The sequence below is a fragment of the Bacillus sp. B1-b2 genome (genome assembly GCF_009183415.1).
GTDB lineage: Bacteria > Bacillota > Bacilli > Bacillales > Cytobacillaceae > Niallia.
Window position 1 is genome coordinate 1 of record NZ_WEHU01000021.1, and the last position, 57,671, is coordinate 57,671.

39 protein-coding genes, 1 pseudogene and 1 riboswitch are annotated in these 57,671 nt (G+C 33.8%); of the genes and pseudogenes, 4 read left to right on the plus strand and 36 right to left on the minus strand.

The features are described from left to right. Positions 1-167: 167 nt before the first annotated feature. Both F9279_RS25990 and F9279_RS17900 read right to left on the minus strand, forming a co-directional pair. Entirely contained in the window at positions 168-290 is a 123-nt protein-coding gene (locus F9279_RS25990) for a hypothetical protein (protein ID WP_264298263.1), read from the minus strand. A 97-nt stretch (positions 291-387) separates the two neighbouring features. Then, positions 388-1,284: a TetR/AcrR family transcriptional regulator gene (locus F9279_RS17900; RefSeq protein ID WP_152115518.1), complete on the minus strand. Its 897-nt coding sequence runs from the start codon at positions 1,282-1,284 to the stop codon at positions 388-390. Positions 1,285-1,562: 278 nt separating this feature from the next. Here F9279_RS17900 and F9279_RS17905 point away from each other — a divergent pair, with 278 nt between their 5' ends. Then, a complete protein-coding gene (locus tag F9279_RS17905; protein WP_152115519.1) occupies positions 1,563-3,098 on the plus strand; it encodes a DHA2 family efflux MFS transporter permease subunit in 1,536 nt (511 codons plus the stop codon). A gap of 50 nt (positions 3,099-3,148) precedes the next feature. On the opposite strand, the gene F9279_RS17910 is transcribed toward F9279_RS17905, so the two are convergent. The 9 genes from F9279_RS17910 to F9279_RS17950 form a co-directional block, all read right to left on the minus strand. Continuing rightward, positions 3,149-4,399, minus strand: coding sequence for an FtsW/RodA/SpoVE family cell cycle protein (locus F9279_RS17910; protein ID WP_193224622.1), 1,251 nt, complete (start codon positions 4,397-4,399; stop codon positions 3,149-3,151). A gap of 2 nt (positions 4,400-4,401) precedes the next feature. Further along, positions 4,402-4,809, minus strand: coding sequence for a PadR family transcriptional regulator (locus tag F9279_RS17915; RefSeq protein WP_152115524.1), 408 nt, complete (start codon positions 4,807-4,809; stop codon positions 4,402-4,404). A gap of 3 nt (positions 4,810-4,812) precedes the next feature. Further along, positions 4,813-5,343, minus strand: coding sequence for a sigma-70 family RNA polymerase sigma factor (locus F9279_RS17920; protein ID WP_152115525.1), 531 nt, complete (start codon positions 5,341-5,343; stop codon positions 4,813-4,815). Positions 5,344-5,519: 176 nt separating this feature from the next. Then, complete coding sequence (locus F9279_RS17925) at positions 5,520-6,794, minus strand: MDR family MFS transporter (RefSeq protein WP_152115609.1); 1,275 nt, start codon at positions 6,792-6,794, stop codon at positions 5,520-5,522. Positions 6,795-7,238: 444 nt separating this feature from the next. Then, positions 7,239-7,376, minus strand: a complete 138-nt coding sequence (locus F9279_RS26305; RefSeq protein WP_152115611.1) for an LPXTG cell wall anchor domain-containing protein — start codon at positions 7,374-7,376, stop codon at positions 7,239-7,241. 3 nt (positions 7,377-7,379) lie between these two features. Beyond that, positions 7,380-17,963 carry an Ig-like domain-containing protein gene (locus F9279_RS17935; RefSeq protein WP_152115527.1) on the minus strand — a complete coding sequence of 3,528 codons (10,584 nt, stop codon included), beginning with the start codon at positions 17,961-17,963 and terminating at the stop codon, positions 7,380-7,382. 315 nt (positions 17,964-18,278) lie between these two features. Next, complete coding sequence (locus F9279_RS17940; RefSeq protein ID WP_152115529.1) at positions 18,279-18,896, minus strand: SGNH/GDSL hydrolase family protein; 618 nt, start codon at positions 18,894-18,896, stop codon at positions 18,279-18,281. 129 nt (positions 18,897-19,025) lie between these two features. Next, positions 19,026-20,012, minus strand: a complete 987-nt coding sequence (locus F9279_RS17945) for a metal ABC transporter substrate-binding protein (RefSeq protein ID WP_152115530.1) — start codon at positions 20,010-20,012, stop codon at positions 19,026-19,028. Positions 20,013-20,305: 293 nt separating this feature from the next. Continuing rightward, positions 20,306-21,898, minus strand: coding sequence for an ATP-binding protein (locus F9279_RS17950; protein ID WP_152115532.1), 1,593 nt, complete (start codon positions 21,896-21,898; stop codon positions 20,306-20,308). Between the two features lie 160 nt (positions 21,899-22,058). Here F9279_RS17950 and dpsA point away from each other — a divergent pair, with 160 nt between their 5' ends. The 3 genes from dpsA to F9279_RS17965 all read left to right on the plus strand — a co-directional run bounded on the left by dpsA (position 22,059) and on the right by F9279_RS17965 (position 24,108). Further along, a complete protein-coding gene (gene dpsA, locus F9279_RS17955; protein ID WP_152115534.1) occupies positions 22,059-22,931 on the plus strand; it encodes a dipicolinate synthase subunit DpsA in 873 nt (290 codons plus the stop codon). A gap of 132 nt (positions 22,932-23,063) precedes the next feature. Beyond that, on the plus strand, positions 23,064-23,906 hold the full coding sequence (locus tag F9279_RS17960) for an SPFH domain-containing protein (protein WP_152115536.1): 843 nt from the start codon (positions 23,064-23,066) through the stop codon (positions 23,904-23,906). 13 nt (positions 23,907-23,919) lie between these two features. Then, positions 23,920-24,108, plus strand: coding sequence for a toxin-antitoxin system HicB family antitoxin (locus F9279_RS17965; protein ID WP_152115538.1), 189 nt, complete (start codon positions 23,920-23,922; stop codon positions 24,106-24,108). Positions 24,109-24,814: 706 nt separating this feature from the next. On the opposite strand, the gene F9279_RS17970 is transcribed toward F9279_RS17965, so the two are convergent. From F9279_RS17970 to F9279_RS18085, 25 genes and pseudogenes are all read right to left on the minus strand, one after another. Continuing rightward, complete coding sequence (locus F9279_RS17970; protein WP_152115540.1) at positions 24,815-27,991, minus strand: DEAD/DEAH box helicase; 3,177 nt, start codon at positions 27,989-27,991, stop codon at positions 24,815-24,817. Between the two features lie 241 nt (positions 27,992-28,232). Then, positions 28,233-29,234: an LLM class flavin-dependent oxidoreductase gene (locus F9279_RS17975; protein ID WP_152115542.1), complete on the minus strand. Its 1,002-nt coding sequence runs from the start codon at positions 29,232-29,234 to the stop codon at positions 28,233-28,235. Positions 29,235-29,250: 16 nt separating this feature from the next. Beyond that, the gene (locus F9279_RS17980) at positions 29,251-29,535 is read right to left on the minus strand and encodes a DUF3219 family protein (RefSeq protein WP_193224623.1); all 285 of its coding nucleotides are present in this window, start codon (positions 29,533-29,535) and stop codon (positions 29,251-29,253) included. Between the two features lie 110 nt (positions 29,536-29,645). Next, on the minus strand, positions 29,646-30,545 hold the full coding sequence (locus F9279_RS17985) for a CPBP family intramembrane glutamic endopeptidase (protein WP_152115546.1): 900 nt from the start codon (positions 30,543-30,545) through the stop codon (positions 29,646-29,648). Positions 30,546-30,595: 50 nt separating this feature from the next. Then, on the minus strand, positions 30,596-31,357 hold the full coding sequence (locus tag F9279_RS17990) for a GNAT family N-acetyltransferase (RefSeq protein WP_226793678.1): 762 nt from the start codon (positions 31,355-31,357) through the stop codon (positions 30,596-30,598). A gap of 173 nt (positions 31,358-31,530) precedes the next feature. Next, entirely contained in the window at positions 31,531-32,682 is a 1,152-nt protein-coding gene (tnpB, locus tag F9279_RS17995; protein WP_152115548.1) for an IS200/IS605 family element RNA-guided endonuclease TnpB, read from the minus strand. A gap of 198 nt (positions 32,683-32,880) precedes the next feature. After that, a complete protein-coding gene (locus F9279_RS26310) occupies positions 32,881-33,828 on the minus strand; it encodes a methyl-accepting chemotaxis protein (RefSeq protein ID WP_413463227.1) in 948 nt (315 codons plus the stop codon). Continuing rightward, positions 33,820-34,851 (minus strand): annotated as a pseudogene (locus tag F9279_RS26315) (cache and HAMP domain-containing protein); the annotation flags it as partial. The pseudogene F9279_RS26315 and the gene F9279_RS26310, both read right to left, overlap by 9 nt. Before the next feature lie 139 nt (positions 34,852-34,990). Then, positions 34,991-35,410, minus strand: coding sequence for an ATP-binding protein (locus F9279_RS18005; protein ID WP_152115552.1), 420 nt, complete (start codon positions 35,408-35,410; stop codon positions 34,991-34,993). A gap of 37 nt (positions 35,411-35,447) precedes the next feature. Next, positions 35,448-35,530: riboswitch (cyclic di-GMP riboswitch) on the minus strand. An 879-nt stretch (positions 35,531-36,409) separates the two neighbouring features. Next, complete coding sequence (locus F9279_RS18010) at positions 36,410-39,436, minus strand: glycoside hydrolase family 2 TIM barrel-domain containing protein (RefSeq protein WP_152115554.1); 3,027 nt, start codon at positions 39,434-39,436, stop codon at positions 36,410-36,412. Positions 39,437-39,497: 61 nt separating this feature from the next. After that, positions 39,498-40,328, minus strand: coding sequence for a carbohydrate ABC transporter permease (locus F9279_RS18015; RefSeq protein WP_152115556.1), 831 nt, complete (start codon positions 40,326-40,328; stop codon positions 39,498-39,500). Continuing rightward, positions 40,325-41,173 carry a carbohydrate ABC transporter permease gene (locus F9279_RS18020; RefSeq protein WP_413463228.1) on the minus strand — a complete coding sequence of 283 codons (849 nt, stop codon included), beginning with the start codon at positions 41,171-41,173 and terminating at the stop codon, positions 40,325-40,327. The genes F9279_RS18015 and F9279_RS18020 overlap by 4 nt, the downstream gene beginning before the upstream one ends. Before the next feature lie 203 nt (positions 41,174-41,376). After that, positions 41,377-42,657: an ABC transporter substrate-binding protein gene (locus F9279_RS18025; protein WP_152115560.1), complete on the minus strand. Its 1,281-nt coding sequence runs from the start codon at positions 42,655-42,657 to the stop codon at positions 41,377-41,379. A gap of 210 nt (positions 42,658-42,867) precedes the next feature. Next, positions 42,868-44,643: a sensor histidine kinase gene (locus tag F9279_RS18030; protein ID WP_152115561.1), complete on the minus strand. Its 1,776-nt coding sequence runs from the start codon at positions 44,641-44,643 to the stop codon at positions 42,868-42,870. An 18-nt stretch (positions 44,644-44,661) separates the two neighbouring features. Beyond that, complete coding sequence (locus F9279_RS18035) at positions 44,662-46,194, minus strand: response regulator transcription factor (protein WP_152115563.1); 1,533 nt, start codon at positions 46,192-46,194, stop codon at positions 44,662-44,664. A 272-nt stretch (positions 46,195-46,466) separates the two neighbouring features. Next, entirely contained in the window at positions 46,467-48,089 is a 1,623-nt protein-coding gene (locus F9279_RS18040) for a glycoside hydrolase family 13 protein (protein WP_152115565.1), read from the minus strand. A 130-nt stretch (positions 48,090-48,219) separates the two neighbouring features. Then, positions 48,220-49,230, minus strand: a complete 1,011-nt coding sequence (locus tag F9279_RS18045) for a LacI family DNA-binding transcriptional regulator (RefSeq protein WP_152115567.1) — start codon at positions 49,228-49,230, stop codon at positions 48,220-48,222. 139 nt (positions 49,231-49,369) lie between these two features. Continuing rightward, positions 49,370-51,967 carry an ABC transporter permease gene (locus tag F9279_RS18050; protein WP_152115569.1) on the minus strand — a complete coding sequence of 866 codons (2,598 nt, stop codon included), beginning with the start codon at positions 51,965-51,967 and terminating at the stop codon, positions 49,370-49,372. Beyond that, a complete protein-coding gene (locus F9279_RS18055; protein ID WP_152115571.1) occupies positions 51,964-52,647 on the minus strand; it encodes an ABC transporter ATP-binding protein in 684 nt (227 codons plus the stop codon). Before F9279_RS18055 ends, F9279_RS18050 begins: the two co-directional genes overlap by 4 nt. 178 nt (positions 52,648-52,825) lie before the next feature. Beyond that, positions 52,826-53,830, minus strand: coding sequence for a sensor histidine kinase (locus tag F9279_RS18060; RefSeq protein ID WP_152115573.1), 1,005 nt, complete (start codon positions 53,828-53,830; stop codon positions 52,826-52,828). Beyond that, a complete protein-coding gene (locus tag F9279_RS18065) occupies positions 53,827-54,516 on the minus strand; it encodes a response regulator transcription factor (protein WP_152115575.1) in 690 nt (229 codons plus the stop codon). Before F9279_RS18065 ends, F9279_RS18060 begins: the two co-directional genes overlap by 4 nt. Before the next feature lie 119 nt (positions 54,517-54,635). Further along, a complete protein-coding gene (locus F9279_RS18070; protein ID WP_226793680.1) occupies positions 54,636-54,791 on the minus strand; it encodes a YozQ family protein in 156 nt (51 codons plus the stop codon). Between the two features lie 70 nt (positions 54,792-54,861). Continuing rightward, positions 54,862-55,644 carry an ABC transporter permease gene (locus tag F9279_RS18075; protein WP_152115579.1) on the minus strand — a complete coding sequence of 261 codons (783 nt, stop codon included), beginning with the start codon at positions 55,642-55,644 and terminating at the stop codon, positions 54,862-54,864. A 4-nt stretch (positions 55,645-55,648) separates the two neighbouring features. Then, the gene (locus F9279_RS18080; protein ID WP_226793683.1) at positions 55,649-56,461 is read right to left on the minus strand and encodes an ABC transporter permease; all 813 of its coding nucleotides are present in this window, start codon (positions 56,459-56,461) and stop codon (positions 55,649-55,651) included. Beyond that, the gene (locus tag F9279_RS18085; protein WP_152115580.1) at positions 56,458-57,435 is read right to left on the minus strand and encodes an ATP-binding cassette domain-containing protein; all 978 of its coding nucleotides are present in this window, start codon (positions 57,433-57,435) and stop codon (positions 56,458-56,460) included. The genes F9279_RS18080 and F9279_RS18085 overlap by 4 nt, the downstream gene beginning before the upstream one ends. Between the last annotated feature and the right edge of the window lie 236 nt (positions 57,436-57,671).

The following is a 57,671-nucleotide window of genomic DNA, read 5'->3' on the forward strand; positions in this document are numbered from 1 at the left end:
AATTGAAAATGTTATTCTACTCATGTTGTCCTCTAATCCCTATTTAGTAATTATAAGTATATAAAAAAATACCTGTAGATAAAACACTCTTTTTCAAGTGTCCTAACTACAGGTACCATTTTAGACTGCACGTTCTTCCTTTTATTTTTTTGTTCTGCTTTGTGCAACTATTTCTTATCATTAGAATATTTACCCTGTATTTGATCATATGTTGAATCTTCTATTACGCCAAGTTTTTTAAAGATATAAGAGTATGCCAAAATTTTGGTTGACTGTTTGTCTCTTTTCATCGTAATCACTCCTTACTATATAATATTTGCCAACAGCCAAAAAGTTTCCTCGATACAAAAAAAAAAAAAAACGAAATGCTATTTCTAGCTTATCGTTTTATCCTTCAAATAATATATCCGCTTTTTCCTCAATACGCTCTAAGATGTTTTTATATTTATCCTCATGTAAGGCTTTTTTTAGTGAATACAGAACACTTTGTACAATATATTGACGAGGATGATTTGCTTCTAGTTCGCTATAAACGAAATCCACCATCTCTTCAACTTCCTCCTGATTATCTAAAGCATTAGAATCAGCTTGAATAGTAAACCTTAATGTATCTACCAACGATTGCAGCTTCATTTTACTACAGCTACCCACTTCTTGATCCTCTGAGATCCATTTTAAGAGAAAGCTAGGATCTAATAACGATTCTTTCGTTTCTGTTAACCCACTAATCATATTTATTACTCGATTTACACTGTATTCTACAATTCGTTCAACATTGGTTTGATCTTGATAAGCCAAAGTATGAAAATAAATATTATTATGAAGCATCCCAATCAGCATAATAGCACAATCTAATAAAAACGCTTGTTTAGTTGGACCAAATATATCAAGAAGACGATGATACACCCAATTTAATTCATGTATTCTTCTTTTCTTAATATAAGCTTTTAATTCTGTATCATTTGTAAAGAGTATCTCTTCAAACAAAGAAATGACTTTATATTTATTATTTGTTCTGATTAATAGTTCAATTTGTTTTATAAAGATAGTAACATCTTCTTTATCTTTACCTATTAGTAACTGCTTTCGTTCTAACTCTAAATTTCCATATATATGTTTAAAGATCGAAATTAAGAGTTCATTCTTACTAGAGAAATAATTGTAAAAAGTTCCCTTAGATATTCCACTTGCAACTAGAATTTCGTGAATGGAGGTAGATTGAAATCCATTTTGTATAAATAATTCATGCGCTTTGTCCATGACATGCTTTTTTCGATTCTTCATTACTAATCACCTTTTAGTTTTTTATACTCCCGGTTCAAAATTTATACTAGACTAATTACTTAACTTTTACAATATAAACTTAAGAATACGCATACACTATTCTCTATACAATAAGGTTTGATTAAACCTTATTAGATAAAAGAAAAGTATGAAAATATTTTCATTTAGGGTTTCTAAACATTTTTATTGCATTATTTATACCACGGGTATATTATTATCTAAGCTTAGAACAATTGTATAAAAAATGAACTATGAGTTCATGAGGAGGAAATATTGGAATGAATACAAATGCAACACCTAATACAAAAAAACCGCCTTATGGGATTATTATTATTTTAATGGCCGGTGCCTTTGTAGCTATTTTAAATTCTACCCTACTAAACATAGCATTACCTTCCATAAGTAAAGACTTTGATGTAAGTGCATCTGTTGGTCAATGGCTAGTAACAGGTTACATGCTTATTAATGGTATCATGATCCCAACAACAGCGTTTCTTATTCAAAAGTTCTCTACTCGAAGATTATTTATTACTGCTATTACCTTATTTTCAATAGGAACATTAATAGCAGGAATTGCTCCTTCTTTTGCGGTACTTTTGATATCTCGTATGATTCAGGCTTCTGGTAGTGCGATTATGATGCCTGTATTAATGAACTTCTTATTAACTAGCTTCCCAGTAGAAAAACGCGGAAGTGCAATGGGCATTTTTGGTTTAATCATGACATTTGCGCCTGCAATTGGTCCTACTTTATCAGGATATATTGTAGAACACTATGATTGGAGAATGTTATTCCACGTAATTTCTCCAATTGCAATCATTGTATTAATTGTAGCTATATTCTTAATTAGAGATAAAAAAGAAAAAGTATCTATTAAAATTGATACCCTATCTGTTATTTTATCTAGCTTTGGATTTGGTGGCTTACTTTATGGATTTAGTTCCGCAGGTTCAAAAGGGTGGAGCAGTTTCCATGTTTATGGAACACTAATTATCGGTGTAATTGCATTACTATTATTTGTACTTCGCCAATTAAAACTACCTGTACCTATGCTAGAATTTAGAACGTTTAAATATCCACTATTTACTTTATCAGCTGTAATTTCTATCGTACTAAATATTGCTCTTTTCTCAGGTATGTTATTAATGCCAATGTATATTCAAACAGTAAGAGGTATTTCACCGTTCCATTCAGGATTACTATTGCTTCCAGGAGCTATTATTATGGGGATTATGTCTCCTATAACTGGAAGGTTATTCGATAAATTTGGAGCTAGAATACTTGCTCTAATTGGACTATCATTAACTGCTATTACTACTTATATGTTTAGCGAGTTAACCATGACAACTAGTACAACCACATTAATAATTATCTATGCTATTCGTATGTTTGGTATGTCTATGGTAATGATGCCTATCATGACAAATGGATTAAATCAGCTTCCTGCAAGATTAAATCCACATGGTACTGCACTAAACAATACATTATCACAAGTATCTGGTGCGATTGGTTCAGCTATTATGATTACCATCATGACTCAACGAACAGAAACACATGGTAAAGAATTAGCAGAAGAAGCAACAAAACAAATGAGTGCTGCTACTACTCAACCAACAGCAGAAGCAATTGCTACTATGAAACAAGAGCTTGGAATGAAAGCTATGCTTGAAGGGATTAATGATGCATTCTTAATCTCAGTAGGAGTTGTAATTGTTGCGTTAATTCTATCTGCATTTATTAAAAGAGCTGTACCACCTAAAGAAGAACAAACAAAAGAAACTGCTCCAAGTAAACTTAACGAAGCAGTTGAATAATAGAAATAAAAACTGCCATTACTTTGAAAAAAGTGATGGCAGTTTTCTATTTAATTACATGTCATCTTATATTTTTTTCTACGAAAAATACTTAAAACAATACCTATTAGAAAGGAATTAAATAATGTAGGAATAATCCCATAACTAATAAATGGTAATGAAATAGATATGATTGGAACTAACCCAAAGCACATAGCAATATTATAGATAACTTGTATACTGTATAGGGTAATACACCCCATTAATAAAAGCTTAGCATATGTATCCTTTACATACAGCAGGGTACTAACCATTTTGATAATGACACCTGTAAAAAGGAACACCATTAGAACTGCCATTATATAACCATACTGTGTGGAAAGTTGAATGAATACAGTATCCGTAAGTTTATCTGTTAAGAGCTGTTTCCCCCCATTATCCCCAATCCATGAGATAGATGACCAGACTTCTTCTAAATATAAATATATCCACCCTCCTTGCTCTGCATATTTCTCTGGGGTAAGAAATGCTAATATTCTACTTACTTGATACAATTGACCACTCATATAAAAATGTACAACTATAAAAAGGAGTAAGAGCATACTTCCACCAATCGTGCTATATATTTTCCACCTTTTCCATTTACTAAAGAATAACATACTAAAAACAGTCACAATATAGATGAAAACAGTAGCTATTGTATCTTGAGTACTGTAAAAAAGGAAACAAGATAACAAGAATAAAATCGCAAATGTTCTGTATTTGAATTCCATTCGATGAAAAAAAGCTGCCCATGCAAGAAGAAAGCAAGGAACTGCCATAATACTTTTAATGGATATAGGACCTATCTGAATAAAAGCCACTCCATTGACTACTACGTTTGGAATAACGGTTATAGCAAGTAAAATGAATACACCTATACAGTAGAAAACTGCTCCAAAATTCATAAATTTACGATAATCTACTAACATAAGAACAATGGCAACAACTATACCTATAATGGAAGATACTAGTTTATTATCTAAATAAGTAGCACTTGATAACACTGGCAATATCCCTAAAAATAATAGTACAATAAATAAGCTTAAGAGTAGCCAGTCCACTCCTTTACGATAGAGTTTGTTCATTTCAACTCCTAGCGTAATAGGACTTCCCATCTCATTTATTGCCCTTTGTTCCGCCTCTTCTTCCGTTAATCCTTTATCTTTCCAAGCTTGCTTAGCTTGTATGATATGATATTCTAACTCTCTCTCGATTGATTTTCTTGCTTCTTTTTCTTTCACTTGCTCAATTACTTTTTGAAGAAATGTTTTTTTATCCAAAGTCAATTCCAACTCACCCACTCTAATAAGTCAGCTACTTTTTGGGTGGAATATTTTCGTGCTTCTATTTTTCTTAGCAATTTCTTTCCTTTACGATCTAATCCATAATATTTAACCCCGTCGTCATTCCATATCCCCTCTATAAAACCCTTTTGCTCAAGGCGATGTAAAAGGGAGTAAAGAAAACCTTCTTTTTGTTCGAAATTTCGAAATCCTCTTGCTCTAATTAAATCCATTAATTCATATCCAGTTCTTTTCTTACTAAGTAACTGCAAAATGGCTAGTAATAATTCATGCTGTGTTTCTTCTGCTTTTATTCTGTTCAGGACTTCTTTACGATGAGTTTCAGTAAACGTTAGAGAAGGAAATGACCCTTTATTAGATTTCATTTTTTTCAAACGATTATCCATGTGTTAGTCTCCTATCTTTTGCTTTAGTAATTCTTTTGCTCTTCTTAATCTTGTTTTAATAGTATTTTCGTTTACTTTTAGGACGGAGGAAATCTCTTTCATGGTTAATTCTTTAAAATAATAAAGAAAAATAATTTCTCTATATAAAATAGGTAAGTCCATGACAGCACTTACTATATTCTGATTTTCTTCTTTTTGTAATACTTCCATTTCCACATTTTCTTTACGATCTTCTTCTAGATGAATTTCTTCTACTTTTATTACATGATTGTTGTACCAACTTTTCAGATGATCTTTACAGTGATTAATAGCTATTCTCCATAACCAGGTTTTAAATTTGGATTTTTTTTTATACGTATGTAAGGAATAATACACCTTTACGAATATATCTTGTGTTAGTTCCTCTGCCACTGTCTGATCTTTCACATAGGAATATACTAATTGCAGTAGCTCCGTTCCATATGTCGTCATTATTTCATTGAAAACTTCTTCTTTATTTTCAAACTCTAGCCAATTTACTGTTAACTCATCCACATTCAACGAACCTCCTTATCACATTAGACGATTACAGTGTAAAAATAGTTTTTGGTTAAAATAAAAAATGGTCAGAAATCTGACCATTTAGTGATTTAGTAAGAATAAAAGGATTTTTTATACAGCGATCACTTTAAAATCCTTTGTTATCTTGTCCCCTCTGTTATTTCCTTCTATTACTCTATTGTTTGTAGCTGTTTTTTCTTTGTTTCATGTTGTTTAAACATGAAGTAATAAATAAAAGCACTAATAAGAGCAAGGAATGCTATTATAAAAAACGTCCACTCATATCCAAACCAAGCACTCATTGGGATGGATAGTGGTGCTATCATTTTGGAAAAGGTAAATCGAAGGCTAGCTGCTGCAAAATACTTTCCTCTTTGATTATCTGGTGCTATTTCTGAGATAAAACTTTGCTGTATACCTGCTGTCATTAGCTCTGCAAAGCTGAATAATGCTATAGCTAACACTAATCCCCAGATAATAGAAGTTTGGCTAAATAAAATGATAGCAATTCCATATATAACAGAAGAAATAACAAATACATTTTTTTCTTTATACATAGACATCCATCTTGTTACAGAAATAGTAAACAGTGCAACTAATAACCCATTTTCCGCTAACAACATTCCAAAGGCTTGCGTACTCTGTACTTCTAGATTCCAACTTCCAATAGAGAATAAACTTTGTGTTTTGACAGTCTCATCTACATACACTGGAAATAACAAATCAAGCTGCATAAAGGTTTGTCCGATTAATACACCTGCTAAAATAAATAATAAGAAAGTCCGATCCTTTACAATTACTTGATAGTCTTTTAACTGTGTAGATAAAACTCTCAACCAGTTCTTATCTGTGGTAGCTTCTTCCTTGTATTTCGGTGCAGTTTCTGCAATCCAAAGTCTTAAAACTAGGCTTAAAGCTATGTTAAGAACTCCTGCAAATAACAAGAGAATAAAGCGATAATTGTCATAAAAGATCCCTCCTAATATAGGACCAATTACCACGGCAATATTTGTAGCCGTATAAAAAATGGCAAATACACTACTTCTATCTTTCTCCTTTACAACATCTGCAACCATTGCTTGACTAGCTGGCCAGTATATACTTCCAAATATACTCACTGCTGTAAAACAAATAAAACTAATAGCAGGAGAATCAAACCATGGGGAACTTGCCATTGCAAAAATTAAATAAGCTACTCCTTGTGCAAGACTTGAAATGACCATCATTGTTTTTCTACCGAATTTATCTGCATAATAACCACCAAGTAGGTTTGCTATGACAGAGAAAGCCTGAGAAATAACTAATAGTAATCCAGCAATAGATTTACCAAAGGAATCAGTAAAGTAAATTGCTAGAAAAGGAAAGAACATCCAAAATGTAATATTAACAATTGATTCCCCAGCAAGGCGAATCTTTAAATTTCGATCCCAATCTCTTAGACGCATTGCCATCGTTGTTGTCACTCTCTTTCTTTTCACTTCTCCTATCATACCTGTTTCTTTCGGATTAGGAAAGATAATATCTTTTGAAAAATCTGCTTAAAATAAATCTAACTGCCCTCTGCATTTTATTTTATTCTTCCTTCATTACCCTCAAATGAATCAATAAGCTCATCATGTGACTATCATCTATTATTTAATTTTCTTTTATTAATTTTTCCCGCATCTGTAACAAGAGGGTCCGCTCTAATTGGTTGGAAGATTAGTGAAAATATTCAATTAGAAAAATGCTGATTACTGAAAATTCGTTAGTGACACAACTATTTTTTTGACATATAGAGATATTTTTTCATTCCTTGCAGTAAGCTTTTTGGAACCTAGACATAACCAATGGTTTTCTTTTCTAAAAAAAAAAACGGACATGCCCAATTGACATGTCCGTAATCCTATTTAGGATCTAGCTCTTCTTCTTATAGCAAAGTAGAGAGCAAGTCCCATTAGCATAAGTATTGCACCTGTTCCTAATAAAGTGGTTGAATCTAAATAATGTCCCGTATTAGGAAGCTCATTTTCTGTTTTCTTGCTAATTTCTTACTTTGGCTTATCTTTTGTAACTTCTTGCTGTGGTTTTTCTACTGGTTTAACTTCTTCTGCAACCGTTTCTGTAACGATTTTATTCATACTAAAGTCAAATGGAACAATGGTTTGCTCCACATGGATAATTCCATCTCTAATATAACTATCATTATAGATTTCATTACGGTTATCATTTCTACTATCGAAGACTTTATATCTATCCTTTTCAGCGATGATATAGTAGTCTCCACTAGCATAAACCATCCAAGCATATGCCCCGTCCTCTTTTGTAATCTGTGGTACTAGGTTATTTGCTGGTGGGAAACCAGGGAGCTCCGGTAATTCTACTAGCGTATCAGGTGTTCTGTTTTTCTGCTTATTTAGTTCAGTATCTGCCCAATATAAGCTTACCTTTACGTTTTCTAGTATTTCATTAGTATCAGCATCTGTTACAATTCCGTATGGATCAATTAATTCTGGATTAATAGAGATTTCTCCATCTTCTCCGACCTTTACTTTGATCAGCTTACCAGCAAGTATTTCTCCGTTTGGAGCAATCACATTAACAACAAACTGGTACTCTTCCCCTTTTTCAATTCCTGTAATCTCAAACTCTCCATTTGCAGATATAGTAACAGAAGCATTAGAAGTTCCATTTACTAATTTTGCTTCATATTTAGCATTTGTGAAGAAACTATCTACAGTTTGAACGTTTTGAGTAGAATCAGAAACAAAAAGTTTACCAGTTGCTTTTTTCTCGGAAACAAAGTTGTCTCCTTTTCCAGATAATGTACCAACTGCAACCGATTGTGTGAATTCAAACGGTAAAGTCTTTCCGTTTACTTCTAATTCGGTTTTAATAATTGGTGTATATTGATAATTACCTCTAGGAACAAGTATAGAGTAATGTCCGTTTTTATCCGTTACTGTTGTAGCTGTAAAGTCAACTTTTCCATCTTTATCGAAATCTTCTTCGATTAGAACCGTTGCTCCAGCTATTACTTTATTTGTTCTACCATCTGTAACAATCCCTTCTACACGAGCAGGTAAAATAGTAACTTGTATACTATCTTTTATCTGATCCTTTGTATCAGGAATAATTACTTTCGCAGTAATATTAGCCTCTACTTCTACCGTTTGATCAATAGAAGGAGCAGTAAAGATAAATTCGGCTTCCCCTTTTTCATTCGTTGTTCCTTTAGTAGTATTCAATTTACCTGCATCCGCTTCTAGTGTAACTTCTGCATTTTTCACTGGATTGTTTTTATCATCTTTAACAACAGCCACAATCTTAGTAGATGAATTACCATCTCCTATGATGCTAGGTGGGTTCGCAGAAAGTGTTACATCATAGTTTGTTTTTTCTGCTTCTTTTACTGTAATAGAAACTGTGCTAGTTGCTTGATTTCCATTTGTATCTGTAACGATTATTGAAAATTGATCTTTTCCTGAATAAAATGTGTTAGGTTCATATGTCCATGTTCCTTTTTCCTTTTTAAATTCAGTAATGTTTCCATGTGATGGAGAGTTTGACTTGTCTAGAGTATAAGTCAATGTATCACCATCTAAATCATGTCCAACAACCTGTCCAGATACCTTATTCGGCTGTGTAACTGTTACTTGATAATTAGGTACAGTTGGTGGTGCTGTAACCTGTAATGTTACTTTTGATATGGCTGAGCCATCTTTATCCTTTACTTCTACTTCAAAGCTATCCGGTCCGACAAACAGACTATTTGGAGTATACTCCCATGTTCCATCTTCTTTTAACACTACATTACCATTTCGCGGTAATGTTTTTATACTATAAGATAATGAATCATTGTCTAAGTCTTTTCCTTCTATCTTCCCTTTAGCTTTTTCAGGTTGAACAATATTCTCTTCGTAATTGTCAACAGTCGGTGGCGCTGTTACTTTAATTGTTACTTTTGATACGGCTGACCCATCCTTATCTGCTACTTTCACTTCAAAGCTATCAGGTCCGACATAGTTACTTTTTGGGGTATATTCCCATGATCCATCCTCTGCCAATTTCAACACACCATTTTTCGGTTCTGTTTTAATTGTATAAGCTAATGAATCGTTATCTAGGTCGTTTCCTTCTATTTTACCATTTGCCTTGTTAGGTTGAATAACTTGCTCCTCATAATTGTCAACAGTTGGTGGCGCTGTTACATAAATGACAATTGTCGAAACCGCTTCTCCATCCTTATTATCTGTTACTTTTACTTGGAACTCATCTTTTCCAACAAAGTCTTTTGTTGGTCGATACTCCCAGCTTCCATCTGCCTGAACCGTTACTGTTCCATTTTTAGGATCAGAAACTTTTGCATAAGTAAGTTGGTCATTATCCAAGTCTTGCCCTTGTACAGTACCTTTTGCAGCATTTGGTTGAACGATATGCATTTCATCGTTACCAACGGTTGGTGGTGCTGTTACTTTTATTGTTACTTTCGATACAGCAAAACCGTCTTTATCTGTAACTTTCACTTCAAAATTATCTGTTCCAACAAATGCTTTATTTGGTATATATGTCCACTCACCATTATTTTCTAAACTTACTTTTCCATTAGCTGGATTTGTGTTTAGAGAATAGCTTAATGGATCTTGGTCTAAATCTACACCAACAATAGTTCCTTTTGCTTCATTCGGTTGAATGATACTAGCAAAATAATCTGTTGTACTTGGTGAAGCAGAAACTTCAACTGTTACTTTTGAAGTAGCAACTCCATCTTTATCTTCTACGGTAAATGTATCAATTCCAACAAAGTTCTCGTTAGGTTGATACTCCCATGATCCATCTTCTTTAAGATTCACCTTTCCATTCTCTGGATTAAGGTCAATAGAGTAAGATAAAGGATCTTTATCTAGATCAGTTGCTGTTGCACTACCTTCTACTTTATTAGGCTGAATTACTTTTACATACGCATTATCAACTGTTGGTATTGCAGATACATAGATATCAATAGTTGAATAGACTTCTCCATCTTTATCCGAAACCTTTACTGTAAAGCTGTCTTTACCAACAAAATTATCATTAGGCTGGTAAGTCCACGTTCCATCTGGCTGAACTGTCGCTTCCCCATTTTCTGGATTTGCTGCTTTAGTATAGCTTAGCTGATCATCGTCTAAGTCTTTTCCTTCTACTGTACCTTCAGCCTTATTCGGTTGAATAATATACTTCTCGTAGTCGTCAACGGTTGGTGGTGCTGTTACTTTTATCGTTACCTTTGATACAGCAAAACCGTCTTTATCTGCTACTTTTACTTTGAAGCTGTCTGTTCCAACAAACTGATTATTAGGATTATATTCCCATGACCCATCTTCTTTTAGTTCCACTTCACCATTTGTAGGTTCTGTTAAAACTGTATACTTAAGTAGATCTTTGTCTAAGTCTGTTCCTTTTACTTTACCTTTAGCTGTATTAGGTTGAATGATTTGCTCTTCGTAATTATCAACAGTTGGTGGTGCTGTTACTTTAAGTGTTACTTTCGATACAGCTGATCCATCTTTATCTGTGACTTTAACTACAAAGCTATCTGTTCCTACAAACTTAGTATATGGAGTATATTCCCATGACCCATCTTCTTTTAACTCTAACTTACCGTTTTCAGGTTCTGTTTTAAGAGTATAAGTTAATGAATCATTATCTAAATCTTTTCCTTCTACTTTTCCAGTAGCTGTTTTTGGTAGAATCACTTTCACATCATAATCTTTCACAGTCGGTGGTGCCGATATATGGATTTTGATTGTAGAGATTGCTTCACCATCTTTTTCATCTGAAACTTTCACTTGGAATTCATCTGTGCCTACATAATCTTTATTAGGCTCATACTCCCAAGTTCCATCTTCTTTTACATCCACAGTTCCATTTTTCGGTTCTGAGTATGTAGTATAAGTTAACGAATCTTTGTCTAAATCCGTTCCTTCTACTTTACCTTTAGCTGTGTTCGGTTGAATAATATGTTTCTCGTAATCTCCCACAGTTGGTGGTGCTGTTACTTTTATCATGACTTTAGATACTGCTGATCCATCTTTATCTGTTACTTTTACTTCAAAGCTATCTGTTCCCACAAAGCCGCTATTAGGGGTATATTCAAAGTTTCCTTCTTCACTTAAAGTCACTTGCCCATTTGATGGGTTTTCTTTCATAGTAAAGCTTAACTCATCATTATCTAAGTCAGTTCCTTCAATACTTCCTGTTGCTTTGTTTGGTTGAATAATACTTTGATATTGGTCAGCTGTACTTGGAGTAGATGAAACCTCAATAGTTACGGTAGAAATAGAAGAACCATCTTTATCTTCTACCTTTACTGTAAAGGTGTCGATGCCAACAAACTTGTTGTTTGGCTTGTATTCCCATGTTCCATCTTCCTTTAATGTTACAGATCCATTTTTCGGTTCACTTTCTTTCGTATAAGTGATTGGATCATTATCCAATTCTGTTCCTATTACCTTACCAGTCGCTACATTTGGATGTACTAACTTAACAAAGTAATTTTCAACACTTGGCTTTGTCGTAACATTAATCGTGATAGTAGAGAATGCTTCGCCATCTTTATCTTTTACTTTTACAGTAAACGTGTCTTTCCCAACGAAGTTCTCGTTTGGTTGATATTCCCATGTACCATCTGTGTCGACAGTTATTTCACCATTCGCTGGAGATTTCTCCTTCGAATAGGTTAACGAATCATTATCAAGGTCTTTACCTTTGACTTTACCAGTTGCTTTTTCTGGTTGAATAATAGATTTCTCGTAATTGTCAACAGTTGGTATAGCAGAAACATTAATTTTAATGGTAGAAAATGCATCACCGTCTTTGCCATCTGCTACTTTTACTTGGAATGAATCTGTTCCAACAAAGTCTTTGTTTGGCTTGTATGTCCAAGTTCCATCTGCATTAACGGTAACTTTACCATTTTTCGGATCAGTTACTTTCGTATAAGTTAATGGATCTTGATCCAAATCTTTTCCTTCTACTTTACCTGTAGCAATATTTGGTTGAATAATAGATTTTTCATCATCTTCAACCGTTGGCGGTGCTGTTACTTTAATGGTTACTTTTGATATAGCATCTCCATCTTTGTCAGATACCTTAACTTCAAAACTATCTGTTCCGACAAAGTTTTTCTTAGGTTGATACTTCCAGCTTCCATCTTCTTCTAACGTAACTTCCCCGTTTTGTACATCTGTCACTTTTGTATAAGTTAAAGGATCTTTATCTAAATCTTTTCCTTCCACTTTACCAGTTAGTGAATCTGGTTGAACAACTGCCAATTCATAATCACTTACCGTTGGTTTAGCTGATACATGAATTTGTACAGTCGAAATAGCTTCACCGTCTTTATCCGCTACTTTTACTTGAAACACATCTGTTCCGACAAAGTCTTTGTTCGGCTTGTATGTCCAGGTTCCATCTGCATTAACTGTGACTTCTCCATCTTTTGCATCCGACCATTTATAGTAGTTTAAGGTATCTTTATCTAAGTCTGCTCCTTCCACCTTACCTGTTGCACTTTCTGGTTGAATAATAGACTCTTCATAATTCCCTACTGTTGGCGGTGCTGTTACTTTTATTGTAACTTTTGAAGTTGCATCTCCATCTTTATCAGATATTTTCACCTCAAAGCTATCTGTTCCAACAAAGTCTTTGTTTGGTTGATAGTTCCAGGTTCCATCTTCTTTAATGGTTACTTCTCCATTTTTAGGATTTGTTGCTTTTGTATAGGTTAAAGGATCTTCATCTAGATCTTTCCCCACAACAGTTCCAGTCGCAGCTTTAGGTTGAACAACTGATACTTCGTAATCACTTGCTGTCGGTTTTGCTGATACATGGATTTGAATAGTTGATTCATCCTCTCCATCTTTTCCGTCTGCTACTTTGATTTTAAACTCATCTGTACCAACGAAATTCTGGTTAGGTTTATATTCCCATTCTCCATCTGCATTAACCGTTACTTGACCGTTTTTCGGATCAATTAATTTTGAATACGTTAATGTATCACCATCTAAATCTTCTCCAACTACTTTTCCTGTAGCTATGTTAGGTTGGATAATACTTTTCTCGTAATTCCCAATAGTTGGTAGTGCTGTTACTTTTATTGTTACTTTTGAAACAGCTGTGCCATCTTTATCTGTTACATTTACTTCAAAATGGTCTTCTCCTACAAAGTCTTTGTTAGGAGTGTATTCCCATGTTCCATCATCTTTCAAAGTAACTTTGCCATTGTCAGCATCAGATTTAATTGTATAAGTTAAATCATTTCCATCTAAATCTTCTCCAACAATAGTTCCTGTTGCTTTATTTGGTTGAATAATGGCTTCGAAATAATCAACAGTTGATGGCGGTGATGTAACATCAATTGTGACTGTTGACAAAGCAAAACCGTCTTTATCCGTTACTCTTACTTGGAAAGTATCTGTTCCAACAAATGTTTCATTTGGTTTGTATTCCCATGTTCCATCTGCATTTACAGTTACTACTCCATTTTGTGAATCTGTTGCTTTTTCATAAGATAAGTCATCACTATCTAAGTCATCGCCTATTACTTGCCCTTTAGCCGTCTTAGGATGAACTACCTTTACATAATCATTTTCAACAGTCGGTTTAGCTGATACATTAATCTCAATTGTTGAAATAGCTTCTCCATCTTTATCTTTTACTTTTACAGTAAAAGTGTCTTTCCCAACAAAGTTTTCTTCAGGAACATATTCCCATGAACCATCTGATTTAACATTTGCTGTTCCGTTTTCAGGATCTGAATCTTTTAAAAATGTTAAGGAATTATTATCCAAATCATCAGCTTCTACTTTTCCTGAAGCTTTATCAGGTTGAACAATACTTACTGAATCATTTTTTGCTGTTGGAGGTGCTGTTATAGTAAGAGTTACAGTAGAAAAGGATGAACCATCTTTATCTGTTACTTTTACTTCAAAGCTATCTGTTCCAACAGTATCCTTCGTTGGTGTGTACTCCCATGATCCATCATTATTAAGTGTTAAATCACCTTTTTCTGGTACTTTTACAATTTCATAAATTAAAGGGGCCTCTTGCTTATCAGGATCCTCTGCCTTTATTTGACCGGTCGCCTTTTTCGGTTGAATAACCTTTACATGGTCATCTTCAACAGTAGGAGGAGCGGTTACATTAATTGTTACTTTTGATACAGCTGATCCATCATTACTTTTGCTAGTTACTCTAATTTCGAACTCATCTGTACCAACATAACCTGATTTCGGCTCATAATCCCATGAACCATCCGATTTCACCGTAACTTTTCCGTTTTTCGGATCCGATTCTTTCGAATAAGTTAAGGTATCACCATCTTTATCCTCACCAACTACTTTTCCTGTAGCTATGTTAGGTTGGATAATACTTTCCTCGTAATTTCCAATAGTTGGAGGTGTTGTTACTTTTATCGTAACTTTGGAAGTAGCCTCACCATCTTTATCTGATACCGTCACTTCAAAGCTATCAGTTCCAATAAAGTTGGTTTTAGGGATGTATTTCCATTCTCCTGTATCTTCATCAATTGTTAAGCTACCATTTGAAGGAGCTGTTTTTTCAGAATAAGACAGTTTGTTTCCATCTAGATCAAAACCAGTAATTTTTCCAGTTTTTAAGTTTGGTTGAACAACTGTTTCTTCGTAATTTGGTGCAGTTGGTTTTGAATGAAGATTAACTGTTATTGTCGAAACAACTTCTCCACCCTTGCCATCAGTAATTTTAACAGTAAAAGTATCAGTTCCTGTTACATTAGTTTTTGGCTTGTATTCCCAATTACCATTTTCATCTACCGTTACTGTTCCTTTACTTGGTCCTTTTTCTAAGGAGTATGTCAAAGGATCATTTTCTTCATCTTTACCTACAACTTTCCCATTTAAAGTATCAGTTGTTAATGTATTAAATGATTCATCTTTAGTAGTCGGTGATGTGTTTTTTACAACAATGGTAATCTCTGATGTAGTAGTACCACCCTTGCCATCTGAAATTTCAACAGTGAAAGAATCTTCCCCTGTGTATCCAGAATTAGGAATGTATTCCCATTTACCATTATCTTCAAGAGTTACAGTTCCTTTTTGGGGACCCTGTATAACTTTATACGTAAGCACATCATTGTCAGAATCGGTTGCATTTATATTTCCAGATTTAGACTTAGGCAATGTGATTTCAAAAGTATCGTCTTTTGATTGTGGTGCACTGTTCGGTTTTACTACTATGGTTATGGTTGCTGTAGCTTTCCCTTCTTTGCCATCATTGACTTCGACTTGGAAACTATCTTGACCGTGAAAATCTTTTTCCGGAACATATTTCCAGTTTCCGTCTTCATTAACGGTTACTGTACCTTTTGCTGGATCTGACTTTTTAGAATAAGTTAATGTATCCTCATCTATGTCATGTCCAATTATTTTTTCTGTTATTGTAGTACCTTGATACATCTCTTTCCTATCATCACTAATAGTTGGAAATGTATTCGGTTTTGGACTTACTGCGACTACTACTTTAGTAGTTGTTTTACCACCCTTATCATCTGCTGTGATAATTTCAAACTCAGCATTACCAATGAAGTCCTTTTCTGGTGTATAAGACCATGTACCATCCTGCTCAACTGTTACTACACCATTATGTTGTCCTTCTTTAACCGAATAGGTAATTGGATCACTATCAGGATCTGATCCATTTATTTTTCCAGTTACACTACTTGGTTGGGTAGTGGTCGTATTCTGGGTAGCATCTGCTGTAGGATTGTTATTTAACTTGTATCCTATATTAGAAAAAGGGGCATTCCCTTCAATTGGTACTACCTTTGTTTCAGGGTTGTTGTTAATAGTGGTCTGGTAGTAACCGTTTAACACAGTGTTATTACTTGAAACAGCTACTGTAGTTGCTCCACTTAAGATAGGAAGACTATAGTTACCGTTATCATCTGTAGTTACTGTTTGAGTTGTTCCTAGGCTGTTTGTGACATCTAGGTTAACACCCTTAATTCCAGATTCATTGTTATCTTTAGTGCCGTTTTTATTGATATCATGGAAAACATTTCCGCTAGTTTTGTATTTCGTGATGTAGAGCGTTGTTTCAACACCTTGACCAGGGAAATATGTCCATGTGTCGATACCTTTGTTGTCACCATAGTTACTAGTAAAAGCATGTGCTTTATTTTCGACTATCGCACTATCTATTCCAGCAGTTGGATTTGAGTTACCATTTCCACCTAACCCTATAAATGTTCCATTTGCTGTATAGAACGGCTCCTCATTGTAAAAAACTGTGGTAGGTTTCATACCAGACGGATATGTTATTCCTGCTGGGGGGTTTAATAATTCAATTTTAAGCCCTCTAGGATTGTTCTCTACATCTAACATTGGGAAATGATATTCTCCACCTTTTAAACTAACCTTTACATTATAAGGTTTGTTATCAGGAAGACTTTGTAAATCATTTCCTTTACTATCTTTCCCATCCCACTTAACAGTATTTAACCCAGCATTCGTAATATTTTCAATTACGGTGTCAGTTGCTAAATCAAATTCACCGTCTGGGCCATCTTCTCCTGCAGTATCAATAATCATCTGGTAACTACTTACTCGATTAGTATAGAAAGTGAAACCTCCACCTTCTCCTTCATAAGTTACATTAGTGGTATTATTATTTCCTTGGAAACTAAAATTCTCAGGTAAGTCAGGTGCAATCGCTGAAGTAGGGATACTTGCTGGAAGGTCCTTACTAGGCTCGTTAATAAACACTCTATGAGTAATGTTTGTTGCATCATCAGCAGCAGAAGGACGGTGAACACTTATATTACCATGAAGTTTCATACTATCTTTATCCATAGTAATAGAGCGATATAAGGTTGATTTATTTTCTAAATCGACAAATCCCCTATTATTTGAAAAGAAGATAAATCCAAAAGGATCCATTCCATTCAATGATGTTTTATACTGATATCCATCCTTTGTAAGTACGTATAAATCGGAATTAACCGAAATATTATTTGCCCCCATATTCATAGAAAGATAATCTGCAAAGACTCTTCCTAGCTGATCAACATTATCCTTATTTCTTACAGTTATATCCCATGCAGCAATAGTACTAGCCTGATTACCATCTGTAGGGAAATCTTGATTCACTTCTAGCTTTAAAGGATCTTTTCTGGTTGGAGTTGGACTATGAAATTGAACTTCCCATACGCCTTCCTCATCTACGTTAATAGTTAACGGTTCAAACCCACCATTATTATTTTTCTTCGGTCCAGCTAATTCTTTTGCTCTAGTGTTAATTAAACCTTTACCAGAAGATAGTACATCTAGTTCATGCACCTTATTGGAAGGAGAGATAACTACAATGTCTTTTTTATCAGTAGCACTATCTGGTACACTCGACCCAACGTTTATAGTCTCTCCTACTTTTACATACACTTTCATCTTACTTGTTCTTGGGATTTCCGCTAAGTAGTGCTCTGTATCCCACTCTAAATACGGTCGATAACCTCCATTCTTTGTTAATTCCTTACTCCCTTCCGCATACACAGGAAGGTTTGATCCTAGTAACATGCCGATTACTAGAATACTAGTAAATTGCCATTTAGATCTTTTCACAAAAAATTACCCACATCCTTTCTTCTCAGCCGAAGGCGGCATGATGATAGGTAAAAGATCATAAAATATGCAATTTTTGACAAGATTCGACGACCTTTTACAGAATCATCATTACTTTTTTACCATTTTAAGAGTGTTAAAGTCAATTGCTATATGGTATATATTACCTATTTATCTCTTTTTATTTTCTTAAAAATAACTTAAATACTATATTCCCATTTTTTTCACGAAATATTTACTTCATTATATAGATATTTATCAGAAAATAATAAAGCATCCTTACCTCTGTAAAAGGTAAGGATGCTTCCATTAAAATCACTTATTTTCATATGTTTGCAACCATGTTTGAGCCATTAATAAATTTCCAGTTGAATTCATATGGACACCATCTGTAGTCAAAGTTTGATGATTTGTTTTATGGAGATAATTAATAAAAACTTGATGTGTAGGTATCACTAAAGCATGATAGCTTTCTGCTACTTCATGGATTATTTGCACATATTGCTTTAGTAACAAATTCCCTTTTGCTGTTACATTTTCCTCAATAATAGTTGGCTCCATTAAAATAATTTTTGCATTAGTCTCCCTTTTTACCTTGTCTAATATTCTCCTATAAATCTCATTGAACTTGGGCGGAGTAATCTGTTCTTTATCGGGATGATCAAGCTGTCTCCATACATCATTTATCCCAATGGAAATAGAAACAATATCAGGATTCAAATCGATTACATCCTCTTGCCATCTTTCTTCTAAATCAGATATTCTATTGCCGCCAACTCCTTTATTGATTATGATTGGTAAGTTTTCTGGTTGATTAATAGCAAAATAGTCTCTTATATTTAGAACATAACCAAAACCGATTTCTTCTCTATCTTCAAATCTACCAGCTTCTGTTATACTATCTCCAATAAATAAGATTTTAGTGTTTCTCATCTACAAGTCCTCCTCCTAATAAAACGTTTTCAATTGAAGATTATCACGAACTCGTCTATTCTACAAGCTAGAGATACTCATAAAAAAAATCACCGTGATTATTACAAACACGGTGATAGGTTCTTCTCTTTAATTTTGCGACACTACAATTGTTTCTAAATTTCTTTCCATAACACTAATATAATCTAGTCCTTGCTCTCTATCTTCCTTGCTTAGCACTTCCAATGTGCTTAATACTTCTGTTTTTGCCCCAACTTCAGATGCTAAAGTTTGTGCTACTTTTTCTGATGCCGTTTCTTCAAAATAGATGACTTTAATATCATGTTCTGTTGCAAAATCTTTTAATTCCGCTAGCTTTTGTGCACTTGGCTCTTGCTCAGGAGATAGCCCTGCAATTGCTACTTGCTCTAATCCATATTCACTAGCTAAATAAGCAAATGCTGCATGCTGAGTAATCATTTCTTTTTTCGATACATTACTTAATTCATCCTTAAATTTCGTATCAAGTGCTTGAAGTTTTGCGATATATGCGTCACTGTTTTTCGTATAAGAATCTTCATTATCTGGATCTGCTTTAATTAAGCTTTTTGTAATATTTTTCACTTCTTCAATAGCCAATGCAGGACTTAACCATACATGAGGATCGTACTCATGGCTATGCTCATGTTCACTATGTTCTTCCTCTTCGTGATTATGCTCTTCCTCTGTTCCTTCAGCATGCTCATGTTCTTCTTCTTCTGTTCCTTCTTTTAACGTAATACCATCGCTTGCTTCAACAAAGGTAATTTCTTTTGTATCTACAGCTGCCTCAATCGATTCCACAAATGTTTCCATGTATGTACTATTGTAGATAAATAAATCAGAGTCCTGTACTTTGGCAATATCTTTTGGTGTTGGTTCCCATCCATGTGCTTCCTGATTTTCTGGTACTAGGAGTTCCACCTCGGCATTGTCTCCTGCTACTTGCTTCGTGAATTCATACATAGGATAAAAAGTGGTCATAACCTTAAGCTTACCCTCTCCAGCATTAGAAGCATTCTCTTCCCCTTTACCACATGCTGCAACTACCATAATAGCTGCCATCATTAAGAATAAAATTCTTAGATTTTTTTTCATTATTTCCTCTCCCTTTACTTGTTTACGGAATAATATTATCCTTAAACGGATTCATTTCTATCATTAACCATATCCATCATATTTATATCTTTCTACTTAGCTCCTTAACAAACCGAAATAGTTACGATTTAAAAAAAGAACAATACATATAATAATTATCGACTTATCCATATTAACCGTAACGGTTACGATTTGTAAAGTGTTTTTTATTATTTATTTTTGTATTTCTCTTTTAAGATTATAAAGAGAAATACAAAAATAAGCTACTTTCATACTCTTTTCTCAAATATAATTCACTTTGTACCCAAAATAATTTGGATGCTTGTTCCTTTCCCTTTTTCACTATCTATAACCAATCTACCATTATGATGATCTATGATATTTTTAATGACCAAATAACCTAATCCTGTGCCAGTATTTTTAGTAGAGTAAAAGGGTGAACCTAACTTTCTAATCTGATCCTGATCCATTCCTATTCCATTATCTTCTATGAAAATAGTAATTTCATTAGAATTTACCATTCTTGTTTTTACAATAATTTTTCCTCCATAAGGTAATGCTTCTTCTACCCCATTCTTCAATATGTTAACAAATACTTGTTTCAACTGATTTTCGTCACAGTAAATCACTACATCTTCTGGGATGAAATCTCGCTTAATTAAGATATTATTCATATTGGCACTTACTTGGAATAAGGATAAAATTTCATTTAAGATAGAATGAAGATTTTTATCTTGATAACTAAGTACATGTGGCTTTGATAAAATAAGAAATTCTCCCACAATAAAGTTAATACGATCTAGTTCAGAAAGAATAAGTCTTAGATGTGATTGATCACGAATATCTTGACCTAAAAATTGAATAAAACCTCTGATTGTAGTGAGTGGGTTCCTAATTTCATGTGCAACACTTGCAGCCATCTGCCCAACAGCAGATAATTTTTCTGAATTTAAAAGAAGTAATTCTGTTTCCTTTCTTACGGTATAATCTCTAAATTCTACAAACGCCCCAATGAGATAACCATCTTCTTGAATGATTGGATTACAATCCAATAGAAAAGTTAATTCATTTCCATCTTCTCTAAGAAAAGAAATTTCTTTTTCCTTAATTAGCGTTCGATTGTTTAAAGATTCTCGTAAACATTCTCCAAAATAGGGAACTTCATCAACTGATTTACCAATTAAATCAACTTTGTTCCATTCCGTTATTCTTTCTGCATAGGGATTAAAATCTATTAAGAAACCATCTTTATCTACCATTAAGATACCATTTTGTGTTGTTTTCATCATCATAGTATTCATCATATTTAATTGATGATTTTGTTTTATTAAAGAAATTTCTCTTTCAATGGATTCATTGACATTAAGAAGTAATGGCAGCATCAGTGGATTAGCATTCTTTATATCTGTCATAATTCCTATTGCACCAATTACTCTATCATGCTCTCTATCCATAATAGGGATAGCATAACAAACTGTCTGATGAAGAAATTGATGGAAATGCTGTTCACCTATGATTTCCATTTTCCTACTATACTTTAATGCAAGTGTAATAACGTTAATCCCACAATCCTCTTCTTTAAACCTCACGCCTTCTTCTATCCCCATGCTTTTAGCCTGTTGGCGGTTTTGTTCATCACCCTGAACTGTAAGAAGATACCCATCTGCATCACAAACAGACACAATCATAGGCACATTCGGAATAGACAGGAGAAACTTATCTAAAAAATATCGAACGATACTTATTACTTTTTTATACTGCTTCTTCTTTTCCTTTAAATGCTCAGGTGTTAGTCTTTCTGAAAATGTAACTAAATCTGTTGCTATAAGTCCATTATCTATACACTGCTTTTTCAAAGCTTCATAATCTATTGCTACTTGTTCCATGGAAATACTCCTAAAAACTATTTTGCGTTAAATATTTTAACATATATATAAAATATATATTATATAATGTATTTTACATAAATTATAGAGAGATTTTAATAGATTGGCAAAACAATCCCATTTATAATGGAAAAATTAATAAAAAGAGAGGTATTTAACGATGAAAAGAAATCATATTTTATTAATCATTGGTGGCGATTTAAGACAAGTAGAAGTGGTTAATATATTAGCACCACGTCTTGATAAGATATACTTAGTTGGATTTGATCTTACTTCCTTTCCATACAGTAATGTACATCAAGTACAACTTGAAGAAGTATCTTTCTCTAAAGTTAATAGCATTCTACTCCCAATACCTGGAATTCATGAGGATGGTATAGTAGAAACCAAGTTTTCTAATAAGAAAATTCTCTTTACTAAGGAATTACTTGAGCAAACAAAACCCGATTGTACCATATACTCTGGAATTATTACCCCATATCTAGCTCAAATAACGAAACAAACTAACCGAAAAATTGCCGCTATCTTTGACAGAGATGATGTTGCCATCTTGAATTCTATTCCAACTGCTGAGGGTGCATTAATGCTAGCTATACAACATACAGACATCACCATTCATCAATCACAAGTAATCGTACTTGGATTTGGAAGAGTTGGTATGACGGTGGCTAGATTATTTGCATCTGTGGGCGCTTTAGTTAGTGTTTATGCCAGAAAGCAAGAGCATATAGCAAGAATAACAGAAATGGGATTAACCGCTATTACTCCTTCCACATTGGAAGGTTCTCTCACTCAACAGAATATTATTATTAATACGGTTCCTAGCCTAATCCTTACTTCTACCTTAATAAAGAAGCTATCTCTATCTTCCTTCATTATCGATTTAGCAAGTAAACCTGGTGGAACCGACTTCGATTCTGCTAAAGAGCATCAAATAAAAACAATTTGGCCATTAGGTCTTCCTGCTAAAGTAGCACCGAAAACTGCTGGAAAAATTATTGGTCAAGTACTTCTTGAAATGATAAATGAATAATGTAGTGATTCTAAGAGGATTAAAAATAACATCCTCTTTTTTATTTGCCTAATTATAAAACACCCCATTTACATTATTATACAAAAGTGATATCATAATTATATCAAAATGTATTATTAAGGAGTGATTGATTTGCAGGAAAGAAATGCTTTTCATTTCAATGGGTTTGTTGGTGTATTATTCATTATTTTATCTCTTGCCTTAGGTGTTTACATGTTAGTGCAGGAACAACTTTTCATTGCTGTTCCAGTATTACTAGTCGCTGTTCTCCTTGCTAGTGGCATTACCATTATTCAGCCCAATCAAGCAGTAGTAGTAACTTTCTTCGGACAATATTTAGGAACTATTCGAAATAGTGGCCTTTTTCTAACAGTACCATTAACTTTACGTAAGACGATTTCTCTTAGAGTTCGTAACTTCAACAGTAAACGTTTAAAAGTAAATGATATTGAAGGAAATCCAATTGAGATTGCTGCTGTGATTGTCTTTAAAGTGATTGATTCAGCCAAAGCGAAGTTTGATGTAGATAACTACGAGGAGTTTGTAGAAATCCAAAGCGAAACGGCCATTCGCCATGTTGCTACTAAATATCCATATGATACCTTTGAAGATGTAGAGCTTACTTTACGAGGAAACGCAGAAGAAATTTCAAATGAATTAACTGCTGAGCTACAGGCTAGATTAAACTTAGCTGGTGTGGAAGTATTAGAAGCAAGATTAACACACTTGGCTTATTCTACCGAAATTGCCCAAGCCATGTTACAACGTCAACAAGCATCTGCCATTATTTCTGCACGCCAAAAAATAGTCGAAGGAGCTGTTGGAATGGCTCAAATGGCTATTAATCGTCTGGAACAAGATAAAATTATTGAATTAGATGATGAAAGAAAGGTACAATTAGTAAATAATTTACTAGTTGCCATTGTTTCCGAAAATTCAACAACACCTGTAATTAATACAGGCAGCTTATATTAAATGAGTGATAGAAATGACAAAGAAAAAAAGCTTTCCATTACGCATTGATCCGGAGCTCTATGAGGTACTGCAGAAATGGGCAGCAGATGATTTCCGCAGCATAAATAGCCATATGGAATATTTGCTTCGTGAATCAGCAAAAAAAGCAAAAAGATTTCCGAAACCAAAGAATACAGAAGAAAAGTCAGATCCTACACAATAAGTGTAGAATCTGACTTTTCATACTGTTGAAAAACAAAATTGTCTATGGATAATTTGTGAAAAATAGAGATAAACCCTCTCGTATCATAATGGAAACGAGAGAGTTTTTTATGCACTTCACTTATTCAAATATGGACAAGTAGAAAATCGAAAGAGCTATGAAATAATGTATGATGCTCTGTACCGTAGAGAATTGGGAAAAGACCACTTTTAGAAAAATAGTCGTAGAAATCCTCTTATTTTCGTTACTTCCATGAAAAACAACGGAAATAGACGGAGAATTACGCCTATTTCCTTAGAACACATAAAATCAGAGGCATTTTCCTTACTTAACCGGAAAAATCCGCTTATTAGCAAGGAAATTAACAGTATATTTGCCTTTAGTCGGAATTCTCCGCTTATTTTTGACGATTCCTAAAAATAGGCTGTAATTAATTGAAGCTTAATGAAAAAGTAACTTAGAAAGAAAAATGTATTTTTTATCCAGAATATGTATATTTCAGTCGTGATACTCCTATAGATTCTGCAAAAGCTTTATATCCTGTAGGCCAAGGGAAGATCTCGGCCGAAGCTTCAAGCCGCCTGTAACGGAAATCAGAACCTTATTTAGCAAGTTGATTACTTATACAAGTTCTCGACACACTCATGTTATAAAAGTTGGAGGCATTTTAATTGGCATCATCTTTTTTCAACAAGCTGGATTTTTTTCAACTTAAAAGTGAAAGAATATCCTCTTCGGTCAATGAAGAAATCATTTTCTCTTCTGAATCGATGATTTCATCCACCAGTCTTTTTTTCTTATCCTGTAATTCTGTCATTTTTTCTTCAATCGTCCCTCTAGTTAAAAGCTTTATTACTTGCACCTCATTTTTCTGTCCTATTCTATGTGCACGATCTGTTGCTTGCTCTTCAACAGCAGGATTCCACCATGTATCATACATAATCACTGTATCAGCAGTCATTAAATTAAGGCCAGTTCCTCCTGCTTTTAAGCTTATTAAAAAGAAGTCACACTCTCCAACGTTATATCGGTGACATAATTCCACTCTCTCCTCAGAAGGGGTACTGCCATCTAAATAGAAAAAAGGAACTTCTAATTTTGTTAATTCATGTCCTATTATGCCAAGCATACTAGTAAATTGGGAGAATATCAGTACTCTTCTTTGCGAGTTTTTTGCTTCTTCCACAAGTCTTACTAATTGATCAAGCTTTGCAGATCTACCTTGATAGTTATCTACAAATAAAGAGGGATGACAGCAAATTTGACGTAAGCGAGTTAAGCCAGCGAGAATACGAATTTTATTTTTTCTAAGCGTTCCTTTATCTAAATGCTTTAATGCCTTGTGACGTAACTTAGCTAAATAAGCTGCATACAATGTCTTTTGTTCAGCGTACAAATCGACGGAATCGCTCCACTGCACTTTACTTGGTAACTCTTGCAAGACATCTTCCTTCAATCTTCGTAGCATAAAAGGTTTAATCTTTCTGGCAATTTGTTTATTGGTAAGGTTCGCGTATTCCTTTAACCCGTGAAATAATTCAGGAAAGACAATATGAAAAATAGACCATAAATCCTCAATGGCATTTTCCATTGGTGTTCCAGTTAAAGCAAATCTATTCTTTGCTTTTAGCTGCTTCACTGATTTAGCTGTTTGTGTTAAAGGATTTTTAAATGTTTGTGCTTCATCAAAAAAGATGGTCCTAAATACTTGTTGTTTATACCAACGAATATCTTTAACAAGTAAGGGATATGACGTAATAATAACATCGATTCCACCCAATTCCTTTTGCATTTGCTCCCTTTGTTTTACACTACCATCTAAAATCAAGGTTTCTATATGTGGTGCAAACTTCATAAATTCATTTTGCCAATTGTAGATTAAAGAAGATGGACAGACAATAAGCATCTTCTCCTTCTCACTACTACTCTTAGCTAATTCAGAGGCTATAAACGCAATACTTTGAATCGTTTTTCCTAACCCCATATCATCTGCAAGAATTCCACCAAAACCAAAGTGAGCTAATGTTTTAAGCCACTTAAATCCAGTAATTTGATAGTCCTTTAAAGTAGCTTGTAATTCAATTGGAACCTCTATTTCAAGGTCTTCTGGATGTCGTAATGACTTCATTAGATTCTTATAAGAATCTTCTAAATGAAAGAGAGGTCGCTCTTCTTCTATAATAGACAAGCTTTCCAATATACTAAGCTCAAATCCACTAACGACATCTTTATCTTTTATTTCCGGGGATAATAGAAATCTTCTTATTTCTTCCAGTTCTCGTGATTGTAAAGAAAACAAAGAGCCATCCTGTAAGCGATAATACTTTCTTTTTTCTTCTAATGCATCTAACATTCCTTTTATTTCTCTCTCTGGAAAACCTTCCATTTCAAAGGTGAATTCTAGCCAATTTGTTCGTTCCTTTTTAACCTTCACTGAAAATCTTGGCCAAGTTTTTTCTTTAAAAATACGGTTTCTTATAGCAGTTGTTGCATAAACTTTCACGTGTTTCTGTAGCTTTGGAAGAATATAGGTTAGGAATTCAAACTCTAGCTCTTCATTATACAGAATATAACCACTTTCTGTATGGCCAAAAGAGCTTTGTTCCATTAATTCAAGAATATCCTGTTCTTTCTTCCTATCTCTATAGACTAATGAATCATCATTAATTTCTTGTTGTTCAACAGGATTAATAATCAAATGATTATAGTGAAATTCCAAACTAGCTAGCAATCGATTATTCACTCGATCTAAGTATAGTTCAGCTTGTAAGGGAATTTTCTTCACTTGTTCTGCAGCATTCTCATTGAAAAATACATGTCCCAGCTTTTTTAAACTAGGTACAACCTTTTCCATAAAAAAATCTACTTGCTCAGGAGCAATGGGAATATGGTTGCTTCCAACCTTCTTCATCATCTTCTTTAATTCTGCTAACCGATTGAAGTCAGTAGCATTAAGTGAAGTAAATTCTCCTTTGTTTAATACCAACTGATATGCTGGTAGAAGGATCATTTCATCCAAGCCCGTTATTTTTAACATATATTTATTTCTTTCATTTGAAGCGAAAATAAATTCGATTGGAAGAATTCCTTCATTTATTCGATATTCTACTAAATCAGAGGAAGAATCATAAAAGAATGTTGGGATTTTCTCAAGAGCTTGGGATAATGGTAGCCACATAGAAGGTGGCAATCCAATGGCCTGCATTTCTTCTTTATTCAAGAAAAGCTCCTTCATTAAATCTGCATCACTATTTATTTTATTTAATTCGTTAAAAAGACTATACGTTTCTTCTGAGAAACAGTGGGAATATGGATTAAATCTAAACCCATTGCTGTATTCAAACTCTTGACTAGCTAGTACCTTAGACACAAACAGACGAATATCGTTAACTTTTTGTTTAGACACGATTAGTTCTAGACCTAGCATTTTTGGTTTAGCCTCTATATCCATTATCTTTAATAGACATTCCACAGAAAGTACTTCTCTATTTTCAAAGTGTTGTTGTTGTTTTGGACTTGCCGGTTGCTTAGAATGAAACAATTCCATAAAGTTGTCTGTTAACCGATTTTCCATTTGCTTGTTGGAAAGAGGTGACATCCCATTTTTTTTATTATATAAGCACTCTATTAATACAGCTGCTATATGCTGGCAATCCTTTTGAAAGGAAGCAAGCTTAGGACAGGTACATTGAGCTTGAATAGTATGATTTTTGATACTAATTTCCACATGAAAATCCTCAGATCCATGTACAATAGCTTTACAACCCTCATCATAATAAGCATTAAAGCTTACTTTATTATTCTTAGAAAAAACTTCTCCCCTCTTATAGGAGACAATACCACATAAATCAATTATCTTTTTTTGTGTTAATGTAACATTCAAAAATCGAATCTCCTTTTTCAATTGTTTTCTTTAAAATAACCTATCTCTTTCACTTTACTACTTTTCCCTTAAAAATTCTATCTAGTGATAGCGAGATTCGGGTAGTGGGAGATTTTATGTAAAAAAAAACTGAAGAAGCTTGACCTCTTCAGTTTTTTTACATTTATTGCTTATTATTAACTAGAAGCAACTTTGCATATTCATTAATTGTTCAGGGACTGTTTGTTTCCCTTAATTGCATTTAGTCATTCATACATGAGTGACCAATCAGTTTATAGGATTCCATTCTGTCATCTTTATAAAAGGTATTTGTTATGATCATTAACTCATCCGCTAACATTTCCTGACTTATATCCTTTAACTGTTCTTTCACTTGGTTCTGGTTACCAACAATCATCTTACTTCTCATCTGTTTTAATTTCTCTTTTTGTTTCTGTGTAATGGAGTAACTATCTATATCCTTAGCTGTTAAAAAACTTGTCGTGTCTACCCCTTCACTTTTCAGCAATGAAAGAAGTAAAGAATAATAGGCAATGTTCTCTGCTTCTTCTGTTGTCTTTGCACAAATTACGGAGACAGCTACTATAACATATGGCTTGTTGGAAACTTTACTTTTCTTAAAAGCATCTCTATACTCCTGAATAATTTCTGCTCCTAAAGCATCACTCATAAAATGACCAAACACATAGGAAAGTCCCTTCGTAGCCGCCAGTGTTGCACTTTTTTTACTAGTACCTAGTAACCAAACAGATGGCGGCTCATTCGGAACTGGAGAGGCAGTCAAACTTACGAATGGATGCTCTACAGGAAAGTCACGATATAAGAAGTGAAGCAACTCATCAATAGATTCGGGTATCTTCCATACCTGCTGTAAATAATGATCAGAAAGTGCATTACTTGCCTCTGCTGGTCCACCTGGAGCTCTTCCTACCCCAACATCTACTCTGGAAGGGAATAATGTTTGTAGCATATTATAAGTCTCTGCCACTTTGTACGGCTTATAATACGGTAATAATACAGCACCTGAGCCAATAGATATTTTCTTCGTATTTGCACCTATATAACTAAGCATAACTTCTGGATTAGAGCATGCAAGTCCTTTTAAATCATGATGTTCTGCAATCCAGTACCTCGTAAATCCAAATTCTTCTGCAAGTTTAGCTAATGTTAAGGAAGTATCTAGAGCATCTTTCGCTGTTTGACCTGCTGAAATAGGAGATTGATCCAGTACACTTAATCTCATAATAGATTCCTCCTTTTTATTCACCATCTATCTCCAGTAAACTCAAAGTAAATTCTCCAATATTTCCTTCTTTATAAAGATCTGTAATGGTTGTGTAAAACTGAACAATCTTACCATAAAAGGTTATATTGGAGGTAGGAATAAAAACATTAAATTCTTGTTTGTAAAGTAGAACGGTTATATCATGATATTCTTTACTCGTTACTGGGAAAACGATAGAAAGCTTATTTAGTCCATTTATTTTTTCCTCTTTTAGCTCTGAAACCAGTATAGGTACTTCATTTAAATATATTTTTTCCAAATCATTCACCTCTTTTCCATTCAGTATATCTATCTAAAAAGAGAATTGCATCTTTCATGCATTAGAAGAGGAGCTGTAGTAGCAGCCCCTTCCATCTTTCTTCTATTTAACTATCTGATAGATTCTTTCTTAACCACCTTCATGCTCCAAAAATAAAAGGCAATAAATAGAACAATAGACCAAATTAAGGTTAATAAAGGATTTCCTTCTGCCACTCTAAACAAACTAGGAATTTCTCCTGCGACAGAATCAGTTGTAGTAAATAATAAACAGATAATCATGTTGTTTGCAGCATGTGCACCAATGGATAGCTCTAGACTTCCTGTTTTTACAGCAATGTAGGTTAGACCAAAGCCAGCCACAATATAATCAAGACCTACTAGAATAAAAGATTTGTTCATTTCAGGATTAGCAAAGTGTAAGGCACCAAAAATTATCCCTATCACAAGTGCTAACCAAAATGGTTTTTTTAGTATTTTTCCAATTAGTTGTAATAGTAACCCACGAAACATCAACTCTTCTGTTGTTGTTTGTATAGGCACAAAAACTAATACGACAAAAATTAAGAAAAGATATTCTTGAAGGGAAACGTTATTCCATTGATAATCATCAAAGTTGAAAATAAGGTCAATACCTGTTGTTAGCAGGAACAAGATAGCAAAAATCGCAAATCCTAAAAATACTCTTCTCCAATTCCAGCTCTTTTCTGCCGTAACCAATGTGCGAAATTTTCTTTTATGTATAAAACGTACACTTATCCATAAACCGACAAGAGCAAATAAATAGGGAATATGTGACAATAGTAGCCCTAAGACTTCATTTCCTCCTACTACTGTTGCTGATTCTAAATCAAAATAGGTACTGTCACTAGAATCTAACTCTACTCTTATTATTTCAATGATTGCATATACAATAGAACCGATAAGTACAAATAGTATCGTTACAAGAATGGAAGATACATAGCGGAGAAAGGTATTTTTTCCTTCCTTCACTTCTAGATAATTTTTCACTATAACACCCTTTCTTCTATAAAAATAATGATTGGTCTATCTAAACACCTCTATTCCATTTTTTCCTTTAGTGCCTCGTATTGAAAACCTTTCAGAACATAGTTTTGTTTTTTATACATTTCTTTTGGGGTGTCTTCTCCATCAGCAAGCAAAATAACCACTTTTTCAGGAAACTTTTCCATTACATATTTCTGTAATCTTGCGGCAATTCCTTTTCTCTGAAATTCCTCTATTACAAAGATCCCATCAATTTCAACTGTTTTTTCTGCTATAATAACCTCTAATGCACCGGCAGGACGACCTTTATAATAGGCTAATAATTGAAGGAATGATGAGTTAGTAAAATTCTGTTTATACATATGTACTTTGCCATCCGCAAAGGATTTTCCATACTCAAGATCTTGGCTATATTCTAATTGTAAGAAATCCTCAAGATTATCACTTGTAACCTCTTTAATGATAATATCCGGATTTATACTTAATACAGGAAAATCAGAAGGATTAACTGCATATAGTTCTGTAAAACCAACTTCATAATCTTTTTTCAGTACTAATTCTTCTAGTAATTTTTTCGGTAACTCGTTATTTTCAGGAAAAATAAATTTCAAATGCTCTTGACCTTTTTGATGATGGAAGCTTCTTAAATAGGCTTCTGCCTCTGTGAATCCTTCAATGGTGGGGACACTCTTAAATTGAATATAGTTACTGTCATACTGTAGTAGCATTTCTGGATTATGAACATGTTTCCAGTTTTCTGTTTCTTTTACTATTTGTCCTTCTTCATAAGTATAATCATATGAAATATCTTTCAACTTTATTTTCCCCTTTCATGCTTGTTAACTAGCAAATTATGATGTATTCCTTACCATGTTTCCATTTAATAGTAACCTATTTATCTTTTTGAACTACCCACCACTTAGCACCTCATACGAGTTGCTTGAAGTGGGGGATTCCTAAGAACTTCACCCTATCGGGAAAATATTGATTAGGCTATCCCCGTAGTTCCTACGGTTAGAATTCTCATGGCTTCGTTTTTAAGATTTTGTCCTGCGTTACGATCTCTATCATGATGTGTGCCACAAGAAGGGCAGTCCCACTCACGAAGATTTAGATTTTTAACGTCTTTATTTTGGTAGCCACAACACGAACACAATTGAGAACTTGCAAAGGTTTTAGAGACGACAATGATTTGTTTATCGTACCATTTTGCTTTGTACTCGAGCATTGTGCGGAACTGTGACCAAGATACTTCACTGATTGCTTTGGCTAACTTGTGGTTCTTTTGCATATTGGAGACTTGCAAATCCTCTAATCCAACAACATCGTGGTTTTTGATGATATAAGTGGAGATTTTCTGCAGGTAGTCTGTTCTTACATTGGCTATTTTCTCGTGAATACGAGCTACTTTCTTTTTTTGTTTTTGATAGTTTTTGGCTTCATCCAATTTACATTTTCTTTTCAAAGCTGCTTGTTGCCGTCTAGAAAGAACACGCTGTGCATCAGCTAGTTTTCTTTCTAATGTACGGAACCATTTTGGATTGCCAAACACTTCACCCGTTGAAAGAATGGCAAAGTTTTTCAACCCTAAGTCAACACCAACAGAAGTATTTGTTTTTTCCAACGGGTATACTTCCACTTCTGCGAGAATGGATACAAAGTATTTCCCACTTGGATTTCGCCTAACAGTTGCGTTCAAAATGCGGCCCTCTACTTCTCGGCTTTTAGCAAAGCGAACAAGACCAAGTTTAGGCAGTTTGACCTTGTTATCTATAATGGCAATATTCTTGTTTGTTTCTTTAGTTATGTAAGATTGAATGTTATTTTTTTTAGATTTGAAACGTGGTGCTTGATTCTGTTTTTTGAAAAATCTCGCAAACGAATCCGCCAGGTTTTTTAGGGAGGATTGAAGGGCAATGCTGTCCACTTCTTTTAACCAAATGACTTCTTTTTTTAACTGCGTTAATTCAGCAGAACAAGAATTGTAGGTTAATCCTTTGCCAGTTTCTTTATATGTATCATTCCATTGGGCTAAGAACCGGTTGAATACGAATCGACTGCAGCCGATTGTTTTAGCAATCAGAATTTCTTGTTTTTTAGTTGGATAGATGCGAAACTTATAGGCTTTATTGACCAACATTGTACTTCAACCCACCTTGGATAGAATATATGTTCCTATTTTACCATAGGATAGGATGTTTTGGCTACCGCCAACCGACATTCATCTCCCACCTACTCATTGGGCTACGCCCTACACATTCCTTGAGGATGGGAGTCTTCTGTCGGAAGATGATAAAAAAAGATGATGCCTCCGTTTTCGAAGCATCATCTTTATTCGTTACACTGAGAATTGTCTTAATAGAGTTTGTAACTCCTCAGACATATTAGCTAGTGATTTTGCAGAAAGGTTAACTTCTTCTAATGAAGCAATTTGCTCTTGGGTACTTGTTGCAATGCTATCTGAGGAAGTAGCATTATCTCTTGCAATATCTGCCAATTTATTGGTAGTTTGAGAAACCAACTGTACCTCTTTTGATACAAATTCTGAAACGTTTGTAACCTCATTTAATTGTGGGCCAATTTTTCTAACCCCTTTTAATATTTCTTCAAATTTAGTGATTGTCTCTGTAGATATTTGAATACCTGCTTCTACACTGCCAGCGGCTTGACTCATTTTCTCTACAGATTGTTTAGTATTCACTTGAATATCTTGAATTAACGTAGTAATTTGTTTAGCAGATTGTTGGGATTGCTCTGCTAGTCGTCTTACCTCTTCTGCAACTACTGCAAATCCTTTACCTTGTTCTCCTGCTCTAGCAGCTTCAATAGCTGCATTTAGAGCTAATAAGTTGGTCTGCTCTGCAATACCACTAATTACATTGATTATTTCATCAATCTCTTTAGAACGACTATATAATGTTTGGATGATAGCATCAGATTCATTTACATAAGTAGATATTGTTTGCATTTGATCAACTGTTTGTTGAACAGATACTCCACCCACCTCAGCATGTTCCTCTGTTTTCTTCGCTTCTTCCGTCACTTCATCAATATGAACAGATATTTTAGCCATTTTATCTACAATACTCGTCATAGCATCAGCTGTTTGTTTCATACCAGTCATTTGAGATTGAGCACCATTTGCCATTTCTTGAATGGATTGCCCAACATAAACCGTAGTTGTTGTAGTCTCTTCAGAAGCTGCAGATAGCTCTTCTGCTGAAGCTGCCACTTGTTCTGTATTCATATCTACTTGGAGAATTAACTCACGCAAATTCTCTTTCATAGAGTTAAAAGCATGACCTAGCTCCCCTAATTCATTATTACTTTTCACTGCAATATCATTTGTTAGATCACCTTTACTAATCACTTCTGCACTGTTTTTCAATGAATTTAAAGGCTTTGTAATAGATCTCGTTACTAAGATTGCTACAAATACTCCTATCACTACTGCTAGTATCTCAATAATAACAATAGCTGTCACAATCGAAGAAGCACCTTCATTCGCTTCTTTATTAAAAATGGTACCAGCAACTTTCCAATCAGTTAATTTATTGGTAGTGAAAAGCATCTTTTTGCTATCACCTTCATAGTCATAATTAAATTGACCAGAATCTTTTTCATATAACTTTTCTATAAACGGCTCAGTGGGAACCACGCCTGGCTTAACTGTCGGATGTGAAATGTAAGCTTTTTCTCTTCCTAATAATATGGCATAGCCCTCTTTGCCTATTGTCATTTTTTGAGTAACCGTATTGAGACTATCAATTTTTACATTAATACCAATAACACCTGAACCATCCTTTAATTTCTTCGAGATTGTTACTACGTTATCACCTGAAGAAGATTGATACGCATCAGATATTACCACGTCAGATTGATTTATTGCATCTTTATACCAATCTCTTTCTCTTGGATCATAACCACTCGGTAATTCCTTTTTGGGATACTGAATCATCTCACCAGAGGCTGTACCTAAGTATATACTATGATTTTCTGGATGTAATGCTGCATATTCATTTAATCTTTTTCGTAAGTCAGAACCTTCCTGACTACTACTATTTTCTTTAGAAAGAATCTCTGCGAAATATTCTGCATCTGCAACTTTTTGTTGAACTAAATTAGTGATGGCATCATCTAATATCTCGATACTTTCTGCAGCAGTCTGAGAAATTTGAGTATCCACTGTTTTTATTGCATTAAAATAAGAAATAGTACCTAGCGTTATAACTGGTATTATCGCAAGTAATATAAAAGTAACTAGTAGCTTTAACTTAATCGTAAAGCGAACTTTTATTTTCTTCTTCATTTCTAACTTTTCCCCCTACAAACCCAACATTTTGCTATATCTAGAATATATATCGGTAGAAGAGAAATAGTTTTAATAAGAAGACATCAAGAATGAGTGTCTTTTTATGGAGAAAAAATCACAAAAAATAGGAGTAGCTTTATATGACAGCTACCTGATTTTCTTTACATAGATATACTTCATTTCCTTCTTCATTGTACTGAACGCTTTGAAAAATCTGCATCATCATTAAAATACCACGACCTCGCTCTTCTAAAGCAATATCACTTAGTAATTTTTTTGTGCCATATTTGTTAATATCATTTAATTTCTTTTTTACGTTAAAGCCACTTCCATTGTCTTTTATGCTAAAATCTATTTTTTTCTCATCATAGTGTAAATGTAATGTAATGGGGAAACCCCCGTGTTCAATAGCGTTATTGACAGCCTCTGCAATTCCAACATTCAACAAAAAATCATCCATTAATAAAGCTTGAAATTCCTCATTTAATTGGTCTCGCCATTCTTTTTCAGCATGATTATTTATTATAATTGATTGTCTTGAAGTTATTTTATTCATTGTTTGCCCTCCAATAAAAAAGCTAACAAAACAATATAGTTTGGTTAGCCGGTTGCGCTACTAGCTCCTAATCAGCAAAGCGCCCAAATAAGCTGACTATTCTTCACATTCTACCTTTTTACACTATGTTGATTTTGCTTTCTAGTATTTTATACCCACTGTAAATAAAAGATAAACATAAAATACATCTTTTAGTAAATATACTATTCCATACATGTTTATATAATCCTTCTTTATTTAAAAAATTTACTATTACAAAATTCTTCCTTACTCCTTTTGGCTAGAAAGAAGCTACGAAATATATGGAAAATCGGAATATAGATATGCTAAAGAGACATACATTCGTATGTCTCCAGCTTGTCGATAAAACCCTCATTGAAGTTGAGAGAGAATATTATAATGTAGCATATTTAAACACTCTACTGAATGGGAGATGGTTTCCCTTACAGGGGTTCGCTTTCCGTGGGGCTCGATGCTTTCCGCAGATTCCATAGCAGCCTCACCACTGAAACACATTTCAATAAAAATAAAAATAAAAATTAAACTTATATTAATAATTTAATTTGTAGGAATCAACAAAAATAAGCGAAGAATTCCGACTAAAGGCAAATATATGGTTAATTTCCTTGCTAATAAGCGGAGTTTTCCGATTAAGTAAAGAAAATGCCTTTGATTTCATGTATTCTAAGGAAATAAGCGTAATTCTCCGTCTATTTCCGTTGTTTTTCATGAAAGTAACGAAAATAAGAGGATTTCTACGACTATTTTTCTAAAGGTGGTCTATCCGAAAATTCTCAATGATACGAAGCATCATACATTATTTGATAGCTCTTTCGACTTTCTACTATTTCCATATTTGAATAGGTGAAGTACATAAAAAAAGCCTCTCGTTTCCATTGTAATCCGAGGTGGTTTATCGCTATTTTCATAAATTGTCTATAGAAAGTTTTTCCCCGCAGTCTGTAAAGAGACATACATTCGTATGTCCCCGTTATCTTCTTACACTCTGACTATCTTACATTCAAACTCTATCTCTTTACTGCTGTCTATTCTGTACTCTTGATGAACTGGTGCTCCCCAGCTATCGTCTCCTCCTACTCCCATCTGTTTTGCGGCGATGGTTAATACGGTATAATGTATGCTTGGTAACTCATATACATGGTTGGCTGATTCTAGTTCTAGTGCCGTATATGGGGAAGCATTACATTCTAGTGGTAGATCTGTAGACTGTATTTCCATCCCGCTTCCATGAGAATTAATGACTTTTAACCTTCTAACCCCTGTACGATTTCCTGATTCTTGTGGTCTTAAATAGTTGGCTACATTATCCCTTACTGTATTAGAAAAGATTCCAAGCTTCGTTCCACTATTGCGATCAACATAATTCTCGTCAGGGCCGTTTGCATACCATTCTAAATGCTCATACTCTGCTGGTACCTTAAAGTTTAAAGCAAAGATTGGCAAATCAGGTAGTTGACTTGCTCCATTATATTTGGAACGGACAATGATACTTCCATCTGACTGAACATGATATTCTACCTTCACAGTAACTAATTCATGAATGGAGAAATGGTAGGTAAAGGCTACTGTAACAGAAGATTCCTGCTCGAAAAGCTCCACCTTCGTGCATTTTCTTGCAAGACTTGCAGCAAACCATGCTCCAGAAGTGTAACCTTGTTGATATCCCCTATCATTATCTGTTGATGCTCTCCAAAACAAGGGTACAGGAGGACTTGAAATCATCTCTTCCTCTCCATATTTTAACGAAACTAATGACCCAACTTGTTTAGAGAATAAAGCAGAAAAACCGCTTCCATACACACCAATATTCACGTCACCCTCTACAGTTCTCAGAATATGGTAAGGTGATGCATTTACCTTCTTATCCATTTCGCCATTCTGAAAAACATATTGTCCGAAGGCTATTTCATGTCCTTTTTCAGCCCATCTAGTATCTTCCTTTAAATATAAAGAGGCTATTATACTATATTCTCCTATGTCCTCCCATTCTTTCTCTGTGAAATCAAATGTTACCCTTCCTTCATGTTGTGGATCTATACTAATTTCAACAGTATGTTGATCCTTTTTATTTCCTTCATGAAAAAGTGTATATGTTAAGAAATAATGATTTGTATTAGTAAAGAGACTTTGATTCTTTATTGTTACTCCTGTTTCATCTGGAATGATGATAAAGTTCTGATAAAGATATTTGACTTCTTGCATTTTAGGAGAAACTTTACGATTGGCATATACAATCCCATTCCCACAAAATTCATAATCTGTTGGTCTATCTCCAAAATCCCCACCATATGCTAAGTATTCTTTTCCAAAACGATCGTTATGGACAATTGCTTGATCCATATAATCCCAAATAAAACCACCTTGGTACATGTCATATTTTTGTTCTAATTCTGTATATTTGTGCATCCCACCTAAGGAATTTCCCATTGCATGCATATACTCACAGCTTATATACGGTTTCTTCGGATTTTCTAGTAAATATTTTTCAATATCTGCTGGCTTTGCATACATACGACTTTCCATATCACTAGTAGCATCATATTTTCTGTTATGAAAAACTCCTTCATAATGAACAAGGCGTGAGGAATCATTTTCTCTAAAGTAATTGGAAATGGCAAGTATTACTTCACCAGCATATGATTCATTGCCACAAGACCATATTAGAATAGAAGGATGATTTTTATCTCTTTCATACATAGAGATAGCACGATCTTTGACAATGGGTAGCCATTCCATATGATTGCCAGGGATATTCCATGATGGATCTACCTTGCCCATTTTTTGCCAAGAACCATGTGTTTCTAAATTCATTTCATCGATCACATACACTCCATACTCATCACAAAGCTCATACCAAAGACTTTGATTTGGATAATGAGAAGTTCGTACGGCATTAATATTATTTCTCTTTAACGTTTCTATATCCCATCTCATCTCTTTCTCGCCAATAGCTCTTCCTTTACAATGGTGAAATTCATGGCGATTTACTCCCTTAAAGATGATTCTTTTCCCGTTAATACACATAACGTTATTAATCATTTCGAATTTTCTAAAGCCAATACTTTGAGGAATTACCTCTACTAATCTTCCTTCTTCAGAATACAACTCTATATATAGGCAATATAAATAGGGTGATTCTGCACTCCATAAACACGGATGTTCTATGCTTAAAGTTGCAGTATCCTGTAAAGCCATTGTGGTTGATGCGACAGATTTCCCCTCTTGATCAACTAAATTTAAGACTCCTTTTCCCTTCGTATTCGTTAACTTTAAATCTACAAATATAGTACCTTGTGTGTAAGACTCATCTAAAGTGGTGGTAACTCGCACATCTGTGGCGTGCATGTTTGGCAGAGCATATAAATACACTTCTCTAAAAATACCTGAAAATCTCCAAAAATCTTGATCCTCTAGCCAAGCACCAGTACTTCTTTGGAAAACCTCCACCGCTAATTTATTTTCTCCTTTTTTAAGAAATGGAGTGAGATTAAATTCACTTGGAGTAAACGAATCCTCACTGTAACCAATAAACTCACCATTTAACCAAACATAAAATGCTGTCTCCACTCCTTGAAAGGATATATGTACAGGCTGATCAATCCAATTCTCAGGTAAGGAAAAATACTTGATATAGCTACCAACTGGATTATTTTCCTTTGATATGTTCGGTGGTCTTAATGCTTCTACCCCGTCCCAAGGATACATGGTATTTACATATTGAGGAGTACCATACCCTTGTAATTGCATATGCCCTGGTACATTAATTTCTCCCCAATCATCACTACTAAAATCCGTTTGAAAAAAATTCACTGGGCGTACACTTGCATTAACACTATATTGAAATTTCCATTCTCCATTTAAAGAATATTTTAGTTTCATTGATTTTTGCGTAATTGCTTCTTCTCTAGTTTCATAAAATCGATGATCAGAATGAGCAGGAAGACGATTTACGGCAAATACACTGGGATCTTCTAGCCAATCAATAGTAGGTTTAATAGGTTTCATTTTTATAACACTCCTCATTTATTAAAGCTTTCTACTACTTATATTTTTCTATTTAGTATATTCACTTAACAGAGCCCATCATTCCTGCAACAAAATGTTTCTGTAGCAAGAAGAAAATGGCAGCAACAGGTAATGTAGCTATTACGATGGCAGTCATAATTAACCCATAATCTGGTGAGTAACTGGATCCTAGTGTGGAAACAAGCAATGGAATGGTTTGATTTTCCGGTGATTGTAAAACCACTAATGGCCAAAGGTAGTTATTCCAGCTTGCCATAAACGTAATAATCGCCGCAGCTGCATAGGTTGTTTTCATTGTCGGGATATAAATTCGAATAAAGACACCTAATTCGGATAATCCATCTATTCTCCCAGCCTCTAATATGTCTTTTGGAAACATCTTTGTACTTTGTCGAAAAAAGAAAATCAAGAATGCAGTTGTGACACTTGGAAGAATGACGGCAGCAAGTGTATCAATTCCGATTATCGGAAAATAAGCTGAAATAGAACCAAACATTTTAAATAAAGGAACCATTAGTGCAGCAAAAGGAATCATCATAGATAGCAACAAAATAGTAAATACTACATCTTTTGCTTTACTACGATAAATTTCAAATCCATAACCTGCTAATGAGGCTATTATCAACGAAAGTACAGTTGTAATAATCGAAATCTTAGCAGAGTTCAAAAGGGCAGTAATTAAGTCCGTTGAATTTAGCAAATTTTTCACATTCTCTATTAGATGAGAACCTGGGTATAACCTTCCTTGCGTAACATCCACCGATTTATTCGTAGCACTAACAATCATCCATAAAAAAGGAAAGATAGAAATAAAAGTTGCTAGAATGAGAACAACATATATTAATGCCTGATTTATTTTGGTCCATTTCATTTCTTATCACCTGCCACTTTAAATTGAATAATAGAGAATAGAACAATCATAATGACAATCATGTATGACACTGTTGCTGCATAACCAAAATCAGGCGTATATTTAAAGGACAAGTTATAGATATACTGAGAAATGGTGATTGTCGCATTTCCTGGCCCACCTTGGGTAATGTTGACCACTTCATCAAATAGTTGAAGTGTTCCAATGGTTGATGTAATTGAAGTGAATAGAATGATAGGCTTTAAACTTGGAATTGTAATCTTAAAAAATTGTTGTAGAGGAGATGCTCCATCTATTCTTGCAGCTTCATATATGGATTCATCCACATTTTGTAAAGCAGATAAATAGAAAATCATATTGTATCCAGTCCATCTCCATGTAATAGCAATGACAATCGTGATTTTTGCCCAAAATGGATCTGTTAACCACTGAATTGGCTCCCCAATTAATGCTAATTTCATTAACATGACATTGATAATTCCGTCTTGGCTAAATAAGTATTTAAAGATGACCGAATAAGCAACTAAAGACGTGACACATGGTAAAAAAATAGCGGTTCGAAAAAAACCTTTCCATTTGAGCTTTTTATTATTTAAGAATACAGATAGTATTAAAGCAAGTAGAATCATTAATGGAACTTGGATAATGAGATAGATGACTGTGTTTTTTACAGTTGTAATAAAAGTCGGATCTTTAAAAAGACGTGTATAATTTTCAAATCCTACAAATTGAAGGTTTACACCTGTTCCTGACTGAAAGGAAAGAATAAATGCTTGAACCATTGGATAAAAGTAAAAGACAATAATCATAATGGCTGCAATTGTTATAAAGGACCATCCGATTATGGTGCTCTTTAATTTAGGACGTACCCTTCTTGGGTTTGGGTTACGAGATAATTCTCGTTCTTTTTCTGTAACTATCAATGTAATCATCTCCAACCTTTGTGAAATAAAGAAAGAAGTACTTTGAGAATCCCTTTTTTATAGAGAGCCTCTATAAACCTTGTTGATTCTCAAAGTAACTTCTCTATTTTTCTTCCTTTTTTAGCTTACTTAATTTGCTCTTCAGCTTGTTTTTGCGCATCATTCAATACTTCATCAAGATCTTTTCCTTTTATATAATCCTGCATTCCAATGGCTAAAATATCTTCAATAGCATATGTGTGTAAACCATAGTTAATTTGTGGAATTTCTTCTGTCCACTTAGCAAAATCCTGTACAATGGACTGTCCATTAAAGTATTCATCACTTTCTTTGTATGCTTCACTAGTAGCAGCTGGTATATAGGAACCAATTGCTCCGATTTCTGTTACTAAATCTTGATAGAAGTCTACATTAGAACCAAATGTATTACCTAAAAACTCTGCTGATTTTTCTTTCCCATCAATATTCAATACATACCAAGAGCTACCACCTAAGTTAGATGCATTAACAGAAGTAGAAATTCCTGACAACTTAGGAAAATTAGCTACAGCCCATTTCCCAGATTGAGAAGCCTCTGCTTTTATGGAAGGGGTAATCCAGTTACCTGTTGGCACTGTTGCAACATCTCCACTATTAAACCCTGCTACAAATTGACTCCAGTCAGATACTGGTTTTACCAAGTCTGCATCTAATATGTCTTTATAGGTTTTAAATGCTTCTTTTAATGCCTCATTATCAGCAAGATTAGGCGTTACTCCATCTTCTTCTAAATACCAAGATCCCGCTGACTGAATCATCATTCGAATTAAACCTAAATCTTTCGGGTCTTGTGTGATCATTTGTTTCCCTGTTGTCTCTTTTACTTTCTGTCCAATCTCAATATATTTGTTCCAATCCATTCCCTCTAAATCTGCCAAGGAGAATCCTGCTTCTTCCAGATAATCAGTTCTTATATATAATCCAGTTACTCCTGTATCAAATGGAATTCCATAACTCTTACCGTCTAAGCTTGTTGGTGCAATTTTATAAGAGGCAAAATCATCTACATTCATATAATCTGATAACTCATAGAACATATCTGGATATGCCTTTAAGAATCCTTGTGCTCGATAATCTTCAATTAATACGATATTAGGTAGACCCTTAGTAGATCCTGAGCTTAAGCTTGTGTTTAGTTTTTGAATAATATCAGCTTGAGCATATTCCACTACCTTCACTTTTACGTCCTCTTCTCCTGAATAGGCATCTGTAGCCATCTCGGCTGCTTTAATATTGAAATTTGGATCCCATGCCCAGAGCGTAACTTCATTGCTGTCCGATTCCTTACTTTCACTAGAGCCAGCACCTGATGAACATGCACTTAATAACAATACACTTATTACTAAAAAAGAAAGAATTTTTTTCATCTGTATATCCCCCTTTTGTTTGAAAACGCTATCATTTTCATATACTTATCTTAGCATTTTCCTTTTCTATTCTGTTAGGAGATATTTTATATGAATTTGTATTTTTTTTATCCATTTCTTCAAGCAAGAGCGATAATTTGGATTATTTTTTGATAAATAGAAAAGGAGAAATAAAAAAACTCTAACAATAGAGCTTTTGTTAGAGTCTTGTTAATTATTATTTTGCGGAAGAGGAAAGGTTATTTTTACTTTTGTTCCTTTTCCTATTTCACTTGAAATTTCTACTCCATACTCTTTACCAAAAAGCAATTTCACTCTTTCATCCACATTACGAACTCCGATTCCATTAAAAAGCTGTTGATTTCGTTTAGTAGTTGGTAAATGCTTAGAGTGATCTAAGGAAAAACCATCTCCATTATCTACTACTTCACACACTAACCGCTCCTGCTCTCTCCAGATAAGAATGTGAATAAACCCACTTTCTTTCTTATTAAATCCATGAAAAAAAGCATTCTCAATAAATGGCTGAAGAATTAATTTAGGTAATGAGTATTCTTTACAATTTGGATCAATAAAGTAATGAATAGTAATTCTAGTTCCATATCGCTTTTGATTAATAAAAACATAATTCTTTAAAATATCAATTTCTTGATCTACGGTAATTAGTTCACTCACATTACCAATTGTATTCTGTAATAAAGAGATAAAAGCATTCATCACTTCTTCTGCTTCTTTTTTTTCTCCTTGAATCACAATAAATTTAATAGACGTTAGTGTATTGTACAAAAAATGAGGATTAATTTGTTGCTGTAATGCCTCCAATTCGGCATTCCTTTGTTGCTTCTGTGAGATTATCAATTTATCAACATATTGATGTAACTCATCTAGCATGGTATTAAAAGCATACGCTATTTCTCTTGTTTCATAAATTCCGTTTACCGTTACATACTGATGAAACTCACTTTTAGACGTACTTGATATTTCTTTTACTAATCTAGATAGGGGGTTGGTCAGTTTTCTTGAAATATAAAAAGCGATTACTAAAATAATGAGAACAATTACAAATCCTAAAAGAAATAGCTGCCGCTTATCAAGTAAATCACCAACAGCTTGATTCTTATCGATTAAATTAATAATATACATATCAAAAGAAGGTAAATAAGTGGCTAATACAATTTGATCTTTACCTTTAAAGGTCTCTATCATATAAGCTGCCTTTGATTTATTCATTTCATTTGCATATTGAATGAATTCTTGCTGTTTTCTCCCTATATATTCATCCTCATTACTTGATAAAATGACTCCATTTTTATCCATGAAGTACACATTATTTCCCTTAGTAGTGTAATTAGAATAAAAGCTTCTAAATTCCGATTCGAGTATGACAAAATACATCGAACCATATACGTTTCTTTGTAATGGATCCATCAATGCTTTGGAAGCAATGATATAGTTTGTATTTTCTAAGGTTACCTTATCTATTAGTTGATAGGATTGATAAATGATTTTACGTGGTGAATCTAATGTATTTTTCCTAAGAATACTGTTCTTAAGCTCTTCATCATTCATTGGAAAGTAAGTACGATTAGATGAATAGCTCACTCCATTTATTCCATCTAGAACGATTTCTGTTTGATATGTATCTAAATTAGTCTTCCAATATTTCATTTGTTGATCCATGCGATAGAATGATTGCATCTTCTCTTGATTAGATTGTTGCTCTGTTAATACATTTTTAATGGTGCTACTTTGAATGATGTTATTAGAAGATAAGACAATGGCATAATGATAGTTTTCTAGTCGATCACTGATTTGACTCATTACCTTAGAATTGGTAATACTGAATTTTTCAATAAAGAAATTCTCAGACATTCTTATTGTTGCATAAGAGATACTTATGCTCACAATAATGACTATGGCTACAGTGAAGAAAAACATGATAATAAAAAGCTCGTTATGTCTAAACCTTTCTGGTATCATCTGCATTGTCTTCTGCCTCTTCCATTATTTTATCGTTCTTCTATAATGGCTTGGAGACATTCCCTTTCGTTTTTTAAATACTTTGCAAAAATAACTTTGATCTGCATACCCCACTATCCCACTTATTTCAGCAATCGAGATATCCTTATTTTTTAATAGCTTGCTGGCTTCTTCAATTCTTACTCTATTCAGTAACTCTATAAAACTCTCTTTATAATGGGAAGAAAAATAGTTAGATAGATAAGATGGATTAAAATGAAAATGAGCAGCGAGCTCTGTTAGTGTCAATGGTTGTGAATAATGTTCTTCGATATACGTAATTAACCTTTTCATATGGTTTGAAACTGGACTCTTTATTAATAAGCTGTCTTTTATTTCCTCTATAAATTCATAGAAGTAGGAAATTGTTTCTTTAGCAGAAGAAGCAGAAGCAATTTTATTAAAATAATTATTTCTTCTCTCCTCTAGCATCTCCTTTTCTTTCGACTCCATATTTTCAAGCATAACAGTTATATCAAAAAGAAGCTTATGGAAAAAACCCTTAAATTCCGTTATTTCTACCTTATAACAAGTAGAATACTCTTCCATATAACTTCTTAAATAAGTAAGAGCTACCTGGAAATTTTTATTTTTCCACTCCTTATTAAACCTTTCTTGATTAAATGAACTTATGTCTAACTCCTTATTTATCCATTTTTCTGCTAGCACAAGTGAAATGTCAGGGTAGTAGAAAGAAAGGGAATATAGCTTTTCTATTTGCTTTACATAAATAGCACTTGTCTGAAAAAAATCAGTATATAAGTTTGATAAAATATAGGTTGCCTGTTTTGGTTTTTCTTCTTCGATAGCTCCCTTGAAACTTTCTTGAAAAAATCGCGCATTTGATTTTTCTAAATTGATCAGATATAGCTGTTTATATTTACCTACTGATATGGAATAATATGTTAATACAGGAGAGGACGACATATGATTAGTGATATATTTTTTTACTAGCATTTCACTTTCTTCCTTTTCAGTATGTACACCTAATAAATAAAAGGAATCGTTAGGAAATAATCGGATATATTCGCTTTCTGCAAGAGAAATTTGATAACCTGACATTAGTTTATTTACTAATTTATTTATATTTGATTCTGCAAGTACAGTTTCATTTGACCAATACAAGTTTGGTATTCTTTTCTTAGCTTGATTTAAAACCTGAAGTAGCTCGGTAGAGTTCAACTTTGGCTTTAGAATATAGTCTACTATTCCACTCTGAAAAGTAGATCGTACATATTCATATTCACTAAAACTACTTAAAATAATAATTTCTATATTTGGATATCGTTCTTTTACTATTCTAGTAAGTTCTTCTCCATCCATAATTGGCATGACTATATCTGTTAACAGGATATGTGGTTGCGTGTCTTCTAACAAATCAAGTGCTTCTTTTCCATTTGCTGCTTCTCCAATAATTTCGAAGCCTTCTTTTTCCCAATCTAGATAATATTTAATTCCTTGTCTTATTAACACTTCATCATCAACTATAAGGATTCTGCACGTAGTTTCGGTAATCATTATGACATCCTCCTATTCGTTATATTCCTCGCATTATTATGTATACGTTTACAATTTTATTCTTAGTATATCATAGTTTCCTTTTTTACTTGCCTGTTTTCCTATTCTTAATGATTTTTCCACTTTATAAGTTTAGTAAAGGATTCTTCCATGAAACTTAGATTTTTTGTATTTCATGATGAAGTCAGTTGTACCTCTTTTCTTCCACTCTCTCTTAAACAAAAAATAAAAAAAGGGGAATACAAGCTCAGCCCTTGTATTCCCCTTTATTTTTATAATTTCACTACAAATGTCTCATATGGCTGTAATGTTACTTGTTGAAGATCTACCTGTTTCCTTGGATAATTGCTTATTATTATTTCCTTATGCTTCCCGCTATTCGGTAAAGTAAACTGATTTACTTGGTCACTGAAATTAGCAATAACCAACCACTTTTCTTCTTCCAATGTTCTTGTATATGCAAAAATATCTTGGGAGGTTTTCAATAATTCAAATTCTCCCCAAACGATTAAAGGATGATTTTTGCGTAATTGTATTAATTGCTTATAACAATGAAAGATTGACTGTGAGTTTGCTACATTTTCTTTTACATTAATATTTTTATAGTTGGGATTCACATGAAGCCAAGGAGTTCCTGTTGTGAATCCTCCGTTTAGAGACTCATCCCATTGCATAGGAGTTCTTGCATTGTCTCTTCCCTTTGCATTTATTGATCGAAGTATTTCTTCCCTCGTATATCCTTGTTCTATTCGCTCATGATACATGTTGATGCTTTCAATATCATTCACTTCACTAATATCTGAAATCGGACAATTTGTCATTCCTATTTCTTCACCTTGATAGATGTATGGAGTGCCTTTCATTAGGTGCAGTAAAATAGCAAACATCTTAGCACTTTCTACACGATATTCCTGATCATTCCCCCACCTTGAAACAATTCTCGGTAAATCATGGTTATTCCAAAATAAACTGTTCCATCCTTCTGTTCCAAGAGATGTTTGCCACTTAGCTAATATTGCTTTTAATTCTTCGATGTCCAATGGTTTCAGATCCCATTTGTCCTTACCCTCTTGTTGATCTAATCCAATATGTTCAAATTGAAAGACCATGGATAACTCTTTACGTGCAGGATTCGAATACAATTTGGCAATTTCAGGAGTAGCTCCCCATGTTTCTCCTACTGTTAATACATCGTAATTCCCAAAGCTTTTTTCATGCATTTCTTGTAAATAATCATGGAGTTTAGGTCCATTTCCTGTTATGCCTAAGTCAGGTTGTTTCCCAACAAGATCAATAACATCCATACGAAAACCGCCTATGCCTTTATCCAACCAGAAATTCATCATATTCCATACTTCTTCACGTACTTTTTCATTCTCCCAGTTTAAATCAGGCTGTCTCTTACTAAACAAATGTAAATAATATTGACCACTATCTTGATCATACTCCCAAGCAGAGCCACTAAAGATTGATTTTAAATCATTGGGGACTTCTCCTTCTACAGGATCGCGCCAAATATAATAATCTCGATATGGATTATCTTTACCTTTTTTAGCTTCTACGAACCATTTATGCTCATCAGAAGTATGATTTACTACTAAATCCATCACTATTCTAATTTCTCTTTTTTCCGCTTCCTTAATCAATTCATCCATATCTTCCATTGTTCCAAATTCGTCCATTATATCCTGATAATCACTAATATCATAGCCATTATCATCATTAGGAGATTTATAGACTGGGCTTAGCCATATAACATTAATCCCTAAATTCTGTAGATAGTCTAGGCGATTAATAATTCCTCTTAGATCACCAATTCCATCTCCATTACTATCTTGAAAACTTCTTGGATATATTTGATATACAACAGAAGTTTGCCACCATTTCTTTTCCATATAATCTCCTACTTTCTATTATTAGATTGGACTATTTTGCATATGATATAAAACCTTTTTTAGGACGCAATACGTAAACGTTTACGTATTGTGTAAAATAATAAGCGACTGGTGTGTAAGTACAAAGGTTTCAATTTAAAGCCCTTGTACTTACAGTTTGCCGCTCTATAAGTTGAAACGGAAATTCTTCAGATATAATTGTCTTATTATCTTGGATAGCTTCGATTATTTTTCTACAACCCATTGTTCCCATTTGCCAAAATGGCTGCTCCATTGACGTTAATGCTGGAATAGCCATTTCAGCTACTCTTGTATTATCATATCCAATTACAGATAACTGCTTAGGTATCTGTATACTTGCTTCATATGCCGCAGAAATAATCCCTAATGCTACTTCATCACTCACAGCAAAAACAGCAGTGAGGTCAAATTGTTTTTCTAAGTATTTTTTTAAGCTTGCTTTTCCAGCAGAAAAACTATAATCTCCATAACAAATATAGTCTTGATTGAATGGTATAGAATTAGTTTGTAATGCTTTTTTATATCCTTCCACTCTAGGAATTCCTGCTACTCGATCTAAAGGATCGACTCCAGCAAGACCAATTTTTCTATGCCCATTTCTTATTAAATACTCTGTTGCAGCATAAGAAGCTTCAAAATCATTTACTTTGATAAATGGTATTACCCCATCCTCTGTATCAGAAGAGATCAGAATAAATGGAACACTTAAGGATTGCAGTGCTTTAATCTGTTCTTTCTCTAGAAGAATAGACACTATAATTAGTCCATCTACTTTTCTTTCTTCCATCATCTTTAAACAATCTACTACTCTTACTCCTTTATCGCCTGCATGTGCTAGAATAACGTTATATCCATTCCTTTGTGCTTCATTCTCTATCCCATTAACAATATCTGCATAAAAGATAGTAGACACATCTGGCATAATAATGCCAATCAAATTACTGCTTTTTTTCACTAAGCTTCTAGCCATTTCGTTTCTTCTATAGCCTAATGTATCAGCTACTTGTAGTATTTTTTTCTTCGTTTCCTCATTATAACCGCCTGCTTGATTTAATACTCTTGAAACAGTAGCAGTAGACACATTTGCCATTTTCGCTATATCTTTAATAGTTATTGTCATTTGTTTCACCCTTTAACGTAAACGTTTACGTAAACTTACTATAACATGATTATAGAACGCTTACAACTATTTAATTAATGTTACTCTTTATAAAAAAGCAGTTAACGAAGGTCCTTCTCCCTCGCTAACTGCTTTCCGTTTAAATATTCTCTTGCTTCAAGCCATCTATTATATTCTCTTTTCTTATCTTACTTGTAGAATACAGCATTGCTGATCCAACAATAAGAAAGATAGCGACAACAACTAACAACATACTTCCCCATGGCAATTCAAAACCATACGTAAAGGTATTGCTAAGAGACCAATAAATAGAAACCATTACTAAGAGACTTAATGGTAAGCCATATAATAGTGCTTTAATTCCATAAAACATACTCTCAAATTGAATCATTTTGTTAAAGCTTTTCGGTGTCATCCCTACTGATCGAAGCATAGCAAACTCCCTTTTACGAAGAGAAATACTAGTAGAAATCGTATTAAATATGTTTGCAATACTAATAAGAGAAATAAGAGAGATAAAGCCGTACGTAAAAACAGAAATGAAAAGAATCATTTGTTCCGCTTGTTCACGTTGCTGCTGTAAATTATGAATATACATATTTCCAGTTTTCAATTCATCTAATTCCTCTTGTGCTTTCAGTGGTGCATCACTATTCATATATAAAGTAGGAGTAGTAATTATTTCCGTATTGTTCAGTATTTGCTCTGCAACAGTATTTGTAACAATCATCGTTAACAACCACTGCTGATCACCACTAACTCCCAGAGGCTTTTCATTCGCAAAACTGCCAATTTCAATTGAATTAAAAATTTTCTCTTCTCCATCACTATCATCATATTGATATAAATCGATGGAATCTCCCTCTTTTAATTCTACTACCTTTTCTTCTACAAATTTTTCGCTATTAGGATCAAAATAAGAAGCTTTTTCTATGACAATTCCTTTTAGATTATTAGGTTGTAAATATTCCTCAGCATTTACTCCAATTTTTTCAGCGTATTGCTTAAAATTCTTATCTGTAAGAGTAACCATGTTGACACTATATCCAAGCTTCCCATCTATTATAGAACTTGAATACTTATCATTATTAAAATAAGACCTGTTACTTTTACCTACTTGATCACTTGTTAAGTATGTTGATAAGTAGACTTCTTTTACCAAGCTACTAGAGGTTATGGTTGATACGTTTGCCATAGACAGCAATTCTTCATCTGATACATTGGAACCTGCTTGAATGGAAATATCAAAATTTTGATCTTTTTGGGATACATCTACTGATTTCTTCATATTTTCTGTAAAGAATGCAACGGTTAAAAATAAGACAATGCTCACAACTAAAGAGAAAACGGTTGTTTGATATCTTCTTCTATTTCTCTTTAAATTTTTCAATCCTATTTCAGCTTCTAATCCGAATAGCTTAAAAACAAATCTATTTGTTTTCAGTTTTTTGCCTTTCATTTTTATATCCTGTGTTTGTCTTATTGCATCTACTGCAGAAATTTTAGAAGCTTTTATTGCTGGTAGATAAGTGGAGATAAAAATCGTTAATATCGAGATTACACATGAAATGATAATAGAATACGGTGTTACTACTACCTTTAATGCTTCTGTTGTATTTAAGATATCCATTAAATGTTTATTAATTAATGCAAATGTTATAGCAATTCCACTGATTCCAGCAAGAATACCTAAAGGAATACTAATTACTCCAATAATGGTACCTTCAAAGAAAACAGAGTTTCTTTTTTGTTTCTTTGTTGCTCCTACACTTGATAGCATTCCTAAGTGTCTAGCTCTTTCTGATACACTAATAGCGAATGCATTATAAATGAGCGCTACAGATCCAATGATAATTACTACCATTATAATGGCTACAAGCGAGTATATCATTCTTGTATAACCTTCACTAGAAGAGACACCATAGTAGCGTAAAAGCTCACTATTATAGGTGATCTTCTCTATCTTTAGCTCGTCAGCTAGCTTCTCTGAATCCTTATATAACTTAGAATTCACCTTTTTTAAAAGCACACTAGCTGTTACCTTACTTGACTCACTTACTGTGCTTTCATCGAAGTAATTTATGACAGTATAGCCAGGTGACTGGAACGGTTCCCAATTTGGTCTTTCCATTATCCCTACAATAGTGAATGTTTTATTCGTTGTATGATTGATTTGCTCAAGAGATTCTCCCAATTCATTTGTTTGTAGATATTTATCTTGACCTAATATTTCTTCACTATCACCTATTGCTAGTGTTCGTTCACCTATATCAACAGTAATCTGATCTCCTATTTTATACTCTACTTTAGAATTACTCACAACTTCTTCCGAAATCAATAGTTCATTTTCCTTTTTCGGAAAAGAACCTTCTTTTAAAGTCACTGGAAATTGTTTAAAGCCATTTTCATTATATTGCTTAAAAAACAAGTATGGTTTATATTCATTTGTTGCATCATTCCATTTCGCATAACCCAAATCGTTTGATAGTATAACTTTGTCGGTGTTCGTGTCTTCTGAGATCTTTTCTATTTGTTCACTATTTACTCCTTTGTATTGAACATGCCATTCACCGTCTGTCGCCATACTTTGCCTTTTAAATAGATCAATGAAAGAAACTCCAAGAGTAGCAACAGCTGTTAACATACTAACAGAAATAATAACCCCAATAATTGTCACTAATGTTCTGCGTTTATTTTCCCTTAGGCTCCTAATCGTTAGTTTTTGCATTATATTCATGGACGAATCACCTCATTTTTGGCGATTTTCCCATCTTCTACAGATATCACTCTGTCTGCTTGTAATGCAATTCGCTCATCATGGGTAATCACGATAAGCGTTTGATTATAGGTTTTATTGAACATTTTTAATAATTCCATAATTTCTTCACTATTTTTACTATCTAAATTACCTGTAGGTTCATCTGCAAGCATAATGGCTGGATTGCTAATAATCGCTCTTCCTATAGAAACACGCTGTTGCTGTCCTCCAGATAATTGATTTGGTAAGTGATTCAATCTTTTTTCCAATCCAAGAGTATGCACTACTTTTTGAAATTGTTCTTGCTCTACACTATGTTTATCTAATAATAATGGCAGGGTAATATTTTCTTCTACAGAAAGTATGGGAATTAAATTATAAAACTGATAGATAAGGCCAATTTGTCTTCTTCTAAAAATGGCTAATTGTGTTTCATTCATCGAATAAATATCTGTTCCATCAACTAATACCTTGCCACTACTTGGTCGATCTACACCCCCGAGCATATGAAGCAACGTGGATTTACCAGAACCAGAAGGACCAATAATGGCTACAAATTCTCCTTTATTTACAGAAAAAGAAACATTATCAAGTGCTTTAACAGCTGTTTCCCCTTTTCCATATACTTTCGATAGATTTTCTATTTTTAAAATTTCCATAACAATCTCCTCCAGATTTCTTATTGTGTTTAGTGTACCTGTCAAAGATGACTATACAGTGACTGTTAAGTGACAATTTAGTCACTTAAGAAAGACCTACTTTGCAACAAATCTTGTTGTTTGGAATCAGTAGGAAAAAAGCAGCAAACAGTCACAAGAAATACTAGAGGAAAGAAAATTAATGAACATGTTTGTAAAATTTAATATGAAAGGAAGTACCTTCCCCTTGTTTACTACTAACCTCAATATCTCCTTCCTGACTTTTAATTATGCTGTAAGCCATGGCTAAGCCTATGCCAACACTCTCTTCACTGGCATTTTCTCCTTTATAAAACCGTTTAAAGATGTATGGAAGGTCTTTTCTAGAAATACCTTCTCCCGTATCTTGTATAATGATTTCGGTAAATAACACATTCTCTGAAAAACGAATAGTGATCATTCCGCCTTCTTTTGTATGTTCCACACAGTTTTTTAAGATATTGATGATTGCCTCTACTGTCCATTTAAAGTCACCAATATAATAAGTAGGCTCTTGTCCAACAATATTTAAGGATTGTTCCTTAATATCCATTGGAACTAAAACTGGTTCTAATGCTTTTTGAACAAGTTCTTGTACATTTATTCTCTCTTTTTTAAAAGAAATGGTTCCAGCATCCATCTTGGATAGCTTTAGTAAAGAAGATACTAGCCATTCCATTCTTTCAAGCTGTATAGAGATATTATGAGTAAATTCTTGCCTTTTTTCTTCTTCTAATGCTGAATTACTTAATAGATCTGTCATTACAACCATAGACGTTAATGGAGTCTTTAATTGATGAGATATATCGGAAATAGCATCTGTTAATTTTAACTTTTCATTATGTAATAGCGAACTATTCTCAGACAACATTAATGTTACTTTGTAAATATTATTTTTTAAAATACTTAATTCTCCTTCTACATTATCCCGTATATCGAGACTTTCATCGCCATTTGCTATTCTCTGCAAATAAGTTGATAGTTTTTGTAGCTCTAGGTATCTCCATTTTGTAAAGAGATAGAAGCTACCTATAAAGAGTAGTGAAACTACGAAAAGATAGACAGCTACTGATAAGGAAAAAAGAAAAAGACCGATTATAACTGAGATCAAGCTAATAATTAGTAGAAGGAGTACAAAAATTTTGATTTCACGACTTCGAATCAATTAGACTCACCCACCTTATAGCCTAGCCCACGGATTGTTTTAATGATGGTTGGCTTTTGTGGATCATCCTCTAACTTTTCTCTTAATCTTTTAATGTATACGGTTAATGTATTATCATTAACAAAGTCTCCTGCTACATCCCATATTCTTTCTAGTAATTGATTTCGTGTAAGTACTTGCCCAAGATTGTTCACAAAAATAAGAAACAAACGATATTCTAAAGCGGTAACTAATACCTCTGTTCCATTCTTATAAATTTTCCCCTCCATGGTATTTACACGTAGATTCTCCACCTCAATGATAGGGTTGTTTTGTAGTTGCTTATTATAGCGCCTTTGTACAGACTTTATTCTCGAAAGAAGCTCTCTTAGACGGAATGGCTTTGTGATATAATCATCTGCTCCCATATCTAGTCCCATGACAACATTTACTTCATCGTCTAATGCTGTAAGGAAAATGACTGGTTTATCGCCTTTGCTTTTCACATACTCACAGAGCTCGTAGCCTGTTCCATCAGGTAAAGATAAATCAAAAATGCATAAATCTATTTCATCTAGCTTCTGTTCTAGTAAACTCTTTGCGGTTTTTACCTGATGACAAATGTATGTTTCGTAATTCTCGCTTTTCAAGCTATATTCTAAGCCAGTGGCAATGGTCTTATCATCTTCAACAAGCAATATTTTCATTTTAATCTCTCCTTCTAGTTATTATCTTATGAGAAGATAACATAGGAGTCAAAGTAAGGGTGAATAAAAAAATGTTTTTGGAGTGGAAATACAAAAAGAAGCAGAGGATTTCCTCTGCTTCACTCGTCCTTCTTCTTATCTGCTGTTCCTTCTGTGAATGTTTCTTTTGCTTGTTCATGGGTTTCTTTTAGGCCTTTGTTCGCCTCATCTTTTTGTTGTTTTTTATCTGGTTCAAGTACTTTCCCTGCTGGGGATGTAGTTGTTTCTTTCTTCATCATAATGCCTCCAATCAAATCAATAGGTATACTATTTTATACCACCTTAAACAGAGGATAAACATTTCCGTTAAGAGCCTGTTGATCGATAATACTTGACTCCAAATATCCAAATGAAAATACAAGGGATAATAAACAGTATTCCCAAAATGGGTGCTAGCATATATAACACTTCATGTTCTCCTACTTTATCTAATAAAAACAACAGAGGTAAATAATTAACACTTCCAAATGGAATGACGAAAGTAAAAAAACGTGTTACCCACTTTTGGTATATGGTAAGAGGATACTGAGCCATTTCTCTTCCGCCATCTGTAAAAATATTAGCAACCTCAAGTCCTTGTATGGTCCAAAAACAAAGTGTTGCAGCCAAAATAAATATTCCTGTGAAGATAAATACTCCACTACAAATCATCATTACTAAAGTCACAGCTTTCAGCATATTCCAATCGATAGAAAGATTACTCAAGGACCAAACTAAAACCAATACACTTTGAACTAGCCTTCCTACTCTTGTAAACTCAAACTTTGAGCCAAGTACCTGTATAAATGTTGTTCTAGGTCTTACTAGTAAGCGATCAAAATTACCGCTTACAACCAAACTAGAAAAATTATCAAAGCCTCTCGCGAAACATTCACTTATAGCAAAAGACATATGAATAATAGCAAAGCACAATGCTACTTCATGGAAATCCCACCCTTTTATCTGTCCAAACCGTTCAAAAAGAAAATACAGACCAGCAAAGACAGTGAATGGAACTAGAAATTGACCTAGAGAAAGAAGCCAAAAAGAGGTCTTGTATTGCATCTGTGATTGTAATAATATCTTCAAAAAGTTTATATAAAGCTTCATCCCTCTATCCTCCTTGTACAATTACTTTCTTCATTACTTTTCTTAATGTCCATTTACCAAGAAAGCTTAATACTAGAAACCAAAGCAATTGCGTGAAAATACCTTGTAGCGCTTCCTTATTTGGAATATTACCTGAGTAAACACGAAACGGAAAATCAGCAGTTAAATGAAATGGAAGCAGATAAACTATCTGTTGAAGCCACTCTGGCATTAATGGAATGGGAACAACCATGCCAGCAAAAAACTCACCTAATACACCAAATATTAGTAAAGATCCCATGGGAGATAGAGTAATAAAAACAGAGATATAAATAAACATAGAAATAGCGACTAACACTAGTAACCCTAATGAAAGTGCCATAATAAATAAAATAAAGGTCTGAAAATTAGGAGGTAGAGTCATGCGATAAGAAGCTGGTAGAAAAAAAGCTAATAGTAAAATAGGAAAGCATCTTAATAATGTATTGGATAATCGCTGAGCGAGAAGCTTACTATACCAATACTCATAGATTCCTATCGGTCTACATAACTCATAAGCGATATTTCCAGTTGTTATTAAATCAAACAACTCATTATCACGAAACCATAACATAATAAGAGCTAAAAAAGATTGCTGAAGCCATAGATAAGTAACCAAATCCTCTAACGAAATTGGCTGGGTTGCGATTACTTGTGAATAGAAAGCCTGAAAAATCATAATGTAGATAAAACCCCAAAAAAACTGAGTTGCCACTCCTGCAAGTGCAGCAGCTCTGTACTGCATCCCATTCAATAAACGTAGTCTGAAAACAGCATAATAAGGACTTATTCCCTTCATATCTTATACTCCTTATATAGCTGGACTATAATATCTTCAATAGGCTCTGCAGAAACAGATACATCTAGCAAATCTAACGAATGTGAAAGTTTCATTATTACTTCTGATACAGATATATGTGTAGTATCTACACTAATTATTGCCCGTTCTTCTGTTCTATTAAGAATCGTTGTACCAGGTATGGAAAGAAAATGATTAGTAGGTTGATAGTCAACGGTTATTGTTTTATGTGAACCAAAGCGTTTTCTAAGATCCTGCAAGCTACCATCATATAATAGACTTCCTTTTCCTATTAATAGGACACGATCTGCAAGTGCTTCAATATCAAACATGTCATGAGTGGTGAGAATAACAGTGACTTTTCGTTCTTTATTTATGGTTTTAATAAAGTTTCTAACAGCAATTTTACTCACCGCATCTAAGCCAATGGTAGGTTCATCTAAGAATAGTATTTGTGGGTTATTTAGTAGTGAAGCAGCAATTTCGCAGCGCATTCGTTGTCCTAAGCTTAGCTGCCTAACAGGTGTAGAAAGAATTTCATGTAAATCAAGCGTTTCCGTTAATAAATTTAATGTTTCCATGTATTCATTTTGAGGTATGGAATAAATGTCTTTTAGTAGTTCAAAAGAATCCTGAACAGGTACATCCCACCAGAGCTGTGATCTTTGTCCAAACACGACACCTATTTTCTTCACATAATTCACTCGGTCTTTCCAAGGAATATGTCCCATTATGGTACATTCCCCACTATCAGGAACCAATATTCCACTCATTATCTTAATAGTAGTTGATTTTCCGGCTCCATTTGGACCAATATAGCCGACGATCTCGCCTGGCTCTATGGAGAAACTGATATCTTTTAGTGCTTCTATTATACGGTAGTCTCTTTTAAAAAGAGCTTTTAAACCTTCTCCTAAACCAGAAGCCCTTTTTGGTACTTTAAATGCCTTATTCATTCCCTCCACTTTAATCATTACTATTTCCCTCCTTTTTTTAAACATGATTATAAAAAATCCTTCTCAAAAGAAAACCTATAATAGCATTCTCCCAAATAACTGTCAATAAGTTTTTTGATTTTTTTCAACATTTAAACAAAAATAAAAACACTCCTATTCCTGAGTGTTCATTTACCGTGTTTATATATATGCCAAAGCTCTTGTTTTCTCTTAGAAATGGCATTTATTTCTTTTTTATAAATAGCTAAAGATCT

What these genes read in the sequence shown, in the direction of transcription:
- F9279_RS25990 (WP_264298263.1), bottom strand. Translation starts at nt 290, where the DNA reads ATGAAAAGAGACAAACAGTCAACCAAAATTTTGGCATACTCTTATATC.
- F9279_RS17900 (WP_152115518.1), bottom strand. Translation starts at nt 1,284, where the DNA reads ATGAAGAATCGAAAAAAGCATGTCATGGACAAAGCGCATGAATTATTT.
- F9279_RS17905 (WP_152115519.1), top strand. Translation starts at nt 1,563, where the DNA reads ATGAATACAAATGCAACACCTAATACAAAAAAACCGCCTTATGGGATT.
- F9279_RS17915 (WP_152115524.1), bottom strand. Translation starts at nt 4,809, where the DNA reads ATGGATAATCGTTTGAAAAAAATGAAATCTAATAAAGGGTCATTTCCT.
- F9279_RS17925 (WP_152115609.1), bottom strand. Translation starts at nt 6,794, where the DNA reads ATGCGTCTAAGAGATTGGGATCGAAATTTAAAGATTCGCCTTGCTGGG.
- F9279_RS17940 (WP_152115529.1), bottom strand. Translation starts at nt 18,896, where the DNA reads ATGAGAAACACTAAAATCTTATTTATTGGAGATAGTATAACAGAAGCT.
- F9279_RS17945 (WP_152115530.1), bottom strand. Translation starts at nt 20,012, where the DNA reads ATGAAAAAAAATCTAAGAATTTTATTCTTAATGATGGCAGCTATTATG.
- F9279_RS17950 (WP_152115532.1), bottom strand. Translation starts at nt 21,898, where the DNA reads ATGGAACAAGTAGCAATAGATTATGAAGCTTTGAAAAAGCAGTGTATA.
- dpsA (WP_152115534.1), top strand. Translation starts at nt 22,059, where the DNA reads ATGAAAAGAAATCATATTTTATTAATCATTGGTGGCGATTTAAGACAA.
- F9279_RS17965 (WP_152115538.1), top strand. Translation starts at nt 23,920, where the DNA reads ATGACAAAGAAAAAAAGCTTTCCATTACGCATTGATCCGGAGCTCTAT.
- F9279_RS17975 (WP_152115542.1), bottom strand. Translation starts at nt 29,234, where the DNA reads ATGAGATTAAGTGTACTGGATCAATCTCCTATTTCAGCAGGTCAAACA.
- tnpB (WP_152115548.1), bottom strand. Translation starts at nt 32,682, where the DNA reads ATGTTGGTCAATAAAGCCTATAAGTTTCGCATCTATCCAACTAAAAAA.
- F9279_RS26310 (WP_413463227.1), bottom strand. Translation starts at nt 33,828, where the DNA reads ATGAAAGAGAATTTGCGTGAGTTAATTCTCCAAGTAGATATGAATACA.
- F9279_RS18005 (WP_152115552.1), bottom strand. Translation starts at nt 35,410, where the DNA reads ATGAATAAAATAACTTCAAGACAATCAATTATAATAAATAATCATGCT.
- F9279_RS18010 (WP_152115554.1), bottom strand. Translation starts at nt 39,436, where the DNA reads ATGAAACCTATTAAACCTACTATTGATTGGCTAGAAGATCCCAGTGTA.
- F9279_RS18015 (WP_152115556.1), bottom strand. Translation starts at nt 40,328, where the DNA reads ATGAAATGGACCAAAATAAATCAGGCATTAATATATGTTGTTCTCATT.
- F9279_RS18025 (WP_152115560.1), bottom strand. Translation starts at nt 42,657, where the DNA reads ATGAAAAAAATTCTTTCTTTTTTAGTAATAAGTGTATTGTTATTAAGT.
- F9279_RS18030 (WP_152115561.1), bottom strand. Translation starts at nt 44,643, where the DNA reads ATGCAGATGATACCAGAAAGGTTTAGACATAACGAGCTTTTTATTATC.
- F9279_RS18035 (WP_152115563.1), bottom strand. Translation starts at nt 46,194, where the DNA reads ATGATTACCGAAACTACGTGCAGAATCCTTATAGTTGATGATGAAGTG.
- F9279_RS18040 (WP_152115565.1), bottom strand. Translation starts at nt 48,089, where the DNA reads ATGGAAAAGAAATGGTGGCAAACTTCTGTTGTATATCAAATATATCCA.
- F9279_RS18045 (WP_152115567.1), bottom strand. Translation starts at nt 49,230, where the DNA reads ATGACAATAACTATTAAAGATATAGCGAAAATGGCAAATGTGTCTACT.
- F9279_RS18050 (WP_152115569.1), bottom strand. Translation starts at nt 51,967, where the DNA reads ATGAATATAATGCAAAAACTAACGATTAGGAGCCTAAGGGAAAATAAA.
- F9279_RS18055 (WP_152115571.1), bottom strand. Translation starts at nt 52,647, where the DNA reads ATGGAAATTTTAAAAATAGAAAATCTATCGAAAGTATATGGAAAAGGG.
- F9279_RS18065 (WP_152115575.1), bottom strand. Translation starts at nt 54,516, where the DNA reads ATGAAAATATTGCTTGTTGAAGATGATAAGACCATTGCCACTGGCTTA.
- F9279_RS18070 (WP_226793680.1), bottom strand. Translation starts at nt 54,791, where the DNA reads ATGAAGAAAGAAACAACTACATCCCCAGCAGGGAAAGTACTTGAACCA.
- F9279_RS18075 (WP_152115579.1), bottom strand. Translation starts at nt 55,644, where the DNA reads ATGAAGCTTTATATAAACTTTTTGAAGATATTATTACAATCACAGATG.
- F9279_RS18080 (WP_226793683.1), bottom strand. Translation starts at nt 56,461, where the DNA reads ATGAAGGGAATAAGTCCTTATTATGCTGTTTTCAGACTACGTTTATTG.
- F9279_RS18085 (WP_152115580.1), bottom strand. Translation starts at nt 57,435, where the DNA reads ATGATTAAAGTGGAGGGAATGAATAAGGCATTTAAAGTACCAAAAAGG.